General features: G+C 72.6%; 57 protein-coding genes, 1 pseudogene and 1 riboswitch (1 of these 59 cut by a window edge). Of the genes and pseudogenes, 28 read left to right on the top strand and 30 right to left on the bottom strand.

Translation table 11 applies throughout. The features are described from left to right. Positions 1 to 240: 240 nt before the first annotated feature. Positions 241 to 1032, top strand: a complete 792-nt coding sequence (locus tag ACFXMG_RS36025) for a putative protein N(5)-glutamine methyltransferase (RefSeq protein ID WP_383819618.1) — start codon at positions 241 to 243, stop codon at positions 1030 to 1032. 18 nt (positions 1033 to 1050) lie between these two features. Here the strand turns inward: ACFXMG_RS36025 and ACFXMG_RS36030 are convergent, their stop codons facing one another. The 13 genes from ACFXMG_RS36030 to ACFXMG_RS36090 are packed head-to-tail and all read right to left on the bottom strand — an operon-like array spanning position 1051 to position 13100. Further along, positions 1051 to 1818, bottom strand: a complete 768-nt coding sequence (locus tag ACFXMG_RS36030; RefSeq protein WP_383819621.1) for a hypothetical protein — start codon at positions 1816 to 1818, stop codon at positions 1051 to 1053. 48 nt (positions 1819 to 1866) lie between these two features. Beyond that, complete coding sequence (locus tag ACFXMG_RS36035; RefSeq protein WP_383819623.1) at positions 1867 to 2409, bottom strand: hypothetical protein; 543 nt, start codon at positions 2407 to 2409, stop codon at positions 1867 to 1869. Positions 2410 to 2435: 26 nt separating this feature from the next. After that, positions 2436 to 3095: a hypothetical protein gene (locus ACFXMG_RS36040; RefSeq protein WP_383819626.1), complete on the bottom strand. Its 660-nt coding sequence runs from the start codon at positions 3093 to 3095 to the stop codon at positions 2436 to 2438. Further along, entirely contained in the window at positions 3092 to 3607 is a 516-nt protein-coding gene (locus ACFXMG_RS36045; RefSeq protein ID WP_383819629.1) for a hypothetical protein, read from the bottom strand. Before ACFXMG_RS36045 ends, ACFXMG_RS36040 begins: the two co-directional genes overlap by 4 nt. Continuing rightward, positions 3604 to 4878 carry an MCE family protein gene (locus tag ACFXMG_RS36050; RefSeq protein WP_383819632.1) on the bottom strand — a complete coding sequence of 425 codons (1275 nt, stop codon included), beginning with the start codon at positions 4876 to 4878 and terminating at the stop codon, positions 3604 to 3606. Before ACFXMG_RS36050 ends, ACFXMG_RS36045 begins: the two co-directional genes overlap by 4 nt. Further along, positions 4875 to 6116 (bottom strand): MCE family protein, encoded by a 1242-nt coding sequence (locus ACFXMG_RS36055; protein WP_383819635.1) that lies wholly within the window; start codon positions 6114 to 6116, stop codon positions 4875 to 4877. The genes ACFXMG_RS36050 and ACFXMG_RS36055 overlap by 4 nt, the downstream gene beginning before the upstream one ends. Then, entirely contained in the window at positions 6113 to 7171 is a 1059-nt protein-coding gene (locus tag ACFXMG_RS36060; RefSeq protein WP_383819638.1) for an MCE family protein, read from the bottom strand. The genes ACFXMG_RS36055 and ACFXMG_RS36060 overlap by 4 nt, the downstream gene beginning before the upstream one ends. Then, positions 7168 to 8211: an MCE family protein gene (locus ACFXMG_RS36065; protein ID WP_383819641.1), complete on the bottom strand. Its 1044-nt coding sequence runs from the start codon at positions 8209 to 8211 to the stop codon at positions 7168 to 7170. The genes ACFXMG_RS36060 and ACFXMG_RS36065 overlap by 4 nt, the downstream gene beginning before the upstream one ends. After that, a complete protein-coding gene (locus ACFXMG_RS36070) occupies positions 8208 to 9263 on the bottom strand; it encodes an MCE family protein (protein WP_383819644.1) in 1056 nt (351 codons plus the stop codon). The genes ACFXMG_RS36065 and ACFXMG_RS36070 overlap by 4 nt, the downstream gene beginning before the upstream one ends. Further along, entirely contained in the window at positions 9260 to 10513 is a 1254-nt protein-coding gene (locus tag ACFXMG_RS36075; protein WP_383819647.1) for an MCE family protein, read from the bottom strand. Before ACFXMG_RS36075 ends, ACFXMG_RS36070 begins: the two co-directional genes overlap by 4 nt. 1 nt (position 10514) lies before the next feature. After that, positions 10515 to 11321 carry an MlaE family ABC transporter permease gene (locus ACFXMG_RS36080; protein WP_383819650.1) on the bottom strand — a complete coding sequence of 269 codons (807 nt, stop codon included), beginning with the start codon at positions 11319 to 11321 and terminating at the stop codon, positions 10515 to 10517. Positions 11322 to 11325: 4 nt separating this feature from the next. Beyond that, positions 11326 to 12090 carry an ABC transporter permease gene (locus ACFXMG_RS36085; protein WP_043223435.1) on the bottom strand — a complete coding sequence of 255 codons (765 nt, stop codon included), beginning with the start codon at positions 12088 to 12090 and terminating at the stop codon, positions 11326 to 11328. Then, on the bottom strand, positions 12087 to 13100 hold the full coding sequence (locus ACFXMG_RS36090; protein WP_383819652.1) for an ABC transporter ATP-binding protein: 1014 nt from the start codon (positions 13098 to 13100) through the stop codon (positions 12087 to 12089). Before ACFXMG_RS36090 ends, ACFXMG_RS36085 begins: the two co-directional genes overlap by 4 nt. A 616-nt stretch (positions 13101 to 13716) precedes the next feature. On the opposite strand from ACFXMG_RS36090, the gene ACFXMG_RS36095 reads away from it, so the two are divergent. From ACFXMG_RS36095 to ACFXMG_RS36115, 5 genes are all read left to right on the top strand, one after another. Beyond that, entirely contained in the window at positions 13717 to 14346 is a 630-nt protein-coding gene (locus ACFXMG_RS36095) for a hypothetical protein (RefSeq protein ID WP_383819655.1), read from the top strand. Positions 14347 to 14448: 102 nt separating this feature from the next. Continuing rightward, on the top strand, positions 14449 to 15066 hold the full coding sequence (locus tag ACFXMG_RS36100; protein WP_383819658.1) for a hypothetical protein: 618 nt from the start codon (positions 14449 to 14451) through the stop codon (positions 15064 to 15066). Positions 15067 to 15126: 60 nt separating this feature from the next. After that, entirely contained in the window at positions 15127 to 16740 is a 1614-nt protein-coding gene (locus tag ACFXMG_RS36105) for a DUF6801 domain-containing protein (RefSeq protein ID WP_383819661.1), read from the top strand. A 50-nt stretch (positions 16741 to 16790) separates the two neighbouring features. After that, a complete protein-coding gene (locus ACFXMG_RS36110) occupies positions 16791 to 17735 on the top strand; it encodes a hypothetical protein (RefSeq protein WP_383819664.1) in 945 nt (314 codons plus the stop codon). 220 nt (positions 17736 to 17955) lie between these two features. Next, positions 17956 to 19167 (top strand): helix-turn-helix domain-containing protein, encoded by a 1212-nt coding sequence (locus ACFXMG_RS36115; RefSeq protein ID WP_383819666.1) that lies wholly within the window; start codon positions 17956 to 17958, stop codon positions 19165 to 19167. 9 nt (positions 19168 to 19176) lie between these two features. On the opposite strand, the gene ACFXMG_RS36120 is transcribed toward ACFXMG_RS36115, so the two are convergent. Beyond that, entirely contained in the window at positions 19177 to 20550 is a 1374-nt protein-coding gene (locus tag ACFXMG_RS36120; RefSeq protein WP_383819669.1) for a cytochrome P450, read from the bottom strand. Positions 20551 to 20661: 111 nt separating this feature from the next. On the opposite strand from ACFXMG_RS36120, the gene ACFXMG_RS36125 reads away from it, so the two are divergent. After that, positions 20662 to 21162 carry a VOC family protein gene (locus tag ACFXMG_RS36125; protein WP_383819672.1) on the top strand — a complete coding sequence of 167 codons (501 nt, stop codon included), beginning with the start codon at positions 20662 to 20664 and terminating at the stop codon, positions 21160 to 21162. 9 nt (positions 21163 to 21171) lie between these two features. Here the strand turns inward: ACFXMG_RS36125 and ACFXMG_RS36130 are convergent, their stop codons facing one another. After that, positions 21172 to 22389 carry an acyl-CoA dehydrogenase family protein gene (locus ACFXMG_RS36130; RefSeq protein ID WP_383819674.1) on the bottom strand — a complete coding sequence of 406 codons (1218 nt, stop codon included), beginning with the start codon at positions 22387 to 22389 and terminating at the stop codon, positions 21172 to 21174. 173 nt (positions 22390 to 22562) lie between these two features. Between ACFXMG_RS36130 and ACFXMG_RS36135 the strand changes: the two genes are divergently transcribed. After that, positions 22563 to 23210, top strand: coding sequence for a TetR family transcriptional regulator (locus ACFXMG_RS36135; RefSeq protein ID WP_383819677.1), 648 nt, complete (start codon positions 22563 to 22565; stop codon positions 23208 to 23210). 126 nt (positions 23211 to 23336) lie between these two features. Here the strand turns inward: ACFXMG_RS36135 and def are convergent, their stop codons facing one another. Further along, positions 23337 to 23897 carry a peptide deformylase gene (gene def / locus ACFXMG_RS36140; protein ID WP_383819680.1) on the bottom strand — a complete coding sequence of 187 codons (561 nt, stop codon included), beginning with the start codon at positions 23895 to 23897 and terminating at the stop codon, positions 23337 to 23339. A 124-nt stretch (positions 23898 to 24021) separates the two neighbouring features. Here def and ACFXMG_RS36145 point away from each other — a divergent pair, with 124 nt between their 5' ends. From ACFXMG_RS36145 to ACFXMG_RS36165, 5 genes are all read left to right on the top strand, one after another. Beyond that, on the top strand, positions 24022 to 25269 hold the full coding sequence (locus tag ACFXMG_RS36145; protein ID WP_383819683.1) for a MurT ligase domain-containing protein: 1248 nt from the start codon (positions 24022 to 24024) through the stop codon (positions 25267 to 25269). A 31-nt stretch (positions 25270 to 25300) separates the two neighbouring features. Then, entirely contained in the window at positions 25301 to 26029 is a 729-nt protein-coding gene (locus tag ACFXMG_RS36150; RefSeq protein ID WP_383819685.1) for a type 1 glutamine amidotransferase, read from the top strand. A 188-nt stretch (positions 26030 to 26217) separates the two neighbouring features. Beyond that, positions 26218 to 27246, top strand: coding sequence for a 6-phosphofructokinase (locus tag ACFXMG_RS36155; protein ID WP_383819688.1), 1029 nt, complete (start codon positions 26218 to 26220; stop codon positions 27244 to 27246). Between the two features lie 139 nt (positions 27247 to 27385). Beyond that, positions 27386 to 28333 (top strand): cytochrome c oxidase assembly protein, encoded by a 948-nt coding sequence (locus tag ACFXMG_RS36160; RefSeq protein ID WP_383819691.1) that lies wholly within the window; start codon positions 27386 to 27388, stop codon positions 28331 to 28333. A gap of 164 nt (positions 28334 to 28497) precedes the next feature. Beyond that, the gene (locus ACFXMG_RS36165) at positions 28498 to 28719 is read left to right on the top strand and encodes a hypothetical protein (RefSeq protein ID WP_383819793.1); all 222 of its coding nucleotides are present in this window, start codon (positions 28498 to 28500) and stop codon (positions 28717 to 28719) included. A gap of 61 nt (positions 28720 to 28780) precedes the next feature. Here the strand turns inward: ACFXMG_RS36165 and ACFXMG_RS36170 are convergent, their stop codons facing one another. Beyond that, entirely contained in the window at positions 28781 to 29131 is a 351-nt protein-coding gene (locus ACFXMG_RS36170) for a PRC-barrel domain containing protein (protein ID WP_383819693.1), read from the bottom strand. Between the two features lie 94 nt (positions 29132 to 29225). Continuing rightward, positions 29226 to 30272, bottom strand: coding sequence for a DUF3048 domain-containing protein (locus ACFXMG_RS36175; RefSeq protein ID WP_383819695.1), 1047 nt, complete (start codon positions 30270 to 30272; stop codon positions 29226 to 29228). Between the two features lie 94 nt (positions 30273 to 30366). Between ACFXMG_RS36175 and ACFXMG_RS36180 the strand changes: the two genes are divergently transcribed. Continuing rightward, the gene (locus ACFXMG_RS36180) at positions 30367 to 31044 is read left to right on the top strand and encodes a lysophospholipid acyltransferase family protein (protein WP_383819697.1); all 678 of its coding nucleotides are present in this window, start codon (positions 30367 to 30369) and stop codon (positions 31042 to 31044) included. Between the two features lie 127 nt (positions 31045 to 31171). Here the strand turns inward: ACFXMG_RS36180 and ACFXMG_RS36185 are convergent, their stop codons facing one another. The 8 genes and pseudogenes from ACFXMG_RS36185 to ACFXMG_RS36220 form a co-directional block, all read right to left on the bottom strand. Then, the gene (locus ACFXMG_RS36185; protein ID WP_383819700.1) at positions 31172 to 32758 is read right to left on the bottom strand and encodes an alpha/beta hydrolase; all 1587 of its coding nucleotides are present in this window, start codon (positions 32756 to 32758) and stop codon (positions 31172 to 31174) included. Positions 32759 to 32897: 139 nt separating this feature from the next. Beyond that, positions 32898 to 33644, bottom strand: coding sequence for an urease accessory protein UreD (locus ACFXMG_RS36190; protein WP_383819702.1), 747 nt, complete (start codon positions 33642 to 33644; stop codon positions 32898 to 32900). Continuing rightward, positions 33641 to 34336, bottom strand: a complete 696-nt coding sequence (ureG, locus tag ACFXMG_RS36195) for an urease accessory protein UreG (protein WP_383819704.1) — start codon at positions 34334 to 34336, stop codon at positions 33641 to 33643. Before ureG ends, ACFXMG_RS36190 begins: the two co-directional genes overlap by 4 nt. A gap of 49 nt (positions 34337 to 34385) precedes the next feature. Next, on the bottom strand, positions 34386 to 35048 hold the full coding sequence (locus tag ACFXMG_RS36200) for an urease accessory protein UreF (RefSeq protein ID WP_383819706.1): 663 nt from the start codon (positions 35046 to 35048) through the stop codon (positions 34386 to 34388). 10 nt (positions 35049 to 35058) lie between these two features. Then, on the bottom strand, positions 35059 to 36780 hold the full coding sequence (locus tag ACFXMG_RS36205; RefSeq protein WP_383819709.1) for an urease subunit alpha: 1722 nt from the start codon (positions 36778 to 36780) through the stop codon (positions 35059 to 35061). 121 nt (positions 36781 to 36901) lie between these two features. Further along, positions 36902 to 37207: pseudogene (locus tag ACFXMG_RS36210) on the bottom strand (urease subunit beta); the annotation flags it as partial. A gap of 15 nt (positions 37208 to 37222) precedes the next feature. After that, positions 37223 to 37525 carry an urease subunit gamma gene (locus ACFXMG_RS36215; RefSeq protein ID WP_030746741.1) on the bottom strand — a complete coding sequence of 101 codons (303 nt, stop codon included), beginning with the start codon at positions 37523 to 37525 and terminating at the stop codon, positions 37223 to 37225. A gap of 162 nt (positions 37526 to 37687) precedes the next feature. Further along, the gene (locus ACFXMG_RS36220) at positions 37688 to 38332 is read right to left on the bottom strand and encodes a TetR/AcrR family transcriptional regulator (protein ID WP_383819711.1); all 645 of its coding nucleotides are present in this window, start codon (positions 38330 to 38332) and stop codon (positions 37688 to 37690) included. A 160-nt stretch (positions 38333 to 38492) separates the two neighbouring features. Between ACFXMG_RS36220 and ACFXMG_RS36225 the strand changes: the two genes are divergently transcribed. Next, positions 38493 to 39515, top strand: a complete 1023-nt coding sequence (locus ACFXMG_RS36225) for an ABC transporter permease (RefSeq protein WP_383819713.1) — start codon at positions 38493 to 38495, stop codon at positions 39513 to 39515. 168 nt (positions 39516 to 39683) lie between these two features. Here ACFXMG_RS36225 and ACFXMG_RS36230 read toward each other — a convergent pair whose 3' ends face one another. After that, the gene (locus ACFXMG_RS36230; protein ID WP_383819716.1) at positions 39684 to 39983 is read right to left on the bottom strand and encodes a type II toxin-antitoxin system Phd/YefM family antitoxin; all 300 of its coding nucleotides are present in this window, start codon (positions 39981 to 39983) and stop codon (positions 39684 to 39686) included. A 58-nt stretch (positions 39984 to 40041) separates the two neighbouring features. Here ACFXMG_RS36230 and ACFXMG_RS36235 point away from each other — a divergent pair, with 58 nt between their 5' ends. The 4 genes from ACFXMG_RS36235 to ACFXMG_RS36250 all read left to right on the top strand — a co-directional run bounded on the left by ACFXMG_RS36235 (position 40042) and on the right by ACFXMG_RS36250 (position 42549). Continuing rightward, positions 40042 to 40665, top strand: coding sequence for an ATP-dependent Clp protease proteolytic subunit (locus ACFXMG_RS36235; RefSeq protein WP_383819718.1), 624 nt, complete (start codon positions 40042 to 40044; stop codon positions 40663 to 40665). Between the two features lie 7 nt (positions 40666 to 40672). Then, entirely contained in the window at positions 40673 to 40978 is a 306-nt protein-coding gene (locus ACFXMG_RS36240; protein WP_383819721.1) for a hypothetical protein, read from the top strand. A 314-nt stretch (positions 40979 to 41292) separates the two neighbouring features. After that, positions 41293 to 41504: riboswitch (cyclic di-AMP (ydaO/yuaA leader) on the top strand. Positions 41505 to 41507: 3 nt separating this feature from the next. Further along, entirely contained in the window at positions 41508 to 41984 is a 477-nt protein-coding gene (locus ACFXMG_RS36245; protein WP_383819723.1) for a C40 family peptidase, read from the top strand. Between the two features lie 121 nt (positions 41985 to 42105). Beyond that, positions 42106 to 42549 (top strand): cytidine deaminase, encoded by a 444-nt coding sequence (locus ACFXMG_RS36250; protein WP_383819725.1) that lies wholly within the window; start codon positions 42106 to 42108, stop codon positions 42547 to 42549. Positions 42550 to 42600: 51 nt separating this feature from the next. On the opposite strand, the gene ACFXMG_RS36255 is transcribed toward ACFXMG_RS36250, so the two are convergent. Together ACFXMG_RS36255 and ACFXMG_RS36260 are read right to left on the bottom strand one after the other, a co-directional pair. Continuing rightward, positions 42601 to 43038, bottom strand: coding sequence for an ATP-binding protein (locus tag ACFXMG_RS36255; RefSeq protein WP_383819727.1), 438 nt, complete (start codon positions 43036 to 43038; stop codon positions 42601 to 42603). A 168-nt stretch (positions 43039 to 43206) separates the two neighbouring features. Then, positions 43207 to 44385, bottom strand: a complete 1179-nt coding sequence (locus ACFXMG_RS36260; protein WP_383819730.1) for an 8-amino-7-oxononanoate synthase — start codon at positions 44383 to 44385, stop codon at positions 43207 to 43209. A gap of 171 nt (positions 44386 to 44556) precedes the next feature. Between ACFXMG_RS36260 and bioB the strand changes: the two genes are divergently transcribed. From bioB to ACFXMG_RS36295, 7 genes are all read left to right on the top strand, one after another. Next, positions 44557 to 45825 (top strand): biotin synthase BioB, encoded by a 1269-nt coding sequence (gene bioB / locus ACFXMG_RS36265; RefSeq protein WP_383819732.1) that lies wholly within the window; start codon positions 44557 to 44559, stop codon positions 45823 to 45825. Positions 45826 to 45834: 9 nt separating this feature from the next. Further along, complete coding sequence (locus ACFXMG_RS36270; RefSeq protein ID WP_383819790.1) at positions 45835 to 47115, top strand: adenosylmethionine--8-amino-7-oxononanoate transaminase; 1281 nt, start codon at positions 45835 to 45837, stop codon at positions 47113 to 47115. Between the two features lie 94 nt (positions 47116 to 47209). Beyond that, a complete protein-coding gene (gene bioD, locus ACFXMG_RS36275) occupies positions 47210 to 47926 on the top strand; it encodes a dethiobiotin synthase (RefSeq protein ID WP_383819734.1) in 717 nt (238 codons plus the stop codon). A gap of 84 nt (positions 47927 to 48010) precedes the next feature. After that, positions 48011 to 48355, top strand: coding sequence for a VOC family protein (locus tag ACFXMG_RS36280; RefSeq protein WP_383819737.1), 345 nt, complete (start codon positions 48011 to 48013; stop codon positions 48353 to 48355). A gap of 94 nt (positions 48356 to 48449) precedes the next feature. Then, complete coding sequence (locus ACFXMG_RS36285) at positions 48450 to 48875, top strand: GNAT family N-acetyltransferase (RefSeq protein WP_383819740.1); 426 nt, start codon at positions 48450 to 48452, stop codon at positions 48873 to 48875. A 233-nt stretch (positions 48876 to 49108) separates the two neighbouring features. Beyond that, complete coding sequence (locus ACFXMG_RS36290) at positions 49109 to 50449, top strand: hemolysin family protein (protein ID WP_383819743.1); 1341 nt, start codon at positions 49109 to 49111, stop codon at positions 50447 to 50449. Next, on the top strand, positions 50446 to 51465 hold the full coding sequence (locus tag ACFXMG_RS36295; protein ID WP_383819745.1) for a hemolysin family protein: 1020 nt from the start codon (positions 50446 to 50448) through the stop codon (positions 51463 to 51465). The genes ACFXMG_RS36290 and ACFXMG_RS36295 overlap by 4 nt, the downstream gene beginning before the upstream one ends. Before the next feature lie 122 nt (positions 51466 to 51587). Here the strand turns inward: ACFXMG_RS36295 and ACFXMG_RS36300 are convergent, their stop codons facing one another. Next, entirely contained in the window at positions 51588 to 52607 is a 1020-nt protein-coding gene (locus ACFXMG_RS36300) for a maleylpyruvate isomerase N-terminal domain-containing protein (RefSeq protein WP_383819748.1), read from the bottom strand. Between the two features lie 64 nt (positions 52608 to 52671). On the opposite strand from ACFXMG_RS36300, the gene ACFXMG_RS36305 reads away from it, so the two are divergent. Further along, on the top strand, positions 52672 to 53454 hold the full coding sequence (locus tag ACFXMG_RS36305) for an SGNH/GDSL hydrolase family protein (RefSeq protein ID WP_383819751.1): 783 nt from the start codon (positions 52672 to 52674) through the stop codon (positions 53452 to 53454). Between the two features lie 112 nt (positions 53455 to 53566). Beyond that, positions 53567 to 54514, top strand: partial view of an adenylosuccinate lyase gene (gene purB / locus ACFXMG_RS36310; protein WP_383819754.1) — the 5' portion only. The gene runs 495 nt beyond the window's last position; the window shows 948 of its 1443 coding nt (coding positions 1–948); it begins with the start codon at positions 53567 to 53569; its stop codon lies off the right edge, out of view.

Genomic DNA, 54514 nt, shown 5'->3' on the forward strand with positions numbered 1-54514 from the left:
GCCGCGGCGCCCCGGGGGGGGGGGGGGCGGGGGGGGGGGGGCGCGGCGGGGGGCGGGGGGGGGGGGGGGGGGGGGCCCGCCCCCCCCCACCACCCCTGATGTACGATCATCGGGATCTGTACACGGCGACCGGAGGAGGTGGGTTCCATCCGCACGACGCAGGCAGGATGCTCCCCCTCGGTGGCGGTTCGGTCGTAGCGGGCCGAGGGAGCCTCCTCATGGCTTCCCGGAAGGTCTCTCATGACGCTCGACCCCTCTGTCCCCCTCCGTTCCACCACCGTCTCCCGACTCCGCGCCGCGGGCTGCGTGTTCGCCGAGGACGAGGCGGAACTCCTCCTCTCCGCCGCCCGTGACGCCGCCGAGCTCGACGTCCTCGTCGAGCGGCGCTCCGCCGGGCTCCCCCTGGAACACGTCGTCGGCTGGGCCGACTTCGGCGGTCTGCGGATCGCCGTCGACGCCGGCGTCTTCGTGCCCCGGCGGCGCACCGAGTTCCTCGTCGAACGGGCCGTCGCCCTGGCCGCGCCCGGCGCGCTCTGCGTCGACCTGTGCTGCGGCTCCGGCGCCGCCGGCGCGGTGCTGCTGTCGGCCGTCCCGGACGCGCGGGTGTACGCCGCCGACATCGAACCGGCGGCGGTGCGCTGCGCGCGCCGGAACATCGAGCCCCGCGGCGGGCACGTCTTCGGCGGCGACCTCTTCGCACCGCTCCCGGACGAGCTGCGCGGACGCGTCGAGATCCTGGTCGCCAACGTGCCGTACGTCCCCACCGAGGAGGTCGGCCTGCTGCCGCCCGAGGCGCGCGAGCACGAACCGCTCGTCGCGCTCGACGGCGGCCCGGACGGCCTCGACGTGCTGCGCCGGGTGGCCGCCGAGGCGCCGGAGTGGCTGGCGCCCGGCGGGCGGCTCTTCGTCGAGACGAGCGAGCGACAGACCGGCCCGGCCGCCGAGGCCGTCGCCGCGTACGGCCTGGAACCGCGCTTCGAGACCTGCGAGGAGCGGTACGCGACCGTACTCGTCGCGACCCGGGCGGACTGACCGTATCGACCGGGCGGCTCAGCGGCCGAAGGTGTCGATGCCCTCGACCAGCCAGGTCCCGTCCCGGTGGACGACGTCCACGGCGAACATCGCCCCCGCGTAGACCCCCTGGTCCTGTGCCTGTGCCTTCGGCTGCTGCTGGCCCGCCTTCGGCTTCGGCTTCGCGGGCCCGGCGGTGCTGACGCTGCTCTGGTCCGCGTAGACGAGGACCCGGGCACGGTCGCCGTCGATCCGCTCGACCGCGCTGTCGGTGACCGTCGTCGTGATCACCGACTTCTGCGCGGCGGCCTGGGCCAGCACCCCGGCGAACAGCGCCCGGTGCTGCTCGACCGCCTTGCCCGTGAGGAGCGCCTTCCCGGCCCGGTCGAAGGCGGCCGTGTCCGTGTGGTCGTAGGAGAAGAGGGCGGCGACGGCCTCGGCCGTCTGCCCCTTGATCTCGCTGGTGCGGGCCGGGTCGGTGAGGGCGGTGTTGCCGCGCGCCGGATCGTCGCGCAGCTCCCCCGCCCTGCTGTGCGCCCACCCCGCGAAGCCGCCGAGCAGCAGCGTCAGGACGCACAGGACGAGGAGGGAGGTGCGGTGCCGGGGCCCCTGCGCCGCGGGCTCCTCGGTCGCTTCGCGCTCCGGTGCCTCCGCCTCTTCCTGTACGGGCTTCGCCGCCGTTCGCCGTGCCGTCCGCGGCGCGGGTTCGGTCAGGAGGGCCCCCGGGGTCCCGGGGTCGGGGGCCGGCTGGTCGGCGCGGGCCTGGCGGCGGCGCTGGCGGTTGAGGTGGTGGCGGGGCGTCGGCATCGGTGCGGTGTCCTTTCGGGTGCGGGCGGCTCTCGCGGTACGGACCGGTCAGCCGGTCGCCGTGCCGCCCACGGGGGCCTGCCCCAGACCGCTGAGCTTCCACTGCCCGTCGGCGCGGGTGAGTTCGCCCAGCATGCGGCTGTCCTTGTCGGTGCTCTTGCTGTCCGGCGTCGTGACGGTGACGCGCAGGGCGACGAGCAGCCGGGCCCGCCCCGAGCGGTCGTCGAGCTCGGTGACGGCGCCGGACAGCACCCGGGCCGTCGTCACCGTCTTCGCCGCCTTCACCTGACCCGCGAACTCCTCGCGCCCGTCGACGAGTTGTTCGTGCAGCTCACCGGTGGTGGAGGACTCCCACAGGTCGAGCCCCCGGTCCACGCTGCGGTGGTCGAGCGTGTTGAGGTTCTGCACCGCCTGCTCCCCCGCCGCGAGCGCCCGGTCGCGCTCCGCGGCGTACGCGGCGGTGTCGTCGTGGGCGGCGGCGTACCAGCCCTGGCCGGTCCAGGCCGCGAAGCCGCCCGCGACGAGGGTGAGCACGAGGGCCGCGGCCAGGGCCGGCCGGGCACCGGCCGGAGTGCGGACCGCGCGTGTCATGGAGTGCTCCCGTCTCCCGCTCATCGTCAGCGGGCCTTGATGTCGGTGATCAGCCACCGGTCGTCCTGGAACCGCGCGGTGACGGTGAGCTGGGCCGCCGCGGAGGTGGCGGCGCCCTTGTCGCGGCGCGAGACCTGGTCGAGGAAGACGAGGAGGCGCGCGCTGTCCCCCTGGAGTTCGATCACTCCGGTGCGGACGGCCTGGGTGGAGAGGGTGATGCGCTGCTCGACCAGGCTCTTGCGGACCTGGGCGAAGAGGTCGGTGTACTGGCGGGCCGCCCGGCCGGCCAGCACGGTCCCGGCGCTGCGTTCGGCGGCGTCGGAGCTGGTGGGCGTGTAGGAGAAGATCCGGGCCAGGCCCTCGCTGACGTCGCCGCCGACCCGGTGGGTGGCGGCGGTGTCGGTGAGCGCCCGGTTGCGCGCCGAGGGGGTCGAGTGGAGCTGGTCGGCGGCGTAGAAGAACCCACCGCCGCCGAGGAGGAGGGCGGCGAGGGCGGTGGCGAGGGCGGCCTTGCGCCGGGTGGCGGCGCGGCGGGTGCGGGGCTCGGTCTCCTCGCCGTCCTCCTGCCGTGCCTCTTCTTCCGATACGGCCTCGGTCTCCTCGCCGTCCTCTTGTCGTGCCTCTTCCTCCGATACGGCCTCGGTCTTTTCTTCGGTCTCTTCCGTCGTTCCCGGCAGTCGGGTCACTCGCCCTCGCCCTTCTCGGTTCCGGCGACGGGGACCGCGCTCAGTGCCGCCACCCTCCAGGTGTCCTCGCCGGTGCGGGTCAGGACGGCCTCCAGCCGTTTGCGGTCGGTGGTGGCCGCGGTGCCTCCGCGCGGCGTGACGTCGACGCGTACGGTCGCGATGAGTTTCGCCGTACCGGCGCGCGGGTCGAGGGAGGTGAGGGCGGCCTCGGTGACGGTGGCGCGGGCGGAGGCTCCCACCGCGGGCTCGGTGCGGCCGAGTTCGGTGCGCAGGGCGCCGGTGGAGGCGTCGCGCCATGCCTGGATGCCCGCCTCGGCGCGCTCGCGGGTGGAGGCGTCGAGGGAGTTGAGGACGGTGAGGCGCTCCCGGCCCTCGGCGAGCGCGGTGTCGCGTTCGCGGCCGAAGGCGAGCTCCTGGTCGGTGCGGGCCTGGGTGTAGGTCCAGGCGCCGGTGCCGCAGAAGCCGAGGGCGACGGCGAGGGCGGCGGCGGAGAGCAGCCCGGCCCGCGTCATCGGTCGCTCCCGGTGTCCAGGCCGAGGAGTCCGGCCATGTCGGTCGGGCCGTCGGCCTCGCCCGGCAGGGCGAGCGCGCCGGGCAGCGGTGGCTTCGCGCCGGCCGAGCGCGGCAGCTCGTCCGGGATCAGCGCGCGCGGGCCGGGCGGGGCGGGCGGCGCGTCGCCCTTCGGGGCGTGGGCGGAGCCGCGGACGTTGATCCCGGTCAGGGCCGGACTGGTGCAGGCGGCGCCGGTGTTGAGGGCCGGCGCGGTGCCGAGGTCGAGGCCGTTGCGGTAGCGCGTACCGCCGTAGCCGGAGGTGCAGGGCAGGGGCTTGAAGAAGGTGACGGCCAGGCCGACGTTGAGGCGTCCGCCGTCGACGGCGGTGGCTCCGGCCGAGACGGCCGCCGGGTAGGTCACGAGGAGTTCCTCGATGCCGCGCTGCCGGGTGAGGGCGATCTCGGAGGTGGTGAGGAGGTTGGCGAGGACGACGCCGAGGCTGGGGTCGAGGTCGTTGAGCAGGCCGCTGACCTGGCCGGCCGCGTCGGGCGTGACGGTCAGGAGGCGGCGGAGGTCGGCGTCGGAGCCCTTCAGGGTGGCGGAGAGCTCGCGGGCTCCGGTGGCGAAGTCCCGGATGGCGCGGCTCTCGTCGGCCTGGGTGCGCAGGACGACCTCGCCGTCGTGGATGAGGCGGGTGGTGACCGGCAGGGAGCGGTCGGCGGCCTGGACGAAGGCGCTGCCGCTGTCGAGCAGGACCTGGAGGTCGTCGCCGTGGCCCTCGAACGCCTTGCCGAGTTCGTCGACGACCGTGCGGAGGGAGTCGAGGGGGACGGAGCGGGTCAGTTCGTCCATGCTGCTGAGGACGTCGGTGACCGGGGCGGGGACCTGGGTGTCGGACTGCTCGATGCGGGCGCCGTCGGCGAGGTAGGGGCCGCCGTCGCTCTCGGGGCGCAGGTCGATGTACTGCTCGCCGACGGCGGAGAGTCCGGCGACGACGGCGCGCGCGTCGGCGGGGATGTCGGGGGCCGACTTCTTGATGCGCAGCTCGGCGACGACGCCGTCGGCGGTGAGGTCGATGGCTCCGACCCGGCCGACGGAGACGCCCCGGTAGGTGACGTCGGAGTGGGTGAACAGGCCGCCGGTGCGGGCGAGGTGGACGCGGACCGTGTAGTGGTCGGCGACTCCGACGTGGCGGCCGAGGTCGGCGTAGCGGATGCCGACGAAGGCGAGGACGGTGACGGCGATGACGAGGAACGCGAGGTTCTTGAGCCGTACGGTTCGGGTGATCACCGGTGCTCGCCTCCGGCCTTGGGGGTGAGGGCCGGCAGGGGCAGGGGGGATTGCGTGCCCCGGGCGGCGCCCTGGCGCTGTACCGCGGGGGCGTTCGGGTCCGAGGGGGTCGGGGTGGGGGTGGGGGTGGGGTCGGCCTGGGGGACGAGCGGCGGGATCACCTCGGTGCCGGGTTCGGCCGCGAGGTGCAGGTAGGTGTTGAGGTAGTCGCCCTTGATGCCCTTCATCACCTCGTCGGTGAAGGGGTACGTCAGCAGGACCTGGAGCGACTCCGGCAGGTCGGCGCCGGCGTCGGCGAGGGCCGTCAGGGTCGGTGCGAGGGCCTTGAGGTCGGCGATCATGTCCTTCTTGCTCGCTTCGACGGTGGAGACGGCGACGCCGGAGAGGGTGTCGAGGGAGCGCAGCATGGTGAGCAGCGATCCCCGCTGGTTCTCCAGGGTCTTCAGGCCGGGCGAGAGGTCGGTGAGGATCGTGTCCACGTCCTTCTTGCGGCCGGCGAGGGTGGTGGAGAGCCGGTTGAGGCCGTCGAGGGCGCGGGTGATGTCCCCGCGGTGGGCGTCGAGGTGGGTGACGAGGGTGTCGACGCGCTTGAGCATGGAGCGGACCTGGGGTTCGCGTCCGCCGAGCGCCGCGTTGAGTTCGCGGGTGATGGTCTTGAGCTGGTTGACGCCGCCGCCGTTGAGCAGGAGGGAGAGGGCGCCGAAGACCTCCTCGACCTCGGTGTTGCGGTTGGTGCGGGGGAGCGGGATGACGCTGCCGTCGGTGAGGCGGGCGGCGGTGTCCCGGCGGGCCGCTGCCTGCTGGACGCCGCCGCGGGCGGGGCGGGCGGCCGGCGGGGCGACGAGCTGGACGTACTTCTCGCCGAGGAGGCTGGACTGTTCGACGCGGGCGCCGGTGTCGGCGGGCAGCCGGACGTCGCCGTTGATCTTCAGGGTGACGCGGGCGGACCAGGTGGCGGGGTCCAGTTCGATGGCGGTGACGCGGCCGACGGCGACGTCGTTGACCTTGACCGCGGACTGGGGCACGAGGCTCAGGACGTCGGCGATCTCGGCGGTGACGGTGTAGGGGTGGGCGCCGAGGTCGGCGCCGCCGGGCAGCGGCAGGTCCTCGATGCCGTCGAAGCGGACGGGGACGGACGGGACCGCGCCGAGGGCGACGGCGAGGCCGAGGCCGAGGGCGACCGCTCCGGCGGCTCCGGCGCCGGCGGCCCTGGCCGAGGGCAGGCGGGGGCGTCTCACCGGTCCTCCTCTGCGGTGGTCGCCGTCGGTCCGGCGCTCGGTGTGGCTCCGCCGGTCGCGGAGTCTCCTGTGACGGGCAGCGGGAGCAGGGGGCCGCCCATGCTGATCTCGTTGAGGTTGGCGCGGCCGTTGATGGTGCGGGTGTCCTTGTCGTAGGCGCCGACGAGGTTGCCCGCGGCGAGCGGGGCGACGTCGAGGGCCTCCGCGAGGGAGGCGCGCTGGTCGACGAGGGTCTGCGTGAGGGGGACGAGCCGGTCGACGTTCTTCTTCAGTTCGCCGCGGTTGTCCTTGATGAAGGTCTTGACCTGGGCGAGGGCCTTGCCGAGTTCCTTGAGGGCGCCGGCGAGGTCGTCCTTGTTCTCGGCGAAGTAGCCGACGACCTCGTCGAGGCGTTCCTGGGCGGTGCGGACGTCGTCGTCCTTCTCCTTGAGCATGGTGGTGAAGGTCTGGAGGTGGCCGAGGGTGGCGAAGAGGTGCTCGCTGCTGCCGTCGAGGGTCTTGGCCGCCTTGCCGAAGCGGTCGATGGAGGTGCCGATGGCGGCGCCGTTGCCCTTGAGGTTCTTGGCGCCGGTGTCGAGGAGGGCGGAGAGCGCTCCCGCGGAGTTGGCGCCGTCCGGGCCGAGCGCCTCGCCGAGGTCGGTGATCGAGGCGTACAGCTGGTCGATCTCGACGGGGGTGCGGTTGCGGGAGGCGGGGAGTTCGGCGCCGTCGTCGAGGGCGGGGCCCGCCGTGTAGGCGGGGCTGAGCTGGACGTACCGGTCGGCGACGATGCTGGGGGCGACGACGAGGGCGCGGGCGTCGGCGGGGACGAGGACGCCTTCGTCGAGCCGGAGCGCGACGCGTACGCGGGTGCCCTGGGGTTCCACGGACTCGACCTCGCCGACGCGGACTCCGAGGACGCGCAGGTCGGATCCCGCGTAGATGCCGATGGCCCGGTCGAAGTAGGCGGTGACGCGGATGCCGTCCTCGTCGAGGGCGCGGGCGGCGACGAGGCCGCAGGCGGCGAGCACCGCGAGGGTGAGGCCGGCGGCGAGGGGTTTCCTGGTCCTGGTCATCGTGCACCGCTCCCCTGGGCCGCCGCCTTCTGCTTCGGCGGCAGGCATCCGGTCGTGGGCCGGGAGCCCGCGGGCAGGTAGTCGCGGGGCACCACGCCGCACAGGTAGCTGTCGAACCAGCGGCCGGTGCCGAGGGTGTTGCCGACGAGCCGGTAGTAGGGGCCGACGAGCGCGAGGGTCTTGTCGAGCTGGCCGCTGTTCTTCTCCAGGACGCCGGTGACCCGGCCGAGGGCCTTCAGGGTCGGGCCGAGCTGCCGGTCGTTGTCGCCGACGAGGCCGCTGAGTTCGGTGCCGAGCGCCCTGCTGCCCTTGAGCAGGGCGCGGACGGCGTCGCGGCGCTTCTGGAGTTCGCCGAGCAGGGAGCCGCCGTCCTCCAGGAGCACCTCGAAGCTGGACTTCTTGTTCTTGAGGGTCTTGGTGAACCGCTCGCTGTTCCGGAGCAGCCGGGCGAGTTCGGTGTCGCGCTTGGAGACGGACTTCGACAGTTCGGACAGGCCGTCGGCGGCGCTGCGCACGTGCGGCGGCGAGTCCTTGAAGGTGTCGGAGATGGTCCGGAAGCTCTCCGCGAGCTTCCCGGTGTCGAGGTCGTCGATGGTGCCGCTGAGGTCCTGGAACGCCTGCGTCACGTCGTACGGGGAGGTGGTGCGGGAGAGCGGGATGCGGGTCCCGGGGTCCTGGCGGGCGGAGCCCAGCGGGTCGAGGGCGAGGTACTTCTCGCCGAGCAGGGTCTTGATGGCGATGGCGGCGGTGGACCGGTCGCCGACCCAGGCGTCGCCGACCTCGAAGGTCACCTTGACCTTGGGGCCGTCGAGGGTGACGCCGGTGACCTCGCCGACCTTGACGCCGGCGACGCGGACCTCGTCGCCGGTGTCGAGCCCGGCGGCCTCGGAGAAGTCGGCGCTGTAGGTGGTGTCGCCGCCGACGAGCGGGAGCCGTTCGACGTTGTACGCGAGGGCGGCGAGGAGGCCGAGGAGGAGGAGTCCGACGACGGCGACGCCGATGGGGTTGCGTTCCTTGACGGGCTTGATCAGGGGGCTCATCCGCGGCACCTCGGTTCGGTCACGGCGATGCCGGTCGGCGGCTTGGAGCCGTCGGAGGTGGTGACGCCGGTCACGCGCGCCTCGCAGAGGTAGAGGTTGAACCACGAGCCGTACGAGGAGAGGCGGGCCAGGGCGGTCAGCTTGCCGGGGGTGTGGGCGAGGAACCGCTCGATGGCGGGGGTGTGTTCGCCGAGGGTGGTGGAGAGCCGGCCCAGTTCGCGGATGTCCTTCTTGAGGGGGGCCCGTCCGTCCTGGAGGAGTCCGGCGGTGGTGATCGTGAGGTCGCCCATGGCCGCGACCGCCTCGCCGAGGGGCTTGCGGTCGGTGTTGAAGCCGGTGACGAGCTTCTGGAGGGTGACGACGAGGTCCTCGAAGCCGGCCTCGCGGTCGTTGAGGGTGGTGAGGACGGTGTTGAGGTGGGTGACGACGTCCCCGATGACCTTGTCCTTGGCGGCCACGGTCTTGGTGAGGGAGCCGATGTGGCGCAGGAGGCTGTCGACGGTGCCGCTCTCGCCCTGGAGGACCTGGACGAGCGAGCCGGCGAGGTCGTTGACGTCGGCGGGCGACAGGCCCTCGAAGAGCGGCTTGAAGCCGTTGAAGAGCAGGGTCAGGTCGAGGGCGGGGGTGGTGCGGTCGAGCGGGATGGTCCCGCCGTCCTCCAGGGTGCCGGTGAGGTCGCCGCTGCCGCGGCCGAGGGAGACGTACCGCTGCCCGACCATGTTGAGGTACTTGACCCCGGCGGTGGCGGAGCGGGGCAGCGAGCGGTCCTCGCGGACGGTGAAGGTGACCTGGGCGGTGCGCCGTTCGACGACGCGTACGTCGGTCACCTCGCCGACCTTCACGCCCGCGATGCGCACCGAGTCGCCGGCGACGAGGCCGGTGACGTCGGTGAAGAGCGCCTTGTACGAGTGGGTGGGGGCGCCGACGCCGGTGTTGGCGATGCTGAAGCCGAGGACGGTGGTGGCGACCGCCGTGACCAGGACGAAGGCGAGGGACTTGAGGACGGTGCCGGTGAGTCCCCGGCGCCGGGTGTGCGACTGCGGCTTCCTCATCGGAGGGTCACCTCCGCTCCGCGGAAGGCGGGTCCGGCGAGCAGGCTGCTCCAGTCCGGCAGTTCGCCGGCCGGCTTCTCGGCGGCGGGGGCGAGGAGTTCGGTGACGAGGTCGTTCTCCTGCGGGGAGTTGGCGGGCCCGAGGTCCTGGTCGGCCGCGGCGGACGCCCGGGCGGCGGGTGCGACCGGGACGCCGAGGTAGGGCACGGGGTAGCAGCGGGGGCCGCCGCCGGAGCCGTACACCGGGGTGTCGCGGCCGGGGACGTACGCGCCGCGCGAGGGCACGGTGGTGACGTTGACGTGCAGTCCTGGCCGATCGGTGCCCTTGCCGAGCGCCTTGTCCATGGCGGGGACGAACTGGGCGAGGGTGCGCAGCGTGCAGGGGAAGGACGAGGAGTGCTCGGAGAGCAGCTCCAGGGTGGGCCGGCTGGTGGCGCTGAGCCGGATGATCGTGTCCTTGTTCCTCCGCAGGAAGGCGGTCAGGTCCTGGGCGGTCCGGGTGGTGGCGCCGAGGGTGCCGGAGAGCGCCGCCTCCTTCTCGGCGAGGGTGCCGCTGGTGGTGGTGAAGTCGGTGAGCGCCGTGAGGATGTCCGGGGCGGCGTCCGCGTAGAGGTGGCTGACCTTCACGAGTTCCTTGAGATCCCGGGTGAGGGCGGGCAGGTGGGGGTTGAACTTCTTGAGGTGGCCGTCGAGCCGGGCGAGGGTGTCGCCGAGCTTCTCGCCGCGTCCTTCGAGTGCCTGGGAGACGGCGGACAGGGTGGCGGACAGCTTCTGCGGCTGGACGGCGGTGAGCATCGGCAGGAGGTTGTCGAGGACCTGCTGGAGTTCGACGGCGTTGCCGGAGCGGTCCTCGGGGATGACGGCGCCGGGGCCGAGCGGCCGCGGCGACGGGTTCGCGAGCGGCACGAGGGCGACGTAGCGCTCGCCGAAGAGCGTGGTCGGCAGCATCTGGGCGCGGACGTCGGACGGTACGTGGTCGAGGGAGCCGGGCCGCATGGCGAGGGTGAGCCGGGCGCCGGTGTCGGTGGCGTCGATGGCGCGGACCTCGCCGACGACGACGCCGCGGAGCTTCACCTCGGCGCCGAGGTGCATCTCGTTGCCGACGCTGCCGGTCTCGACGACGATCGGGTCGGAGTCGGTGAACTTCTTCTCGTAGACGGCGACCGCCAGCCACGCGAGCAGGGCGGGTACCAGCAGGAAGACGACGCCGGCGGACCGGCGGCGCAGGGTCTGACCTCGTGGAGCGTTCATCTCACCCCGCCACCTTCACGGTCGTGGTCGCGCCCCAGAGGGCCAGCGACAGGAAGAAGTCGGTGACGCTGATCAGCACGATGGCGTTGCGCACGGACCGGCCGACCGCGATGCCGACGCCGGCGGGGCCGCCGGAGGCGCGGAAGCCGTAGTAGCAGTGGGCGACGATCACCATCACGCTGAAGATCAGCACTTTCAGCATCGACAGCAGGACGTCCGTCGGTGACAGGAACAGGTTGAAGTAGTGGTCGTACGTGCCCTGGGACTGCCCGTTGAAGAGGACCGTCACGTAGCGGGAGGCCAGGTAGGAGGAGAGCAGGCCGACCGCGTAGAGCGGGACGATGGCGACGACGCCCGCGATGATGCGGGTGGTGACCAGGTACGGCATGGAGCGGATGCCCATGCCTTCGAGGGCGTCGACCTCCTCGTTGATGCGCATGGCGCCGAGCTGGGCGGTGAAGCCGGCGCCGACGGTCGCGGAGAGGGCGAGGCCGGCGACGAGCGGGGCGATCTCGCGGGTGTTGAAGTAGGCGGAGACGAAGCCGGTGAAGGCGGCGGTGCCGATCTGTTCGAGGGCGGCGTAGCCCTGGAGTCCGACGACGGTCCCGGTGAAGAGCGTCATCGCGATCATGACGCCGATGGTGCCGCCGACGACCCCGAGGCCGCCGGAGCCGAAGGCGACCTCGGCGAGCAGCCGCTGCACCTCCTTGAGGTAGCGGCGCAGCGTCCTCGGGACCCAGAGGAGGGCCCTCACGTAGAACAGGAGCTGGTCGCCGGAGCGGTCGAGCCAGGCGAGCGGGGAGGCCATCGTCTCAGCCTCCCTTCGGCGGGACGATCTGGAGGTAGAGCCCCGTCAGCACCATGTTCACGAAGAACAGCAGCATGAAGGTGATGACGACGGCCTGGTTGACGGCGTCGCCGACGCCCTTGGGGCCGCCGCGCGGGTTGAGGCCCCGGTAGGCGGCGACGATGCCCGCGATGAAGCCGAAGATCAGGGCCTTGAGTTCGCTGATGTACAGGTCGGGCAGCTGGGCGAGGGCGGAGAAGCTGGAGAGGTACGCGCCGGGGGTGCCGCCCTGGAGGACGATGTTGAAGAAGTAGCCGCCCAGGGTGCCGACGACGGAGACCATGCCGTTGAGGAGGACGGCGACGGCCATGGTGGCGAGGACGCGCGGGACGACCAGGCGCTGGACCGGCGAGACGCCCATGACCTCCATCGCGTCCAGCTCCTCGCGGATCTTGCGGGAGCCGAGGTCGGCGCAGATCGCGGAGCCGGCGGCGCCGGAGATCAGCAGGGCGACGATGAGCGGGCTGGCCTGCTGGATGACGGCGAGGACGGAGGCGCCGCCGGTGAAGGACTGGGCGCCCAACTGCTGGGTGAGCGAGCCGACCTGAAGGGCGATCACGGCGCCGAACGGGATGGAGACGAGCGCGGCCGGCAGGATCGTGACGCTCGCGACGAACCAGAACTGCTCGACGAACTCCCGGAACTGGAAGGGCCTGCGGAAGACCGCCCGGCTCACCTCGGCGGCGAGCGCGAAGAGCCGGCCGGTCTGCCGCAGCGCCCCGCCGATCACGCGCCGCCCCCTGCGGTGGGCATCGAGAGGGTCGGCGCGGCGGCCTGCCGCGCGTAGGTCGCCTCGATGGCGTCGCGGGCGGCGGGCGGCAGCTTGTCCAGCATGCCGAGGACGCGCTCGCGGCGGCGGGCGACGGCCGCGCGCGCGGGCAGTCCGGGCGAGGGCTCCAGCTGCGGGACGATGACGCGGGGCCCGTCCGGCGGGCCGGCCGGGGCGTTGTCCGCCTCGGCGGCGAGCGTGGCCGCGTCCTTCTCCTCGGACATGCCGATGGGTCCTTCGCGGCGGCCGGCGAGGAACTGGGTGACGACCGGTTCGTCGCTGGTGAGGAGCACCTCGCGGGGTCCGAAGGTGACCAGGTTGCGCCGGAAGAACATCCCCATGTTGTCGGGGACGGTGGCCGCGATGTCGAGGTTGTGGGTGACGATCAGCATCGTCGCGTCGATCCGCGCGTTGAGGTCGATCAGGAGCTGGGAGAGGTACGCGGTGCGGACCGGGTCGAGGCCCGAGTCGGGCTCGTCGCACAGCACGATCTGCGGGTCGAGGACGAGCGCGCGGGCCAGGCCGGCGCGCTTGCGCATGCCGCCGCTGATCTCGCCCGGCAGCTTGCCCTCCGCGCCCAGCAGGCCGACGAGTTCGATGCGCTCCATGACGATGCGCCGGATCTCGGACTCGCGCTTGCGGGTGTGCTCGCGCAGCGGGAAGGCGATGTTGTCGAAGAGCGTCATGGAGCCGAAGAGGGCGCCGTCCTGGAACATGAGGCCGAAGAGCTTGCGGGTCTCGTAGATGTCCCGTTCGGGGCTGCGGACCATGTCGACGCCGTTGATGAGGACCCGGCCGCGCTGCGGTTTCAGCAGCCCGATGAGCGATTTCAGGAAGACGGTCTTTCCGGTTCCGGAAGGGCCGAGCATGACGCTCACCTCTCCGGCCGGCAACGTCAGCGACACGTCCTGCCAGATGTTCTGCTTGCCGAAGGACATGGTCAGTCCCTCAACGACTACTTCGATTCCCATCCCACCTCCAGCAAGCGTGCGTGGCGCGTGCGCCGCGGGCGCACGGTAGGCCGTTCTGGATCACCCGGACAATAGCTCTGGCGCAAAATCATTGATCCGCTTCCGCGTTTGTCACCACGAAGACAAAACCGGGAGGAGCTTTTGTCTCCGCGACGACAGAATGGGGCGCCGACCTGCGACTGAGCGTCGACTCCCGGGAACGCTACGGCTGAGTAACCTCGCTGGGCAATACCGGATCCGGAGATTTCGCGGAACAGGCCCTCCGGCGGGGCGCTTTATCAGGCCGGAGACAATTCGGAGAGAGCGCTTGTCAGCTCGGGAAGGAATCGACAGTGACGGCCGGCGGAAGCCCTCGCCGACCTCGTCTGATCGATCAGAATTGTCGACATTACGCACGCGGGAACCAAGCGTATTCCCGCCATCGCTCACCCCCTTGACAGGCATTCAGCCGTCTTCAAAGAATCATGGTTCGCGCCATTGTTCGGCTAAGTTTCCCGCAAGTAACGTCAGGTTTCGCGACGGGACGGCGGCTGGACCGCCGGCCATTCCGGCCCCGCCGCGGCACCCCCACCGAAGCACCCTCTGCCGGTCAATCCCCAAGGAGAGTCCCAGAGCCATGAAGAAGTCGATCAGAAACCTGGCCGTCGTCGCGGGTGGCGCCTCCGCCGCCTTCGCCCTCACCGTCAGCCCCGCCTCCGCGGTGCCCTCGACGGTCTGGACCGTCACCCCGTCCCCGGCCAGCATCACCGCGGTCAACAGCGGGAACATCGTCCTCAGCGTCAACGGCATCGCCATGACGTGTACGAAGTCGAACGGCGCGGGCACGGGCGCCAGCACCACCGGCAACCCGGCGACCGTCGGCCAGATCACCTCCATCGCCTTCGGCGCCACCGGCGCGCCCTGCACCAGCGTGCTCGGCAACGTGTCCACGGTCCCGACCACCCCGTGGACGATCGTGGCGCAGGACTACACCGCGGCGACCGGTGTCACCAAGGGCCACATCGGCAACGTCGACGCCAAGGTGACCGTCGGCGCCTGCGTCTTCCGCGTGACGGGCAAGGCGTCCGGCACCTACACCAACTCGACGGGCGCGCTCGCCGTCAACAGCGTCGCGGGCGAGCTCACCGTCGTCTCGGCGACCAACTGCGGTACGGCGGTCCCGGTCGGCGCCAAGCCGACCTTCAAGGGCACGTACCTCTTCAAGGCGGGCTCGGTCATCCCGAAGATCGTCGGCTCGAACCCGTAACGGATCAGGAACCCGCGTCCGTCCGGCCGGACCCCTGGCCGGGCGGACGCGGGCCTGTCCGCACCCCGAACGCCGGCCGTTCCCGAGGAGACCCCGAGAGCCATGAAGAAGCCGATCGGAAAGCTCGCCGCCGTCGCCGGAGCGGTCGTGACCGCGTTCGCCCTCACGGCGGCCCCGGCCTCGGCGGTGCCGTCGACCGTCTGGACCGTCCTCCCGTCCCCCGGCCACTTCACCGCCGTGAACAGCGGGAACGTCGTCCTCACCCTCAACGGCCTCGCCCTGACCTGCGGTCGGTCCACCGCCTCCGGGCAGATGAACAGCGCCGACGGCAACCCGGCGGGCGTCGCCGTCATCACCACCCTCACCTTCGGCTCCTGCACCAGCCCGCTGGGGTCGTTCTCCGTGACCCCGGCCCTCCCCTGGACGGTGCTGGCCCAGGACCACACGGCGTCCACCGGCGTCTCCCAGGGCCGCGTCGGCAGCGTCGACGTGAAGCTGACCGTCGGCGCCTGCGTCTTCCGCGTCACCGGCACGGCGTCCAGCACGTACACCAACGCGACCGGCCGGCTGGCCGTCGGCAGCCTCCCCGGCGAACTCACCGTCGTCGCGGCGACCAACTGCGGCGGTTTCGTCGCGGTCGGCGCCAAGCCGACCTTCCGGGGCGACTACCTGGTCAAGGTCGGCACCACCATCCCGACGATCGTCGGCACCAACCCGTAGCCCCGAGCGGAGCACCAGATGAGAGGCCCACGGCCCACCCCCCGATCCTCCCGCGCGCGCGTGCGCGTGCGCGGCGCGACGATCGCCGCGTTCGTGGCGCTCGCCCCCCTGCTCCCGGCGGCGGCCGTCGCCGTGGGCACGCTGAAGGTCGACGCCGCGCTGCCCTACGTGTGCACCCTGCCCTCGGGTACGCAGCCGGCGACGGTACGGATCACGGCGGCGTTCCCCGAACGGGCCGCCGTGGGCGAGGAGATCCGGCCCACCGACGTCACCACGACGGTGGAGTTCCCGGCGGCGGCCGTGGCCGACCTCACGGCGCTCAAGGCCGCCACCGTACGGGCGGAGACCCGGCTCACCGTCGGCGTCGCCCAGAACGAGCAGGGCACGGAGGCGACATGGAGCGGGACGGCACAGCCCGTCCCCGTGCCCGCCGAAGGCCCCCTCACCCTGACCACGACCGGCGACGTGCCGATCCTGACGACGGACACCGCGGGCGACCTGACCCTCACCGCCGGGGGGATCGTCGTCGACCTCGCCCCCAGCACCGCCGAGGGCGCGCCCACCACCCCCGCGTCCCTCACCGTCCCCTGCGCCCCCGCCCCGGACGCGGAAGGCGGTACGACACTGGCCACGGTCCCGGTCGGCGCCGCCACCCCCACCGGGGAACCGAGCACCGCTCCCCCGACGTCCGCCACCCCGTCCCCCTCCGGCTCCTCCCCGACATCGCCGTCCCCCTCCTCCGGTCTGCCCGTGCCGCCGCTCCCGACGGACCGGACGGCACCGGCGCCGCCGGACACCACCGGCACGCCGGACGAGGGCCCGCACGTCGGACCGCAGGCGGACGCGGGACCGGCGGAGGCGGGCGAGGAAACCCCCGGCGCACCGCCCGCCCGCCCGGACGCCCCGCCCTGCCTCACCGAGAAGCCGACGCCCATGTCGCTGTCGGCGTACATCACCGGCTACAGCAACGTGCGCAAGCTGAACGGCGCCAACCTCATCCCGCTGACCTGCACCCTGATCGAGCAGGGTCTGCCGGAGATCGCGATGGACCCGCAGGGGAACATGCACGTCATCACGCCGGCCACGGGCCGGCTCTCCCATGAGGGGCGGCAACAGACGCCGCCGTTCAAGGCCACGTTCCTGACCTTCGACTTCGCCCCCGCCACCGCGACGCTGGTCCTGGAGCAGACGGGGCCGATGACCATCGACTCCGACGTGCTCCTCATCTTCCCCACCAACATCCTGACGACGCACGTCCGGGTCCCCCTGACCCTGCGCGTCCTCGACGTAGAGGTGAACGGCACCAAGCTCGACGTCGGCCCCTCCTGCCGCACGCGGACGCCGCTCTCCTCCCCCGAGCCCGACCCCGTCAAGTACCCCGGCGACCACCTGGTCCTGGTCGGCAGGGGAAGCCAGACCGTGCCCGACACCCCCGTCGGCTACATCCTCACCGGCGGCGGTCCGCTCACCGGCGAGGTGACCATCCCCGCCTTCCAGGGGTGCGGCACCGACGGCGAGGACCTCGACCGGCTGCTCACCGCCTCCATCTCCGGACCCGGCAACTACGTCAAGCAGATCCAGGGCAGCACCTGCTCCGTCGGCGTCGAGGCGCCCCCCATGGAGATCTGCACCGAGGACCTCCAGCCCCGCCTGGTCCCCAAGCCCGAGCGCTGACCCGCACCGCCCGCCCCCGCTCCCCTCCAACGAAACGAAAGGCACCCGCCATGCCCCTCGTCACCGCCCGTACGAAGCTGGCCACCGTCTCCGCCCTCACCGCGCTGGGCGCCTTCGCCTCCATGGGCACGGCGACCGCCGCCGCCCCGGTGCTCAACGGCGGCTGGGGTCCCTCCACCCGCTGCCCCGTCGACGCCACCGCGATGATCTCCTCGGACGGTCTCGACAAGGCCCCGCAGTGCGTCGTCTCGTACTCCTTCAGCGGCTCCATCAAGCTGGGCAACACGACCGTGCCCACCGGCAAAACCAACCTCCAGATCGGCGTCGTGCAGAACACCGACGGCACCAACTCGGTCGTCGCACCCGCCGGAGGCGCCCTCATCGCCGACCCCGCCACCGTCCCCGGCGGACTGCTCGGCCTGATGTGTCCGAGCGACATCCCGTTCATCACCGACATCTGCCGGCAGCTCTCCGACGCCAAGCTCAACAAGATCACCGCCACCATGGAGTCGGTCGGCACCCCCTCCGACTTCGACCAGATCGCCGGCGTCCTCACCGACCAGCCGATCGTGACCATCCCGGTCCGCATCCGCCTCCAGAACCCGTTCCTCGGCGACAACTGCTACATCGGCACCAAGGCCAACCCGATTCTGCTGCGCCCGAGGAACCTCAACGGGCCCGAGTTCGGCGTCGAGCGCTTCAACGGCGACGGCTCCGCGAACGAGGAGGGCGACATGAGCCGCCTCAACCTCCTCGGCTCCACCCAGTACGACGACACCTTCGCCGTCCCCGGCGCCAGCGGCTGCGGCCTCGGGTGGTTCGGCGTCATCGACGCGGCGGTCAACCTCAAGACCGGCCTGCCCGCCGCCTCCGGCAAGAACAAGCTGACGCTCAACAACACCCAGACGTTCCTGACCGGCCTCTTCGCCCCCGGCGTCCTCGCCCCCGACGCCGGAAAGGTCTTCTCGCAGAACTGGCACTCGGCCGTCAACTAACGGCCACCCAGGGGTGATTACCGGCCGACTCGACGCCCCGCGCCCGGTCGGCAGACATGAACCTTGCTCAAGTTGTGTACAGCACACAACAGTTGTCCTAGCTTTCAGCAGTCCACATCGGAACGTACCTGACGGCTCCTGCGGCGCCCGCCCCTCCCGGCCGGGCGCCGCAGCGCCGCTCCCCCCACCGGTCACGTAGCAGAGCAAGGGATCGGTCTCCATGCCCTCCATCGCACAGTCACCGGAGCTCGGTGAGCCGCTCGATCCGCTGCCCAGAGAGTTCGCCGCCCTGATGAGACCGGAGATCCCGGGCCTCATCAAGGAGATCGGCGTGGAGATCGAGCGCGCCTACCCCGTGTACGCCCACCTGTTCAACGGACCCCACTGCGACGCCATCCGCCAGGGCGTCGAGCAGGCCCTGGCCGCCTTCGTCGACCGGGTCGACCACCCCGGGACCAAGTCCGCGCTCCGCGACGAACTCCTGCGCCAGTTCGGCCGGGTGGAGGCGTACGAGGGACGGGAGCTCGACACGTTACAGGGCGCCTACCGCCTCGGCGCCCGCATCGCCCTGCGCCGGGCCAAGAGCATCGGCCGCACGTACAACCTCTCCCCCACCCTGATCCTGGCCTTCGCCGACGCCCTCTTCGCGTACGTGGACGAGCTGGAGTCCCTCTCCCGCGAGGGCTACCTCACCGTCCAGAGCCGCGCGGTCTCCGACGTGTCCGCCCTGCGCAGGAAGCTGCTCCACCTCGTCGTCGCCGGCCCGCCGCTGCCCCGCGCGACCATCGCCGAGCTCTGCCAGGAGGCGTCCTGGGAGCTCCCCGCCGAGTGCACGCTGGTCGTGCTGCGGCCGCCGGCCACCGGCGTCGCCCGGGCCCGGCTCGACCGGGACGTGCTCGCCGACCTCAGCCTCCCCCACCCCCATCTGCTGGTGCCCGGCCCGCTGACCGCCGAGCGCCGCGCGATGCTCGACGACGCGCTGGCCGGCACGCCCGCCGTCGTCGGGCTGACCGTGCCACCGGCGCAGGCCGCCCACTCGCTGCGCTGGGCGCGCCGGGTCCTCCAGCTCGTCGACGACGGCATCGTCGCGGACGCGCCCGTCGTGCTCTGCGAGGACCACCTGACGACCCTGTGGCTGATGTCCGACCCCGCGCTCATGGCCCAGCTCGCCCAGCGTGAACTGGCCCCGCTCGACGGCCTGTCCGGCACCCGGCGCGAGCGGCTGATCGAGACCCTGCGGGTGCACGTCTCCACCCGGGCCCCCGCCGAGCAGGTCGGCGAACTGCTCGGCGTACACGCCCAGACGGTCCGCTACCGCCTGCGGAACCTCGACAACCACTTCGGCGACCGGCTCCTGGATCCCGACCACCGCTTCGCCCTGGAGGCGGCCCTGCGCTCGCTCCACCTCCACGGCCGCGGACCCGCGGACTGAGCCCGGCGGCTAGCCCTCCCTGGGGACCAGCCGGCAGCGGGCCGGTCCCGCGGCCTGGAGGGTGATCGCGGGGGCCACCGGCACCTCCTCGTCCACCGCCTCGAAGCCGTGGCGCTGGAGGATCATCGCGAGCGCGATCACCGACTCCAGCATCGAGAAGTGCTGGCCGATGCAGGCCCGGGGCCCGCCGCCGAAGGGGAACCAGGCGTAGCGGGGCCGGGCGGCCTCCGCCTCGGGAGTGAAGCGGTCCGGGTCGAAGCGCTCGGCGTCGTCCCAGTAGGCGGGGTGCCGGTGGGTGACCCACGGGGCGACGATGACGTCGGCGCCGGCCGGGACGGCGACCCCGCCGACCGTGGTGGCGGCGACGGCGCGCCTGCCGATGACGGGCGCCGCCGGGAAGAGCCGCATCGCCTCCTTCAGGACCCGCGTCACGTACGGCAGGGCGTCGAGGTCGGCGGCGCCGGGGGTGCGTCCGGCGAGGACCCGGTCGACCTCCTCGTGGGCGCGCCGCTGGACCTCCGGGTGGCGGGCGAGGAGGTGGAGGGCGAAGCCGATCGAGGTGGCCGTCGTCTCGTGTCCCGCGAGCAGGAAGACGAGGACCTGCTCGCGCAGTTCGGTGGCGGAGAAGGTGCCGTCCTCGGCGCTCTCGGCGGCCATGAGGAGGCTCAGCAGGTCGTCGCCGTCCTCGCCGGCCCGTCCGGCGGACTTCCGCTCGGCGATGATGCGGTCGCACTCCTCGTAGAGCGCCTTGTGGAGGGCGTCGGCGCGGCGGTTGCCGGGGGTGGGCCACTCGCGGGGCACGTTGACCGGGGAGTAGCCGCGGCGGAGCACGTACGAGCCGACGCCGGGGAAGCAGCGTTCGACGACCTCGACGGCGGAGTCGACGTCGGTGCCGAAGAGGATGCGGGCGACGGCGCGCAGGGCGAGCCGGGTCGACTCGTGGAGGACGTCCACGGAGGTGCGGCCGGCCTTCTCCCACTCGGCGGTGAGGGTGGCGACCTCGGTGGCGATGGCGTCGGCGTAGCCGTCGACGCGGCGCTTGGTGAAGAGCGGCTGGACGAGCCGGCGCTGGCGCAGGTAGTCGTCGTCCTGGCTGGTGAGCAGGCCGTTGCCGAAGGACTCGCGGATCTCCTGGTAGAAGGCGTTGTCCTTGCGGAAGTTGGCGGACTCGCCGGCGAGGACCTGCTGGGCGCCCTCGGCGGAGAAGACGGCGTAGACGTGGGCGCGGGCGCCGGGCGGCCCGGCGGAGATGCGGACGACGTCGCCGTGTTCGCGCCGGGCGCGCAGGAAGGTGCCGAGCGAGTCGTTCTTCAGGTCGAACATCGAGCCGATGACGGGCAGTCCGGTGAGGACGGGTGCTTCGGTCCGGGCTTCTGTGGTCATGCGTCTTCCCCCTTGGTCGCGGCGCCGGGGGCGATTGTCCCGCAGGGAGGTGACCGGTGGGTAGCTTCCGCCGCGGGGTGATTGTCAGTGGCGTCTGGGAGGCTTCTCGGCATGGATACGAGTGCGTTGGGCGAGGACGAGGTGGGCGGGCGCCCCGAGCTGACCCTCCAGCTGACGATCGACTGCACGGACCCGGGGCGGCTGGTGCCGTTCTGGGCGGAGGCGCTGCGGTACGTGCCGGAGCCGCCGCCCGGGGGGCACGCGACCTGGCGGGCGTACTGGGCGGCGACCGGCGTCCCGGAGGAGGAGCTGGGCGACGACGTCGGGGAGCTGCCGGAGTCCCTGGTCGACCCGAAGGGGGTCGGGCCGCGGGTGTGGTTCCAGCAGGTCCCGGAGCCGAAGACGGCGAAGAACCGGGTCCACCTGGACCTGAAGGTCGGCGGTGGGCGCGGGGTGCCGCTCGCGGTGCGCCGGGCGCGGGTCGACGGGGAGGTGGCCCGGCTGACCGCGCTCGGCGCGACCGTGCTGTACGCGATGGACGAGCCGCACGGGATGGACTACTACGCGGTGGTGCTCCAGGACCCGGAGGGCAACGAGTTCTGCGTGGTGTGACGGGAAGGACTACTTGGCGAGGGCGCGGCTGATGACCATCCGCTGGATCTCGCTCGTCCCCTCGAAGATCGTGTAGATCGCGGCGTCGCGGTGCATGCGCTCGACCGGGTACTCGCGGGTGTAGCCGTTGCCGCCGAGGATCTGGATCGCCTGGGCCGTGACGCTCTTGGCGACCTCGCTCGCGTACAGCTTCGACATGGAGCCCTCGGCCTGGGTGAAGGGCTTGCCGGCGGTGGCCATCCAGGAGGCGCGCCAGACCAGCAGGCGGGCGGCGTCGATCTGGGTGGCCATGTCGGCGAGCTGGAAGGCGACGCCCTGGTTCTCGATGATCGGGCGGCCGAACTGCACGCGGGTCTTGGCGTAGTCGAGGGCGACCTCGTACGCGGCGCGGGCGGTGCCGACGGCCATCGCGCCGACCGCGGGGCGGGACGCCTCGAAGGTGGCCATGGCGGCGTTCTTCACCCGCTCGCCGCCGCCCGCCTTCGCCTTCTCCCGGGCGCGGGCCAGGCGCTCGTCGAGCTTGTCCTTGCCGCCGAGGAGGCAGGAGCCGGGGATCCGCACGTCCTCCAGGACGACCTCGGCGGTGTGCGAGGCGCGGATGCCGTGCTTCTGGAACTTCTGGCCCTGGGAGAGGCCGGGGGTGTTCGGCGGGACGATGAAGGAGGCGTGGCCCTTGGAGCCGAGCTCCGCGTCGACGACGGCGACGACGACGTGGACGTTGGCGATGCCGCCGTTGGTCGCCCAGGTCTTGGTGCCGTTGAGCACCCACTCGTCCTTGGCCTCGTCGTAGACGGCCCGGGTGCGCATGGAGGCGACGTCGGAGCCGGCGTCGGGCTCGGAGGAGCAGAAGGCGGCGACCTTCACGTCGTTCGCGTCGCCGTACATCTGCGGGACCCAGGTGCCGATCTGCTCCTCGGTGCCGTTGGCGAGGACGCCGACGGCGGCGAGTCCGGTGCCGACGATGGAGAGCGCGATGCCCGCGTCGCCCCAGAAGAGCTCCTCCATCGCCATGGGGATGCCGAGGCCGGTCGGGTCGAAGAACTGCTGGGCGTAGAAGTCGAGGGAGTAGATTCCCAGCTTGGCCGCCTCCTGGATGATCGGCCAGGGGGTCTCCTCACGCTCGTCCCACTCGGCGGCGGCCGGTCGCATGACGTCCGCGGCGAAGCCGTGGAGCCAGTCGCGGACCTGCTTCTGGTCCTCGTTGAGTTCGAGCGTGAACTCGCCCATGTTCCCTCCCAGCAGTACGTTACTTGCGGTAACAGCAGTCTGTTACCGACGGGTACGGCTGTCAACCTGCGAGGCGTCGCGGGCGAAGCGGATCAGGCCGTTCGGCACAGGGTGCCGGTCGGGTGTTACGTTGCGACAGCCTCAGGTCATCGCACGGGCGGGGAGACACGCTTATGGACATCGCACACCGGACCACCGACCAGCAGAAGCCCGCCGAGCAGCGGCGGCGCGAACTGCTGGAGGCGGCGGACCGGGTGGTGCTCCGCGACGGCCCCCAGGCATCCATGAACGCGATCGCGGCCGAGGCCGGCATCACCAAGCCGATCCTCTACCGCCACTTCGGCGACAAGGGCGGCCTCTACCGCGCCCTCGCCACCCGCCACACCGACGCCCTCCTCGCCTCCCTCCGCGCCGCGCTCGACGCCCCCGCCGACCGGCGCCGCCGGGTCGAGGCCACCCTCGACACCTACCTCGCCTCCATCGAGGCGATGCCCCAGGTCTACCGCTTCCTCATGCACCCGGCCGAGGAGTCCCCCCAGTCCGAGCAGAGCTTCGACGTCGGCCGCCACTCGGCCCCGCTGCTGCGCCGCATGGGCGAGGAACTGGGCCAGGTCATCGCCGAGCGCGTCGACCTCGGCCCGGCCGCCGAGGCGCAGGCCCGCATCTGGGGGCACGGCATCGTCGGCATGATGCACGCCGCCGGCGACTGGTGGCTCGGCGAGCGCCCCTGCTCCCGCGCCGAACTGGTCCGCTCCCTGGCCGACCTCCTCTGGGGCCGCCTCGCCGAGGCCGACGACCTCCCCGACGGCCCGGGCTTCTAGCCGGTACGCCCTCCGGCCGGCCTGCCGGCGGTCCGGGCGGGAGGGGGCACGGCCCTTGGCTGGGCTTTCGGCGGGTGGGCGGGCCGGGGGCGGGCGGCAGCCCTCGGAGCCGTACAACTGGTTCGTCTAGGGCTTCAGCGCGGACGCGCCCGTGCCCCAGGGCTGCTTGCGGATGGCGCGGAGGAGGCGTGATCTGCGCCACCCGGTGACGTGGTCGGCGTAGACGCGGCCCTCCAGGTGGTCCATCTCGTGCAGGAGGCAGCGGGCGAAGAAGCCGGTGCCCTCGACGCGGACCGGGGTGCCGTCCGTGCGGACGCCCTCCACCACCGCGCGGTCATGGCGGGCCACCGGCGCCTCCAGGCCCGGCAGCGACAGGCAGCCCTCCGGGCCGCGGTACTCCTCGCCGTCCGCCTCCACCAGGCGCGGGTTCACCACGTGCCCCAGGTGCCGCACCTCCTCGTCGTCCGGGCAGTCGTAGACGAAGACCCGCAGCCCCACGCCCACCTGGTTCGCGGCGAGCCCCACGCCGTGCGCCGCGTACATGGTGGCGAACATCGACTCGACCAGACCGTCGAGTTCGGGGCCGAAGTCGGTGACGGGGGCGCAGGGGGTGTGCAGCACGGGGTCGCCGAGCAGGGTCATCGTCCGGGCGATGCCGGAGCTGCCGGGGATGGGGCGGTTTCGCATGGCGGTAAGGGTACGGTCCGCCGTGACCTCCTCATTTCATACGGTCGGCCCGGTGCCGTGGTTCGGGCTCCTGGCCGGTTCTCGATAGGCTGAGCCCCGACCGACGCAAGGAGGATCAAGGACGATGTCAGGACACCCCGGTAATCCAGAGCCGCTGTCGCCGCGTGCCAAGCTGGCCGTGACCGCGGGCAAGGCAGCCGCCGCGGTGTCGCGGGCGGCCGGCCGTGGCAGCGGATCGGTGATCGGCGGCCGGGTGGCGCTCAAGCTCGACCCGGACCTGCTGGGACGGCTCGCGCAGCACCTGGACGTCGTCCTCGTGTCCGCCACCAACGGCAAGACCACCACGACCCGGCTCATCGCCGAGGCACTGCGGGCCAGCGGCCCGGTGGTCTCCAACGCCCTCGGCGCCAACATGCCCGCGGGCATCACCTCCGCCCTCGCGGGCGGCGGTGACGCCAGGTACGGCGTGATCGAGGTCGACGAGAAGTACCTCGCCGGCGTCGCCCGCGACACCACCCCCAAGGCGATCGCGCTGCTCAACCTCTCCCGCGACCAGCTCGACCGCGCCGCCGAGACGCGGATGCTCGCCGAGAAGTGGCGCGAGGGACTCAACGGCTCCAAGGCCGTCGTCATCGCCAACGCCGACGACCCGCTGATCGTGTGGGCCGCCTCCTCCTCGCCGAACGTGGTGTGGGTCGCGGTCGGCCAGGAGTGGAAGGACGACGCCTGGTCGTGCCCCTCCTGCGGCGGTGTCCTCCAGCGCCCCGGCGACGACTGGTTCTGCGGCGAGTGCGGCTTCCGCCGCCCCGCCCCGAGCTGGGCGCTCAGCGGCGACCACGTGCTCGACCCGCACGGCTCGGCCTGGCCCATCCGGCTCCAGCTGCCCGGCCGCGCCAACAAGGCGAACGCCGCCACCTCGGCCGCCGTCGCCGCCGTCTTCGGCGTGCCGCCGCAGGTCGCCCTGGAGCGCATGTACCAGGTGCAGGCCGTCGCCGGCCGCTACGACGTGGTCACCTTCCAGGACCGGCAGCTGCGGCTGCTGCTCGCGAAGAACCCGGCCGGCTGGCTGGAGACCTTCTCCCTCATCGACCAGCCGCCGACGCCGGTCATCCTCTCCGTCAACGCGCGCGGAGCCGACGGCACCGACACCTCCTGGCTGTGGGACGTCGACTACGGACGCCTCGCCGGCCACCCGATCATGGTGATCGGCGACCGCCGCCTCGACCTGGCGGTCCGCCTGGAGGTCGCGGGCGTCGACTTCCGCGTCTGCGAGACGCTCGACGAGGCCGTCGCGATGGCCCCGCCCGGGCAGATCGAGCTGATCGCCAACTACACCGCCTTCCAGGATGTCCGCCGCCGTGTCGGCAACTGACCCCGCCCCGACTCGCAGAAGGAGTGGCAGCATGAGTGACAGCAGTCTGCGTGTGGTCTGGGTCTACCCGGACCTGCTCAGCACCTACGGCGACCAGGGCAACGTCCTCGTCGTCGAGCGCCGCGCCCGCCAGCGCGGGCTCAGCGTCGAGCGCGTCGACGTCCGCAGCGACCAGCCCGTCCCCACCTCGGGCGACATCTACCTGGTCGGCGGCGGCGAGGACCGGCCGCAGCGGCTCGCGGCCGAGCGGCTGCGCCGCGACGGCGGCCTCTCCCGGGCCGCCTCCAACGGCGCGATCATCTTCTCGGTCTGCGCCGGCTACCAGATCCTCGGCCACGAGTTCGTCAACGACCTCGGCGCGCGCGAGCCTGGCCTCGGCCTGCTCGACGTGACCACGGTCCGCGGCGAGGGCACCCGCTGCGTCGGCGACGTGCTCGCCGACATCGACCCGCACCTGGGCCTCCCCCAGCTGACGGGCTTCGAGAACCACCAGGGCATCACCCACCTCGGCCCGACGGCCCGCCCGTTCGCGCGGACCGTCTTCGGCAACGGCAACGGCACCGGCGACGGCACCGAGGGCGCGTACAACGACACCGTCTTCGGCACCTACATGCACGGCCCCGTGATGGCCCGCAACCCGCAGATCGCGGACCTGATGCTGAAGCTGGCCCTGGACGTCAACGCGCTGCCGCCGACCGACGACCGGTGGTACGAGGCGCTGCGCGCCGAGCGCATCGCGGCCGCCGCCCAGCCCGCCTGACGAACCATCAGGAGCTCTCAGGAGGCGCACTTCTGAGCGGGCTAGCGCACATTGGATTCGTATGTAAATACGGTGTCCAATCTGCGGACATCCGGTTCGGCCCCGCCACCCGGCAACGATAGGGTGGCGGGGATCCAGCCGGACGACGTGGTCCGGGAGTCGGCCCACGTTGCAAAGGTTTTTGGGCTATGCGCATTGGTGTGCTCACCTCCGGCGGAGACTGCCCCGGTCTGAATGCCGTCATCCGATCCGTCGTGCACCGGGCCGTCGTCGACCACGGGGACGAGGTCATCGGCTTCCACGACGGCTGGAAGGGCCTCCTGGAGGGCGACTACCGGAAGCTCGACCTCGACGCGGTGGGCGGCATCCTCGCCCGCGGCGGCACCATCCTCGGCTCCTCCCGCGTCCAGCCCGCCCACCTCGTCGGCGGCGTCGAGACGGCCAAGGGCCACGTCGCCGACCTCGGCCTCGACGCGATCATCCCGATCGGCGGCGAGGGCACCCTCAAGGCCGCGAACCTCCTCTCCGAGGCGGGCCTCCCCATCGTCGGCGTCCCGAAGACCATCGACAACGACATCGCGTCGACCGACGTCACCTTCGGCTTCGACACCGCCGTCACCGTCGCCACCGAAGCCCTCGACCGGCTGAAGACCACCGCCGAGTCCCACCAGCGCGTCCTCGTCGTCGAGGTCATGGGCCGTCACACCGGCTGGATAGCCCTGCACTCGGGCATGGCCGCCGGCGCCCACGCCGTCGTCGTCCCGGAGCGCCCCTTCGACATCGACGAGCTGACCGCCCGCGTCGGCGCCCGCTTCGAGGACGGCAAGCGCTTCGCCATCGTCGTCGTCGCCGAGGGCGCGAAGCCGCGCGAGGGCACGACCATGGACTTCAAGACCGCCGGCACCGACATCTACGGCCACGAGCGCTTCACCGGCGTCGCCAACCAGCTCTCCGTCGAGCTGGAGCGCCGGCTCGGCAAGGAGGCCCGCCCGGTCATCCTCGGGCACGTCCAGCGCGGCGGCACCCCCACCGCGTACGACCGCGTCCTCGCCACCCGCTTCGGCTGGCACGCGGTCGAGGCGGCGCACCGCGGCGAGTTCGGCATGCTGACCTCGCTGCGCGGCACCGACATCGTGATGGTGCCGCTGGCCCAGGCCGTGGAGACCCTGAAGACGGTCCCGGAGGACCGCTACGCCGAGGCGCAGTGCGTGCTCTGAGCACCTGGTGAGTGCCCCCTGGACGCCCGTCCGTACGACACCCGCCCCCGGTCGCGAGCGCGCCCGGGGGCGGTTCTAGTCTGGTGCGGACGACAAGCGCGAAACGGGCTCGGCGCGCAATGGGCTCCAGGAGTAAGCGATGGATCACAGCGGGCACGGCATGACCACGGATCTGCCGCCGTTCACGCTGGGGCGGGGCCTGGAGTTCTCTCCCGACCTGTTCTTCCTGATCGGGTGCCTCGCGGCGCTCGGTCTGTACGGGTGGGGGGTCGTCCGGCTGCGCAGGCGCGGGGACGCCTGGCCGGTCGCCCGGACCGTGCTCTTCACGGCCGGCGTGCTGACCATCGCCCTGGTGATGTGCACCAAGCTGAACGACTACGGCATGGTCATGTTCAGCGTCCACATGGTGCAGCACATGGTGATCTCCATGGTCTCGCCGATCCTGCTGCTGCTCGGCGCGCCGGTGACGCTGGCGCTGCGGGCGCTGCCGGTGGCCGGGCGCGGCTCGCTCGGCCCGCGCGAGCTGCTGCTGAAGCTGCTGCACAGCCGGTACATGCGGATCATCACGCACCCCGTGTTCACGATCAGCATGTTCATCGCCAGCCTCTACGGCCTCTACTTCACCTCGCTCTTCGACACCCTGATGTCGTCGAAGCCGGGACACATCGGCATGATGGTCCACTTCCTCGCCGTGGGCCTGGTCTTCTTCTGGCCGATCATGGGCGTCGACCCGGGCCCGCACCGGCCGGGGTACGTGATGCGGATGCTGGAGCTCTTCGCCGGCATGCCGTTCCACGCCTTCTTCGGCATCGCGATGATGATGGCGAGCCAGCCCCTGGTGAAGGCTTACGAGAACCCTCCGGCCTCGCTCGGGATCGACGCGCTCGCCGACCAGAACGCCGCCGGCGGCATCGCCTGGGCGTTCAGCGAGATCCCGTCGGTGCTGGTGCTGATCGCGCTGGTCTACCAGTGGTACCACTCCGAGCAGCGGCAGGCGGTCCGCAAGGACCGGCAGGCGGACCGGGACGGCGACAAGGAGCTGGCGGAGTACAACGCGTACCTGGCCTCGCTCCAGGCGCGCCGCTGACGCGCCCCTCTCGACGCGGGGACGAGGCCCCCGGGACCGCTCGGTCCCGGGGGCCTCGTGCTGTCCGGCGCACGCCGGTGCGTCCGGGGAGTAGCGCGCGCCCCCCACGTGGAGTCACGATGGCAGGGAGGCTTCCCAGCCCCGGTCGGGAGGAGGGCGGGCAGATGTCCGGTTCCACGAAGGCGATGACGATCGTGACCTGCGCCGTACTGGTGCTGATCACCGCGTACACGGTGGCGCTCGGCAGCAGCGGCTGGCTCTGGTTCGGCTGGATCGTGCTCGGCGTCGCGACGATCGGGATGGCCGCGGCGGACAGCAGCGGAGCCCCCACGGCCCCGCGCGCCCCGCGCCCGGGCGGGGGCGGGTCCGGCCCATCGCCGCGGTGAGCGCCGGGCGGGCGGTGAGCGCCGGGCGGTCCGTCGCCGCGCTGAGCGTCGGGGTCGGTTCTCACATGTGCCGGTTCGCGTAGTACTGCTCGACGAGGCGGATGAACGTCACGTCGTGCTCGTCCTGGCCGGATTCAAAGTCCGGCGACTCGCGGACGTGGTCCTTGGTGCAGTTCACGTGCACGGTCTCGTTCTCCCGGTCCACGCGGCCGACGAGACCGGCGGGCAGGACGACCTTGTGGCCGAGGATCCACGGGCCGGTGTCCACCACGAGGTAGGACCGGCCGACGTCCTCGGTGTGCCGGTCCACCTTGCCGATCCCGCCGTCGCTGGCCTCGACCGCGTACCCGATCAGGGTGTCGCCCGGCACGTGGCCGGAGGACGGTGCGTAACCCCAGATGTCGGTGCCCATGGCGTGCCTCCTCGCCCGGGTTGGCTTCCGTGCCCCGGCGACTACCCCGGTCCGGAGCGGTCAAGCACCCCGGCCCTCCCGCGTCGGCCGAGGGTCAGCGGGGCGCGAGGACGATCCAGACCTGGCCGGGGGCGAAGGCGAGGGGGCGGCCGTCGGGGGTGGTGAAGGTGGTGCCGCCGGCCGGGTCGGGGCGGGACCAGCGGGCCTCGTACGCGCGCCCGTCGCGCAGCACGGTCGCGGTGCCGGAGCCGGTGGTCACGGTGTACGGGGAGACGGCGCCGGTGACGTCCTTGAACTCGGAGGGGCGGATGGTGACGCGCTGGACGACGACGGTGGCGGGGGTGAGCGGGCCGCTGTCGGTGCTGGTCGCGGCGCGCCCGTCCATGGCGACGCGCCAGCCGTCGGCGGCGGCGGACCAGGTGAAGGTGTAGCGGGCGGCCGGGAAGCGGACGGTCTCCGAGGCGGTCGCGGTGCCGCCCGCGGGCGCGGCGCCGAAGCGCAGGCCGATGGGCCGGACGTCGGAGGCGTCCGGGGCGGCGGCGAGGGCGCGCTCGGGGCGCAGGTAGAGGTTGTACGGGGCGGGCCGGTCCGCGGAGCGCCGGAACGCCTGCGGCGCGTTCGCCTGGGCGACGAGGTCGAGGGGCGCGGCCCTCAGCAGCGGGGTCAGCTTGCCCTGGGCGCCGGAGTAGGCGAGGGCGGGCTGTCCGAAGGGGCGCAGCAGGGAGATGTCGGACTCGCGGGCGCTGCGGACGGGGCCGATGCTGTCGGGGACGCGGGAGGAGTAGACGGCGAGCAGGCGGGTGAAGCCGCCCTCGACCTGTTCGACGTAGACGAGGTCGGCGGCGCCGAGGCCGGTGTGGGGGCGGGCCGCGGGCACGTTGTCTATCTTCACGGCGAGGACGGGGCCGGGCCGGGCGGGCAGCCCGGTCAGCGGTGAGATCCCGCGCGGGGAGGGGGTCGGGGCGGTGGTCGGCGGGGAGGCGGGGGCGGAGGTGGGCGCGCGGGTCGCCGTCGGTGTCGGTGTCGGCGAGGGGTCCGGCGGGCCCGAGTCGGAGCATCCGTACAGACCGGCCGCGGTCACCGCGCAGAGCAGTGCGGTGAGCACGCGCCCGGGACGCCGGGGTCCACGCGCGCTGGGCATGTCGGCCTCCCGGTGAGTCGGGCCACTCCCACCAGTGGACCACGGGCCGCCGCGGGGTTACAACGGGCGTGACGGACGACGAACGGGGGTCGCTGTGTTCTACCGGCTGCTGAAGTACGTACTGCTCGGGCCGCTGCTGAAACTGCTGTTCCGGCCGAGGGTGGAGGGGATCGAGCACGTCCCCGGGGAGGGCGCGGCGATCGTCGCGGGCAACCACCTCTCCTTCTCCGACCACTTCCTGATGCCGGTGGTGCTCGACCGGCGGATCACCTTCCTGGCGAAGCAGGAGTACTTCACCGGGCCGGGGCTGCGGGGGCGGCTGACGGCGGCGTTCTTCCGGGCGGCCGGGCAGATCCCGGTGGACCGCTCGGGCAAGGAGGCCGGGCAGGCGGCGATCCGGGAGGGGCTGGGGGTGCTGGCGAAGGGCGAGCTGCTGGGGATCTACCCGGAGGGGACCCGCTCGCACGACGGGCGCCTGTACAAGGGCAAGGTCGGGGTGGCGGTGATGGCGCTGACGGCCGGGGTGAAGGTGGTGCCGTGCGCGATGGTCGGCACCTTCGAGATCCAGCCGCCGGGGCGGGTGGTGCCGCGGATCCGGCGGGTGACGATCCGCTTCGGGGAGCCGCTGGACTTCTCGCGCTTCGCTGGCTCGGTGGACGAGCGGGCGGTGGTCCGGGCGGTCACGGACGAGATCATGTACGCGATCATGCGGCTGTCGGGGCAGGAGTACGTCGACGCGTACGCGGCGGACGTGAAGGCCGCCGAGGCGTGAGCGGCGGAGGGACGGGCGGCATGCGCCCGTCCCTCCGGCGTCGGTCCACGGCTACGGCGTCGGCGCGTGGCTACGCCGTCGGCGCGTGGCTACGGCGTCAGCGCGTGGCTACGGCGTCAGCGCGTGGCTACGGCGTCGGGGTGGCGTGCGGGGCGCACGTCTGGTCCCGGGCGTCGAGCCGGCCGGTCAGGAGGTAGTCCTCGACCTTGGTGTTGAGGCAGGGGTTGACCAGGTTGGTGATGCCGTGCGAGCCGGCGTCCTTCTCCGTGATCAGACGCGAGCCCTTGAACCGCTTGTGCAGTTCCACAGCGCCCGCGTACGGGGTGGCGGCGTCGCGCTCGGCCTGGGTGATGAGCACGGGCGGCAGGCCCTTGCCGGTCTTGACCTGCACGGGGCGCTGGCTGGGCGCCTTCCAGGTGGCGCAGGGCAGGTTCATCCAGGCGTTGGCCCAGGTCATGAAGGGGTACCGCTCGTGGAGGCGGGAATTGTCCCGGTCCCACTTCTTCCAGCTGGTCGGCCACGGGGCATCTGCACACTCGACCGCCGTGTAGACGGCGTTGCCGTTCTCCGAGGCGATGTTGCCCGCGGTGTCGGTGAGGTCGGCCGCGGCGTTGTCGATGAGCGGCTGCGGGTCACCGGCGGCGTACGCGCTCCACGCCTCGGCCACGGGGGCCCACATGGAGTCGTAGTACGGGGCGTTCTGGAAGAAGCCGATGAGCTCGGCCGGTCCGACCTTGCCGCCGAGGGGCGCCTTCTTGGCGGCGGCGCGCAGCGTCTGCCACTGCTGCCGGACCTCCGCGAGGGTGTCGCCGAGATGGTACGTGGCGTCGTTCCGGGCGACCCAGGTCATCCAGTCGGTGAGCCGGCCCTCGAAGGCGATGTCCTGGCCGAGGTTGGCCTCGTACCAGATCGACCGGGTCGACGGGTTGACGACGCTGTCCAGGACCATCCGCCGGACGTGGTCCGGGTAGAGGGTGCCGTAGACGGCGCCGAGGTAGGTGCCGTAGGAGACGCCGACGAAGTTGAGCTTCTTCTCGCCGAGGGCGGCGCGGATGACGTCGAGGTCACGCGCGGTGTTCGGCGTCGTCATGTACGGGAGCATGTCGCCGCTCTTCTCGGCGCAGCCCGCGGCGTACTCGGCGGCGAGCTTGCGCTGCGCCCGCTTGTCGGCCTCGCTGTCCGGGACCGGGTCGAGCTTCGGGCCCTTGACGAACTCGGTCGGGTCGACGCAGGAGATCGGGGCGGACTTGCCGACGCCGCGCGGGTCGAAGCCGACGAAGTCGTACGCCTTCGCCGTGTTGGCCCAGATCTTGTTGTTCGTGGTGACGCGGCGCGGGAAGCGCAGACCGGAACCGCCGGGGCCGCCGGGGTTGTAGAGGAGCGCGCCCTGGCGCTCGGCCGGGGTGCCGGTGGCGGCGATCCGGTCGACGGCGAGCTTGATCTTCTTCCCGTACGGCTTCGCGTAGTCGACCGGCACGGTGACCCAGCCGCACTGGATGGGCTTCTCCAGGCCCCAGTCGGCGGGACAGTCCTGCCAGTCGATGCCGGCGCGGGCGGCCTGGGCCGCGGCGATGGCGGCCCCGTTCGCCTCGGTGTGGCGCCCGTGGCGCGCACCGCTGTCGGCGATGGCCACCGGTGCCGCGAGCGCGCCCGCGACGAGTGTTCCGGCGATGAGCGTGCCGGCGGAGCCGAGCACGGCCGTGCGTCGTCTCACAGGTCCTCCCCCTGTAGGTGGTCGTCTGTTCGAGCGATCCTGTCGTCAGGGGGGCCGCGCCGTCATTCCGAACACGCGTTTCTTTGCCGAACCCATAACCGGAGCACGGAGTCCGCTGAGCGGTACACCCCGATCCGTCTCATTCGGGGGCGAGTTCGTCCAGCGCCGCGTCCAGGACCCGGCGCAGGGCGAGCGCGTCGGGCGCGACGGCGGTGACGAGCACGGCCGGTCCGGCCAGCGGGGTGAGCGCCGCGAGATCGCCGAGCGGGCGCGCCGCCACCGGCGCGTCCGCGTACGCCGGGTCGACGACGAGGAGTTGACCGGTGGCCCGGTGACCGGCGAGGACGGCGCCCCCGTCCCAGCCGCCGGGGGCCCCGGGGCCGTACGCGAGTTCCTGGTCGAGCAGCGGCCGGCCCGCGCGGCGGACGGTGAGCCGGGAGAAGAGGGTGCCGGGCGGCTCGCCGTGGCGGCCGAGGATCTGCTCCTCGCGCAGCACCAGCCGCGCGGTGGGGGCGAGGTCGACGCCGGTGCGCACGCGCAGGTCGGAGCCGTGGGCGCTGACGAGCTGTTCGGGCAGCCAGTGCAGTACGGCGCCCTCGCCGGCCCGGAGCCGGAGCTCGTACGCGGCCGGGTCCGGGTCGCGGCCGGGCAGGGCCAGCGTGGCGGCGGCCGAGTCGACCCGCAGCCTGGCCCCGTCGCGTACCTCCGCCTCGATCGCGAGCCGGTCGCCGCCGAGCGGCGCGCTCATCGCGCCGACCACCGTCACCCGCGACCAGCCGGGCGAGGCGGCGCGGGTACGGCGCAGGGCGAGCGGCCCGTCGCTCTCCAGGACCGGCAGCGAACCGTCGGCCGCGGCGGCGATCCGGGCGGTGGCGCGCAGGCTCATGCGGTGGGCGCCTGCACAGCCGTCCAGTCGGCGAGCCGCTCGCGCACCCAGTCGGCGACCGGGCCGACGCCCTCCTCCGACCGCAGCGAGGTGAACGCGACGGGCAGGTCGCCGCGCTGCGCGGCCGCGTCGCGGGCCATCCGGCCCAGGTCGGAGCCGACGTACGGGGCGAGGTCGGTCTTGTTGACGACGAGGAGGTCGGCGGTGGTGACGCCGGGCCCGCCCTTGCGGGGGATGTCGTCGCCCCCGGCCACGTCGATGACGAAGATCTGCGCGTCGACGAGGCCCTTGGAGAAGGTGGCGGTGAGGTTGTCGCCGCCCGACTCGACGAGGATCAGGTCGAGCGGGCCGACGGCGTCCTCCAGCTCCTCGACGGCTTCGAGGTTGGCGGAGATGTCGTCGCGGATGGCGGTGTGCGGGCAGGCTCCGGTCTCGACGGCCTGGATGCGCTCCGGCGGCAGCACGGCCTCGCGGAGCAGGAACTCGGCGTCCTCGCGGGTGTAGATGTCGTTGGTGACGACGGCGAGCGAGAGCGTGTCGCGCAGTCGGCGGCAGAGCGCGGCGACAGTGGCCGTCTTGCCGGAGCCGACGGGTCCGCCGAGGCCGATGCGCAGGGCGCGCCGGGTGCCGTCGGGCCGGTGGGCGTCGGCGGAGACGGCGCCGTGGTGGGTGTGTCCGTGGTCGAGGTGCATGGGGCGGCTCCTTGCGGCAGAGGGTTCTGGGAGGCGAGCGGAAGAGGGTCTAGGAGGCGAAGAGGCGCACGGGCCAGGCCGCGTGCTGTTCCGCGGTGATGTCGAGGAGCGGGGCGGAGGCGGCGGGCAGCGCGTCGACGCCCTCGCGCGCGGCGGCGGTGGCCCGGGCCACGACCTCGTCCATCTCGGGTGCGAGCCGCGCGAGGACGGCCGTCGCCTGGTACGGATCGAGGCCCAGGAGACGTACGGTCGCCGTCGCCGGCCCGCCGACCGTCTCGTACGCGGCGCAGTGCGCGGCGTCCTCGGGCCCGAGTCCGGCCGCCCGCGCCGTGACGCCCAGGACGACCGGCTGGTGCGCGCCGCGCGGGAACGCGGCGGCGAGCGCGTCGAGTTCGGGGCTCGGCCAGGTGGCGCGGGCCGCCCGCATCAGCTGGCGCCCGAGCCGGCGGGCGGCGGCGCGGAGGGCGGGCGAGGGGGTGCGGGCGTCGGCGGCGGCGTCGAGCTCGTACGGGTCGAGGCCGAGCGCCGCACCGGCGGCGAGGCCCGCCGCGGTGAGCCCGGTGGTGTGCAGACGCCCAAGACAGAAGGCTTCCAGTCCGGCGGCGTCGCGGATGCGGCCCGCCTTGACGGCGGCCTCGGCGCCGCCGGAGTGGGCGTGCCCGCCGGCGGGGAAACGCCCGTCGGCGAGCACGAGGAGTGCGGATCGTGACACGGCCGGCCGCTCAGAAGAGGAAGTAACGCTGGGCCATGGGCAGTTCCGCGGCGGGCGCCGGTTCGACCGCTTCGCCGTCGATGGTGACGGTGAAGGTGTCGGCGTCGACCTCGACGCGCGGCACGGCGTCGTTCTCCCGCATGTCCGCCTTGGTGACGCGGCGGGTGGAGCGGATGGGGGTGAACGCCTTGCCCAGGCCGAGCCGCCGCGGCAGGTCGTCCTCGATCGCCGCCTCCGAGGTGAAGTTGACGGAGCCCGCGGCGGCCGCCCTGCCGAGGGCGCCGAACATGGGGCGCGGCAGCACCGGTTGGGGCGTGGGGATCGAGGCGTTGGCATCACCCATCTGGGCGTACGCGATCTGGCCGCCCTTGAGGACGACGAGGGGTTTCACGCCGAAGAAGGCGGGCTCCCAGAGGACGAGGTCGGCGAGCTTGCCCGGTTCGACGGAGCCGACGAGGTGGTCCATGCCCTGGGCGACGGCCGGGTTGATCGTGTACTTGGCGACGTAGCGGCGCACCCGGTGGTTGTCGGCGCGCCCGTCACCCGGCAGCGCGCCGCGCCGCTTCTTCATGACGTGGGCGGTCTGCCAGGTCCGCAGAATGACCTCGCCGATCCGGCCCATGGCCTGGGAGTCGGAGGAGATGATCGAGATGGCGCCGAGGTCGTGGAGGACGTCCTCCGCGGCGATCGTGGAGGGCCGGATCCGGGACTCGGCGAAAGCGAGGTCCTCGGGGACGGTCGGGTTGAGGTGGTGGCAGACCATCAGCATGTCGAGGTGTTCCTCGATGGTGTTGACGGTGTGCGGCCGGGTCGGGTTGGTGGAGCTGGGCAGCACGTGCGGCTCGGAGACGACGGTGATGATGTCGGGCGCGTGCCCGCCGCCCGCGCCCTCGGTGTGGTACGCGTGGATCGTGCGGCCCCCGATGGCGGCGAGGGTGTCGCCGACGAAACCGGCCTCGTTGAGGGTGTCGGTGTGGATGGCCAGCTGGACGCCGGTCTCCTCGCAGACGCCGAGGCAGGCGTCGATGACGGCGGGGGTGGCCCCCCAGTCCTCGTGGATCTTGAAGCCGAGGGCGCCGCCGCGCAGTTGGGAGTACATCGCCTCGCGGGACATCGTTGTGCCCTTGCCCAAGAGGCCGATGTTGACGGGGAAGGTGTCGAGGGCCTCGAACATCCGGGCCGTGTGCCAGGGGCCGGGGGTGACCGTGGTGGCCTTGGTGCCCTCGGCGGGGCCGGTGCCGCCGCCGACCAGGGTGGTGATGCCGGTGGCGAGCGCCTGCTCGACGACGGTCGGGGAGATGAAGTGGACGTGGGTGTCGACGCCGCCCGCGGTGACGATCCGCCCGTTGCCGACGACGATCTCGGTCTCGGGGCCGATGACGAGGTCGGGGTGGACCCCGTCCATGGTGTCGGGGTTGCCGGCCTTGCCGAGCGCGGTGATCCGCCCGTCGCGGATGCCGATGTCGGCCTTGACGATCCCCCAGTGGTCGATGACGACGGCGCCGGTGATCACCGTGTCGGGGGCGCCTTCGGCGCGGGTGGCGCGGGACTGGCCCATCGACTCGCGGATGACCTTGCCGCCGCCGAAGACGGCCTCCTCGCCGGCCCGTCCGGGCCCGCCGGAACGGTCCTCCTCGATCTCCACGAGCAGGTCGGTGTCGGCGAGCCGGACGCGGTCGCCGGTGGTGGGGCCGAAGAGGTCGGCGTACACGGCGCGGTGGAGGTCAGGCACGGGGCGCTCCGTTCGGGGCCTGGGCCGGGGCTGAATCCTGGGCTGCATCTCGGGCCGGGGCCGGGTTCTGGGCCGGGTCCTGACCCGGGCCCTGGTCGAGCGGTCCGGCGGCGGTCGGCGGGTCGAGCGGGCCGGCGGTCTCGCCGCGGAGGCCGGGGACGATCCTGCGGCCGGCGATCGGCACGAGTTCGACCTCGACGGGGATGCCGGGCTCGAAGCGCACGGCCGTACCGGCGGCGATGTGCAGCCGCAGGCCGTGCGCGGCCGTCCGGTCGAAGGCGAGTCCGGGGTTGACCTCGGCGAAGTGGTAGTGGGAGCCGACCTGCACGGGCCGGTCGGCGGCGTTCAGCACGGTGAGGCGGGTGACGGGGCGGCCCTCGTTGACGGGCACGGGCCCGTCCGCGTACAGGATCTCTCCGGGGATCATCGGCGCCGGCCCCCGTCAGACGATCGGGTCGTGGACGGTGACGAGCTTGGTGCCGTCCGGGAAGGTGGCCTCGACCTGGACGTCGTGGATCATCTCGGGGATGCCGTCCATGACGTCGTCGCGGGAGAGCACCTTGCGTCCGGACGCCATGAGTTCGGCGACGGTACGCCCGTCCCTGGCGCCCTCCAGGATGTGCGCCGTGATGAGGGCGACGGCCTCGGGGTGGTTGAGCCTCACCCCGCGCGCGCGGCGCTTCTCCGCCACGTCGGCCGCCACATGGATGAGCAGGCGCTCCTGCTCGTGCGGGCTCAGTTGCACTCTTCCACCTCACAGTCGTCCACCGGGCCGCACCCGGACAGCTGCGGACCCTACCGACCGTCAACACTCTGTTGAACAGCGGAGATGCGGTGGACGGCCGGACATTGCACGTTAGGGCGGAAGTTTTTCCGGCGCGTTAACTCCGGCTTTGCGAATCCATGATCAACGGACCGGATCCGCGGGGGCGCCGGCCGCGCCCGCGGTGTTCATCGACATCAGCCCGCGCAGCCCCTCCCGCAGGACGTCGATCTCGACGTCGCCGAAGAGCGCCTGCTGGGCGATGAAGCCCTGGACGGTGGCGATCAGCGTGCGCGCCATGTCCTCGGAGGAGACGTCGGCGGGGACGAGCCCGCTCGCGCGGTACGCGTCGACCAGACCCGCCCAGATCTCCCGCATCCCCTCGAAGCCCTGGGAGAGGGTCTTCGCCAGGGTCTCGTCGCGCAGGGTCTCGGCCCACACCTGGATGATCAGCCGGGCGAACGCCTGCCGCTCTCCCCCGGCGATCCGGCCCTCCAGGACGATCGTCATCACGCGCGCGACGAGCACGTCGGGCAGCGGTGGCGGGCTCGCGTCGGTGGCCTCCGCGAACGCGCCGCGGATGCGGCTGAACGTCTCCTCGGCGATGGCCGCGATCAGCTCGTCCTTGCTCCGGAAGTAGCGGTAGACCGCGCCGGCGGAGAGCCCCGCCTCGGCGAGCACGTCCTGCATGGAGGTGGCGTGGAAGCCGTTGAGGGCGAAGCAGCGGGCGGCGCCGTCGAGGATCTGGCGGCGGCGGGCATCGAGGTGTTCCTGGGAGACACGGGCCATACCGCGAACCTAAAACGAATATTCATTCTTGACAACTTCGCCACTCCGGCGGACAGTGGGCCTCAGGTAAAACGAACGATCCTTCTCTTTAATCTGCCCGTCAACTTACCCTCAGCTTCCCCTTGGCCTTCCCTCTCCCGACCTGCGAATCGAGGCCGTGATGCCTGCCGCCATCGCCCCCGCCCCCGCCCCCGCCCCTGGGCGCAAGACCCTCGCGGTGATCCTGCTCGTCCCCGTCCTCGCCGCCCTCCTGCTGTGGACCTTCGCCTGGCCCGCCGCCCGCACCGCACCGCGCGACCTGCCCATCGGGGTCGCGGGCCCGGTGGCGGCCGCCGAAGGACTGGCCCGCGAACTCGGCCGGCACGAGGAAGCCTTCGAGATCCACCGGTACGAGGACGCCGACGCCGCGCGCTCCGCCGTCGAGGCCCGCGAGGTCTACGGCGCGGTGGTCGTCACCCCCACCGGCCCGGAACTGCTCACCGCATCCGCCGGAAGCCCGGTCGTGGCCGGCCTGCTGCGCGAGGCGGTCACGGCCGGAGCCGCCGCCGAGGGCAGGACCGTCGCGGTCACCGATGTCGTCGCCCTGCCCGCGCAGGATCCGCGCGGCGCCGTCCTCGGCGCCGGGCTGCTGCCGCTCGCCATCGCGGGCGCCGCGACCGGCGTCGCCACGCTGCTCCTCGGGCTGCGCGGGGCGCGCGCCGCCACGGCCCTCGCCGGCGCCTCGGCGCTCGCGGGCCTCGCCGGCGCGGCGCTCACCCACAGCTGGCTCGGCGCCCTCGCGGGGAACTGGTGGGCGGAGGCCGGGGTGCTCGCCCTGACGGTACTGGCCATCGGCGCGACGTTCGCGGGACTCGCCACCCTGCTCGGAAAGCCCGGCTTCGGTCTCGCCGCCGTGCTCACCATCCTCGCGGGCAACGCCTTCTCCGGCATGAGCAGCGCACCGGAACTCCTGCCGACCGGACTCGGCCTGCTCGGCCAGTGGCTGCCGCCGGGCGCGGGCGGCCAGGCCCTGCGCTCCGTCGCGTACTTCGACGGGGCCGCGGCGGGCGGCCCGGTGCTGGTCCTCTCCCTCTGGGCGGCGGCGGGCCTCACGGCACTGACCCTGGGCGGACGCCTCCGACGGACCGAGCGCGCGTCCGCACCGGCCCCGAACCCCGTCCCGCTCCCGGCGACGGCGGACTGACCGACCCGCCGCACCACCCCACACGCACCACCCCACACGCACAGCCCCACGCAGCCGCGTGCCCCCGCCACAACGGACGGGGCACGCGGCTTCCGTATACCGCCGCCAGGTCAGCCAGCGCCGGGTCAGCCAGCGCCGGGTCAGCCAGCGGGGGTCAGCCGACTCTCGTCAGCCCGCGCCGGGCTCGCGGTGGTGCGCCGCGATGCCGAAACGGTGCTGTTCGCCGGTGGCGGAACCGAGACCACGGACGACCCCCGTCCCGGACACGGAACGGATGACCGGCTCATCGGTCACATCCGGCTCCTCCGCCTCCAGCTTCTCCAGTCGTTCCAGGTCGGCGGCGGAGACCAGGGCGACGAGCGGCTTCCCGTGGCGGGTCACGACGACGCGCTCGCCGCCGTACACCACGCGGTTGATGAGGTCGGCGAGCTCCGCCCGCGCTTGCGTCACCGGGATCTCGTAGGTCATGCTCCTCATCTTACGGTCTGTACGTCCTGTACATTTTTGACAGAAGGAGGTGCTCCCCATGGACGCACGCCACGTTCTGCCGGAGTTCTCGGAGCGGACCTCGTACGGCACCCGGACGCTGGATCCGTACGCGAAGCTCCTGGAGAACCGGATCGTCTTTCTCGGCACGGCGGTCGACGACGTCGCCGCGACCGACGTGATCGCCCAGCTCCTGCACCTCGACTACGCGGATCCGGGGCGGGACATCTCGCTGTACCTCAACTCCCCCGGCGGCTCGATCACCGCGATGACCGCCATCCACGACACGATGCGCAGCCTGATGAGCGACGTGGAGACGACCTGTCTCGGCCAGGCCGGCTCCACGGCGGCGGTCCTGCTCGCCGCGGGCGCGCCCGGCAAGCGCCTGATGCTGCCCGGCGCCCGCGTCACCCTGCGCCAGCCGGTCCTCGACGAGCCGTTCACCGGGCAGCTCTCCGACCTGGACCTCCAGGCGCGCGAACTGCTGCGACTGCGCGCCGTCATGACGGGGCTGCTGTCCGCGTACACCGGCCGGGACGAGGAGGGGATCGCCTCCGACACCGACCGCCTGACCGTCCTCGACGCGCCGGCAGCGCTCGCGTACGGCCTGGTCGACCACATCGTCAGCGACCGCCGGGCCGCCTCCGGCACACCGGCCCGGTGAGACCGCGATGGTGCCGGAGCTTCCGCCGCTGCCCGCCCTGACGCGCGCCGAAGGGGAGTTCATCGACGCGTATCTCGAAGTCGTCGACCTCCTGGGGAAGATCAATCCATCCAGGGGTTCGCATACCTATGGAGCCCTGCGCGCCGCTCAGGCGCTGGTCGGCCGGGTGGAGGCGCTGCGCGAGGCCCTGACGCTCATGCATATGCGGGGCGAGAGCGAGGTCCACGCCGAGACATTGGCGTGTGCGCTGCGGGTGTTGGACGGTGAGCGGCGCGCGGCCCGCGTCACCGTGCCCGGAACGCGGGCGAGTTGACATTCCGACGTGTCGTGTCGAGCCCCGGACGGCCGACACGGGACGCAGAATCCATCCCCCATTCGGCGTAGCCGCGAGAGCTACAGATGCAGCGCGCGAGTTGCGCAACAGATGTACGCATTTGGCGGAATGGGACATTCCGACGCTGGTACGGGGCTCGTCGGCCAAACCTACGACGATCACGAAACCCTCTTGTCCACCCGTATGGATCAGTCGTGAGGAGCCTCACATAACGCCGTTTCCGCTCGGTTTTCACCCGAACCGTGAGTCAAGATCCTCGACGACGACAAGCCCCCGCCACCCAGGCGGGGCGGTCCGGGCGGACGCCGAGTCCTGCCGCCGTCCCGGACGTCTGGTCGACAGGATTGGACCGGCAGGAGTGGAGGACCCGAGCAGTACGGGTCGACCGCGCTGAATCCCCAGCGCGGCCGTCCCTTGGGGTGAAGCCGCGACCCGCGCGCGGCCGGGCATCTTCGCCTGCCCGAACCCGACAGGTCATCCTTCACAGGCGGCTGACGAAGGGTTGCGCATGACTGCGCAGATGCATGTCCCGTCCCTGCTGTCCCGGGCCGGAGCCGTCTCGGCTCTCACCCTCGCCGCCGTCGGCGGCACGCTCCTCGCACCCGGAGCGGCCCCCGAGGCCCAGGCAGCCACCTCCCACGCGACGAAGGCACTGGGCGTCGCCGCCTCCAAGAAGGGCGCGCCCTACCGGTACGGCTCGACGGGACCCACCCGCTTCGACTGCTCCGGACTGACGCTCTACGCGTACAAGAAGGCGGGAAAGTCGCTGCCCCGCACCGCGCAGCAGCAGTACAACAAGACCCGGCACATCTCCGCCTCCAGCCGGCAGAAGGGGGACCTGGTCTTCTTCCACTCGGGCGGCAGGGTCTACCACGTGGGGATCTACGCCGGTAGCGGCAAGATCTGGCATTCGCCCAAGACCGGCTCCTGGGTGAAGCTCGACAAGATCTGGTCCTCCAAGGTCTACTACGGTCGCGTGCGCTGACCCAAGAGCGCCCGCGGCCGTCCCCCGGAGTGCGGTGGCGCCGCCACACTCCCCACCGCGGGCGCTCTCTCCTCCCTCACGGGCCGCGCGCCCGCCACCGCGCTGTCCCTAGGATGCGGCGATGACACTTGACCAAGCTCTTGTCGACGCGGCCGTCGCACAGCTGGACCGCCGCTGGCCCGCCGACGAGCCCGGCGGGGCCGCCGCCGTCCGCCTCGACGACGGCCGGATCCTGACGAGCGTCGGCTTCGACAACATCCACGCGAGCGTCACCCTCTGCCAGGAGACCGGCGCCTACTGCCAGGCGTACACCCTCGACCGCCGGGTGACCGCCTCCGTCTGCGTCTTCCGCGACCCGGAGGACGGCCGGTACGTCATCCTGCCGCCGTGCGGCATCTGCCAGGAGCGGCTCGCGCTCTGGGGGCCCGACGTGGAGGTCGGCGTCCCCGACCCCGAGGACCCGACCCGCTGGGTCGCGCGGCGGCTCGAAGAGGTCAATCCGTACTACTGGGGCCCCCAGTTCGCCGGCGGCTCGTGGCCGTCGACGGAGATGCACTCCGCCTGAGCGGCGGGCAGCAAGGGTTCAGCAGACGCCCAACAGGCATCCAGCAGGCGTTCAGCAGGCGGGGACGGCTGCTGCGGCCCACGGCAGGGTGATCCATACGGTCTTGCCGCCCTCGGCGGTCGGGGTGAACGAGAGCCGGCCGCCCGCCTCCGCCGCCAGGACCCGGATGATCACCATGCCACGTCCGTTGTCCTGCTGGACGGCGGCCGGCAGCCGGCGCGGGAAACGCGGATGGCTGTCGGTCACGCCGAGCCGCAGCACCTCCTCGCGATCGAGGTGCAGCTCGACGGTGAAGGTGGGCGATTGCCCAAAGGTGTGCACCACCGCGTTGGACGCCAGCTCCGACACCATCAGCCGGATCGAGTCCGCCGCGTCCCCGTCGCCGTCCAGACCCCAGCCGCCGAGCACCTCCGCCACGAACCTCCGCGCCATGGCGACCGAGGCGGGATCGCTCGGCAGAGTGACGGATGCTTCTTGGTGATCTGCCATGGCGACGTCGTCCCTTTCCCGCCGGGGCCGTCGCCCCGGACCGCGCTCCGCGTCAGACTGCCACCGATCGCGTGCCCGAGTGGGGCGTTCTCCCGAGATATGCCCCGTTCTGTCGCCCGAAGCGGTGAACTCTCGCCCTGTCAAGGGTTCATGGCCGGCACCCGGTGCTCAACGGGCACCCGAAGGCGCGGTCCTTACGATCGTGGCGACCGCCCGCTCGACCTCCGCGTCCGTGAGGTCCGCGCGGGCCGTCAGCCGCAACCGCGAGATCCCGTCCGGCACGGACGGAGGCCGGAAGCAGCCGACGGACAGGCCCTGTTCGCGGCAGTCGGCCGCCCACCTCAGCGCCTCCTCGGGCCCGGGCGCGCGAACCGACACCACGGCCGCGTCCGGCCGGGCCGAGGTGAACCCGGCCTCCGTGAGCATCCGGTGCAGCGTCGTCGCGACCGTACGCGCCCGCTCGGCGAGGCCCGGGTCGGCGGCGATCAGCCGCAGGCTCGCGAGCGCCGCGCCGGTGGCGGCCGGGGCGAGCCCGGTGTCGAAGATGAAGGTGCGCGCCGCGTTGACGAGGTGCTCGATCACCCGGGCGGGGCCGAGGACCGCACCACCCTGACTGCCCAGCGACTTGGAGAGGGTGAGGGTGCCCACCACGTCCTCGTCGCCGGCGAGCCCCGCGCCGTGCAGGGCGCCCCGGCCGCCCGCGCCGAGCACGCCGAAACCGTGCGCGTCGTCGACGACGAGCCCCGCGCCGTGCTCGCGGCACGCCGCCGCCAGTTCCTCCAGCGGTGCCCGGTCGCCGTCGACGGAGAAGACGGAGTCGCTGACGGCGAGCGCCCGCCGCCCCGGATGCGCGTCCAGCGTCTTGCGTACGGCTTCGGGGTCGGCGTGCGGGACGACCGCGGCCTCCGCGCGGGCCAGCCGACAGCCGTCCACGATCGAGGCGTGGTTGGCGGCGTCGGACACGATCAGCGCGCCCGGGCCGCCGAGCGCGGTGAGCGCGGCGAGGTTGGCGGTGTAGCCGGAGGAGAAGACGAGGGCCGCCTCGAAGCCGCAGAACGCGGCCAGTTCGTCCTCCAGCGTGGTGTGCAGCCGGGTCGTTCCGGTGACCAGCCGCGAACCGGTCGCGCCGGCCCCCCAGCGGCGGGCGGCCTCGGCGGCCGCGCCGGTGACCTCGGGGTGCCGAGTGAGGCCGAGGTAGTCGTTGCTCGCCAGGTCGAGCAGCTCCGACTCGGCGTGGCGCGGCCGCAGGGTCCGGACGAGCCCGGCCTCGGCCCGGCGGCGCGCCTCCGCGCCGGTCCAGTCGAAGGCGGTGCGGCGCGCGGGCGGGGTCGGCTGGGCCTGGGACATACGGCGTTCCTTTTGCAGGCACCTTTTTGTCGGCGCCTTTTTGTAGGCAGCGCACAGACCCTAACGGCAGGCGGCCGAGGTCGGGATGTGGTCATACACACACCTCGATCGGGGTCGTTTGTTCAGATCCTCCTTGGCCGGGGGGTGTGCCGTAGGCAAGGATCAGCCCTTATGGACCTGCTGAACACGCTGGTGGAGAAGGGGCTGCGGCGCGAGTCGCCGACCCGTGAAGAAGCGCTCGCCGTGCTGGCGACCTCCGACGACGACCTGCTCGATGTGGTGGCGGCGGCCGGCAAGGTGCGCCGTCAGTGGTTCGGGCGGCGGGTGAAGCTGAACTACCTCGTCAACCTGAAGTCCGGGCTGTGCCCGGAGGACTGCTCGTACTGTTCCCAGCGGCTCGGCTCCAAGGCCGACATCCTCAAGTACACGTGGCTGAAGCCGGACGAGGCGTCCGAGGCGGCGGCGGCCGGCATCGCCGGCGGTGCCAAGCGGGTCTGCCTGGTGGCGAGCGGCCGCGGTCCGACGGACCGGGACGTCGACCGGGTCGGCAGGACCATCGAGGCCATCAAGGAGCAGAACGAGGGCGTCGAGGTGTGCGCCTGCCTCGGTCTGCTCTCCGACGGGCAGGCCGAGCGGCTGAAGACGGCCGGCGCCGACGCGTACAACCACAACCTCAACACCTCCGAGGGCACGTACGGCGAGATCACCACCACCCACACCTACGCGGACCGGGTGGACACCGTGCAGAAGGCGCACGCGGCGGGCCTCTCGGCCTGCTCAGGCCTGATCGCGGGCATGGGCGAGACCGACGAGGACCTGGTGGACGTGGTGTTCGCACTGCGCGAGCTGGACTCGGACTCGGTGCCGGTCAACTTCCTGATCCCCTTCGAGGGCACGCCGCTGGCGAAGGAGTGGAACCTCAGCCCGCAGCGCTGCCTGCGGATCCTCGCCATGGTCCGGTTCGTCTGCCCCGACGTGGAGGTCCGGATCGCGGGCGGCCGCGAGGTCCACCTGCGTTCGATGCAGCCCCTCGCGCTGAACATCGCCAACTCGATCTTCCTCGGCGACTACCTCACCAGCGAGGGCCAGGCCGGCAAGACGGACCTCGACATGATCGCGGACGCCGGCTTCGAGGTGGAGGGCGCGGGCACGACCACGCTGCCCGCCCACCGCGTCGACGCCCTCGCGGCGGCGTCCGGCGGCTGCGGCTCGCACGCCTCGGCGGGCGGCTGCGGTTCCGACGCGGCCGCGGGCTGCGGCTCGCACGCGGACGCGGACGCTGCGGCCGGTGGCGGCTGCGGTCCGTGCGGCGGCCACGCCCAGGCCCCGGCCCCGGCTGAGTCGCCGGCCGCGGTGCCCGTCCCCGCTTCGGACGCCCGGACCGACCTGGTGGCGGTCCGCCGCCGCGGCGCCGGCACGGACCTCGCCCCGAACGCGTAACGGGTGACGATGCGCAACGACGAACTCCTCGCCCTGGACCGGGCGCACGTGTGGCATCCGTACGGCCCCATGCCGGGCCGTGCGGAGCCGCTGGTGGTCGCGTCCGCGTCCGGTGTGCGTCTGCACCTCGCCGAGCCGGCCGAGGGACGGTCGGAGCTGATCGACGGCATGTCGTCGTGGTGGTCGGCTGTGCACGGCTACAACCACCCGGTGCTCAACGAGGCGGCGCGCGGCCAGCTCGACAAGATGAGCCACGTGATGTTCGGCGGGCTCACCCACGAGCCCGCGGTACGTCTCGCGGCTCGGCTCGTCGAGATCACGCCCGAGCCGCTGCGGCACGTCTTCCTCAGCGACTCCGGCTCCGTCGCGGTCGAGGTCGCGGCCAAGATGTGTTTGCAGTACTGGCGTTCGCTCGGCCGCCCCGCCAAGCGGCGGCTGCTGACCTGGCGCGGCGGGTACCACGGCGACACCTGGCAGCCGATGTCGGTGTGCGACCCCGAGGGCGGGATGCACCAGCTGTGGTCGGGCGTGCTCCAGGAGCAGGTCTTCGTGGACGAGCCGCCGGCCGCGTACGAGGAGTCGTACGCCGAGCTGCTCCGTACGGCGATCGCGCGCCACGCGGACGAGCTGGCCGCGGTGATCGTGGAGCCGGTGGTGCAGGGCGCGGGCGGCATGCGCTTCCACGACCCCGTCTATCTGCGGGTGCTGCGCGAGGCGTGCGACGCGCACGACGTGCTGCTCGTCTTCGACGAGATCGCGACCGGCTTCGGCCGCACGGGCACGCTGTTCGCGGCCGACCAGGCCGGGGTGTCCCCCGATGTGATGTGCCTGGGCAAGGCGTTGACGGGCGGGTACCTGTCGATGGCGGCGACCCTGTGCACCGGCACAGTGGCCGACGGCATCTCGCAAGGCGAGGTGCCGGTCCTCGCGCACGGGCCGACGTTCATGGGCAACCCCCTGGCCTCGGCGGTCGCCTGCGCCTCCATCGACCTGCTGCTCTCCCGGGACTGGGCGCAGGAGGTCAAGCGGATCGAGACCGGACTGTGCGACGGCCTAACCGGCGCGGAGTCCATCCCGGGCGTGCGCGACGTGCGGGTGCTCGGCGCGATCGGCGTCGTCCAGCTCGACCACGAGATCGACATGGCGGCGGCGACACGCGCGGCGGTCCGGGAGGGCGTATGGCTGCGCCCGTTCCGGGACCTCGTCTACACGATGCCGCCGTACGTGACGGACGACGCCGACCTCGCCCGGATCTGCGCGGCGGTCCGCGCCGCCGCGACCGCGGGCTGAGCCCACCCGTGAGTGCGGGCGCGGGGGCTGCGCGCGGTGGGTCTGGGCGCGGTGGGGCTGGGCCGGGCTGAGAGTACAGAAAGAGAGGAACAGCATGAGCATCGTCGTCGTCAGTGGGACGGGGACCGAGATCGGCAAGACGGTCGTCACGGCGGCCGTCGCCGCCGCGGCCGTCGCCGCCGGACGTTCGGTCGCGGTCCTCAAGCCCGCGCAGACCGGGCTCACGCCTGACGAGCGGGGTGACGCGGACGAGGTGGTACGGCTCTCGGGCGCGAAGACCGCCGCCGAACTGGCCCGCTACCCGGAGCCCCTCGCCCCGGGCACGGCCTCCCGGCGCGCGGGGATGGCCCAGGTCGGACCCGAACGGGTGGCGGAGGCGGCACGCGCGCTCGCCGAGGAACACGACCTGGTGCTCGTCGAGGGCGCGGGCGGCCTGCTCGTCCGCTTCGACGACGGCGGCGGCACGCTCGCCGACGCGGCCCGGCTGCTGGGCGCGCCCGTCCTGGTGGTCGCGCCGGCCGGACTCGGCACGCTGAACTCGACGGCGCTCACGTCGGAGGCGTTGCGGGCGCGCGGCATCGACCAGCTCGGGGTCGTCGTCGGCAGCTGGCCGGCGGACCCGGACCTCGCGGCGCGCTGCAACCTGGCCGACCTGCCCGAGGCGGCCGGCGCCCCGCTGCTCGGCGCGGTGCCGGAGGGCTCCGGCGCGCTGGACCCGACGGAGTTCCGCGCGGCGGCGGCGGACTGGCTCGCTCCCGCGCTCGGCGGCACGTGGGACGCGGACGCGTTCGCGCGCGAGGCCGGCGCCTGACGTATCGGGTCCCCGACGCCCGTACCCCGTATCCCGTATCCCGCACTCCGCTCGCGCGCGTCCCCTCCTCCATAGAGTGAGGGGATGCGCGCACATGTACAGGAGCTCGTCTTCGACTGCGGCGACCCGGCCGCGCTCGTCCGTTTCTGGGCGGGTCTCCTCGGCGGGGACCCCGTCGACCGCAGCCCGGACTGGTCGTACGTGGAGCCGCCCGGCTTCGTCCGCATCGCCTTCCAGCGGGTGCCCGAGGGCAAGTCCGTGAAGAACCGGCTGCACCTCGACGTCGAGGTGGCCGATCCGGAGGAGGCGGCCGACACCACCGCGCCGCTCGGCGCGGTCCGCGTCGGCGGTCTCGTCACCGACGAGCAGGGCTCCTTCCAGGTGATGCGGGACCCGGAGGGCAACGAGTTCTGCTTCGTCACGGGGTGACGCGCGCCGGGGAAAAGGAAGGGCACCGGCGGGCGCGGGTTCCACGGTGCGGAATGTGCTGGCAGCGCCCGTACCCGCGTGGTGGGATCAAGCCATGATCGAGATACAGATCCGCGCCGCCGCGCCCACCGACGCCGAGTCCGTGCTCGCCTTCTGGCGGGAATCCGCCGAGGGCACCTCCATCTCCGACGACGTCGACGGGGTGAAGCGGCTCCTCGACCGCGACCCCGAGGCGCTGATCCTCGCCGTGGACGGCGACCGGATCGTCGGGTCCGTGATCGCCGGCTGGGACGGCTGGCGCGCCTCGCTCTACCGGCTCGCCGTGCTCCCCTCGTACCGCAGGCGCGGCATCTCGAAGACGCTGCTGCGGGCCGCGGAGGAACGGTTCGCCACGCTGGGCGGGCGGCGCGTGGACGCGATGGTCCTGGAGGCGAACGGGCGCGCGCACCACACGTGGGCCGCGGCCGGATACGAGCGGCAGGACCAGTGGCGCCGCTGGGTGAAGCCCTTCGCGGGGTAAGCCCTTCAGCAGGTGAACCCCTTCGCAGGGTGATCCATCAACCGTTTTGCCGATCCTTTACCATGGGATCTCCTTCATACGACCGAGACGACCGAAAGGTGTGAACGTCCGCCCATGGGCGAGCCTCCCAGTAGTACTGGTGCCTCCGTTCGACAGAGCACCGGTCCCGATTCCGGTGACCGACATCGCGCGTTCCGTGCCCCGCTGACTGATCATGGGACGGAGGTGAACCGATGACCGAAGTGCTTCTGCTCATGGTGGCGCTCCTGCTCTCGGTCGCGTGCGGCGCGTTCGTGGCGGCGGAGTTCTCCCTGACCACCGTCGAACGGAACGAGCTCGAAGCGGCCGTCAAGCGCGGCGAGCGCGGCGCGGCCGGCGCCCTCAAGGCCGTCAAGTCGCTCACCTTCCAGCTCTCCGGCGCGCAGCTCGGCATCACCGTGACCAACCTGGTCGTCGGCATGCTCTCCGAGCCCTCCATCGCCGCGCTGATCAAGGGCCCGGTCCAGGCGCTCGGCTTCTCCGCCACCGTGGCCTCCTCGATCGCCCTGGTCCTCGGCACGGCGATGTCCACCGTGGTCCTCATGGTGGTCGGCGAGCTGGTCCCCAAGAACTGGGCGATCTCCTCGCCCCTCGCCGTCGCGAAGGTCGTGGCCACGCCGCAGCGCGTGTTCACCGCCGCTTTCAAGCCGCTGATCAGTCACCTCAACAACACCGCCAACCGGATCCTTCGCCGCCTGGGCATGGAGCCGGCCGAGGAGCTGGCGTCCGCGCGCTCCCCCCAGGAGCTGGTGGCGCTCGCACGCCACTCGGCGAAGGAGGGCGCGCTGGAGGCGGACACGGCCGAACTGTTCGTCCGCACACTGAACCTCGCGGAGCTGACCGCCGAGAACGTGATGACCCCGCGCGTCCAGCTGACCGCCCTGGAGGTCCAGGCCACCGCCGAGGACGTCGCCAACGCCACGCGCGCCACGGGCCTCTCCCGCTTCCCCGTCTACCGGGGCAGCCTCGACAGGGTCGTGGGCATCGCCCACATCAAGGACGTCCTCGCCATACCGGCCGACCAGCGGCGCCTGCGCCGCGTCGGCGACATCGCGCGCGAGCCGCTGCTCGTGCCCGAGACGCTGACCGTGGACAAGCTGCTCGACCGGCTCTCCGGCAAGCAGACGATGGCCGTCGTCATCGACGAGTACGGCGGCACGGCCGGCGTCGCGACCCTGGAGGACATCGTCGAGGAGGTCGTCGGCGAGGTCCGCGACGAGCACGACCCGCACGAGACCCCCGACCTGGCACGCGTGGGTGAGGATGAGGACGGCCGCGCGCTGTGGTCGGCCGACGGAGCCGCTCGTACCGACCAGTTGGAACGCATCGGCCTGCGGGTGCCGGACGGACCGTACGAGACCCTCGCCGGTGTCCTCGCGACCGACCTGGGCCGCATCCCGACCCTCGGCGACACCGTGGAACTGGGCGGCTGGCGCCTCGACGTGGTGGACGCCTCCGGGCGCCGCGCCGCGCGCGTCCTCATGCACGCGCCGCTCCCCCTGGAAGAGGACGAGACCGGGGAGGCCCGCCGATGATCGCGATCCAGCTGCTGATCGGCCTGCTCACGCTGGTCGTGAACGCCTTCTTCGTCGGCGCCGAGTTCGCCCTGATCTCGGTCCGGCGCAGTCAGATCGAGCCGCTCGCCGAGTCCGGCGACCGGCGTGCCCGCAGCGTCGTCTGGGGTCTGGAGCACGTCTCCGCGCTGCTCGCGGCGGCGCAGCTCGGCATCACGCTGTGCACCCTGGTGCTCGGCATCGTCGCCGAGCCGGCCATCGCGCACCTGCTGGAACCCGTCTTCGACGCCGTCGGCGTGCCGCACGGCCTGGTCCACCCGATCTCCTTCGTGATCGCGCTGACCGTGGCCACCTATCTGCACATGCTGCTCGGCGAGATGGTGCCGAAGAACATCGCGCTGGCCGAACCGGCCAGGACCGCGCTGGTCCTCGGCCCGCCGCTCGTGGCCCTGGCCCGCGCCCTGCGCCCGGTGATCTTCACGATCAACGCCTTCGCGAACACGCTCCTCAAGCTGCTGCGGGTGGAGACGAAGGACGAGGTGTCGGCGACGTTCTCGGACGACGAGCTGGCCCGGATGGTCACCGACGCGAGTCACGCCGGTCTGCTCGACGACCGTGCGACGGAGCGTCTCCACGACGCCCTGGAGCTGGGCCGCCGTCCGGTCGGGGACGTGGTCATGCCGGTGGAGAAGGTGATGTACGCGCAGGTGGGCACCACGCCGGAGGAGCTGGAGTCGCTGTCCGCCGAGTCGGGCTTCTCCCGCTTCCCGGTCGTGGACTCCGACCGCCGGATCCTCGGCTACCTCCATGTGAAGGACGCCCTGGACATCACCCCGCGCGACCTGCCGTTCCCGGTGTCGGCGCTGCGGCCGATCGCCCGCGTGCGGGCGGTGACCCCGCTGGACGACGTGCTGACGGCGATGCGCCGCAGCCGTACCCACCTGGCCGCCGTCCTCGACGAGGACGGCAAGCTCGCCGGCCTGGTGACCATGGAGGACGTCCTCCGCGAACTGGTGGGCCGCCCCGCGGCACCGTGACGCCACGCTCGTAGGAAGGGCCCCGGGATCTTGGATCCCGGGGCCCTTCCCGCGTCCGCGGGGAAAAGCGGCCGCGTTTCGGCGAGGGGTGACGTGGCGGCGGCGGTTGACGCGGCTCGCCGTCAGAGGGCGGTAGCCGCGAGCCAGTCATCGAGGAGGTCGCGGTCGCCGGTGAGGGTGAAGCGCGGGTCGTCGGCGTCGTAGCGGCGGTGCAGGAGGAGGAGCAGTTCGCCCGCGTCGGCCGTCACGGTGGCCGTCGGCTCGGTGCCGCCGCTCCCGCGGCTCCAGGCGAAGCCGCCCCCGCCGAGCACGAGCGTCCAGGCGGCGCCGCTGTCGCGCGCGGCCAGGCGCAGGACCGCGCCGTCGCGGTCGAGGTGGGCGAGCGGTTCGGCGATCCAGGGGATGTACGGGGCGGTGGTGAGGTGGTGGTCGAGCGCGTCGGCGGCCGTGCCCGGGTCGAGCGGCCGGGCGGAGCCGGTGAGCGCGATCTCGGCGTCGGCCAGGTGGACGACCGTCTCGGCGAGGACGTGGCGCGGGTAGTGCCGTACGTACGGGTCGGCGCCCGGCGACCACACCGGCGCCTCGGGGTCGGCCGCGCGGGCGGCGGCGGTGAAGCCCTCGGCGCGGGCGGCGAACCAGCCGGGGTACGAGGTCGGGTCGGCGGGCGGGTCGAGGGGGACGTCGCCGGGGCGGACCCGGGTGGCGGGGCGGGCGGTCACGAGGTGCTCGGCCCAGCCGTGGAGGGTGCCGAGGTGGCGGGTCAGGTCGCCGAGGGTCCAGCCGGGGCAGGTCGGGACGGGCGTCGCCGGATCGGTGCCGCGGACGGTGTCCGCGTACCGCCGCGCGTGGTCGACGACGGCGTCGACGGTCGCGAGGTGGGTGTCGTCCCCGAGGCCGAAGCCCTCGGAGACCAGGAGCAGCCGCTCGCGCCGGGCGCCGGCCGGCTCGCGCAGCGCGGCCTCGCGGAAGAGGCGGTCGAGGGCGCGCCGGTCGGCGGCTCCGAGCCCGGCCAGGACGTGCCCGGTGCTCTCCAGCCACGCCACCGCCGTGTCGGGGTCGAGGACGTCCTCGTCGCTGGTCTCGACCGCCGTCACGAGCCCGGCCAGCGCCTCGGCCAGGGCGTTCAGGAGCGCGTCGCTCATCGGGTTTCCCCTCCCGGGTTCTCCACGGCATCCGCGCATACCGCGCGGTATGATCGGCTCCGCCATGGAGATCAATGCCACGTACAACAGTCTTGTCGCCGTCGGGGACAGCTTCACCGAGGGTATGTCGGACCTGAGGCCCGACGGCTCCTACCGGGGGTGGGCGGACGTCCTCGCGAGCCGTCTCGCGGCGCGCGCGCCCGGCTTCCGGTACGCGAATCTCGCCGTGCGCGGGAAGCTCATCGGACAGATCGTCGAGGAGCAAGTCGCCCTGGCCGCAGGGATGAAGGCCGATGTGGTGACCCTGGTCGGCGGCCTCAACGACACCCTCCGCCCCAAGGTGGACATGGTCCGCGTGAAGGACCTCCTGACCGAGGCCGTGGAACAGCTCACACCTTCCTGCGGGCAGCTCGTCCTGATGCGGAGCCCCGGCCGGAACGGGCCGGTCATGGAGCGCTTCCGGCCCCGGATGGAGGAGCTCTTCGGCCACATCGAGGAGCTGGCCGCCCGGCACGGCGCCCTCGTCGTCGACCTGTACGGCGCGCCGGCCCTGGCCGACCCCCGCATGTGGGACGTGGACCGGCTGCACCTCACCGCCGAGGGCCACCGGCGGGTGGCCGAGGCCGTGTGGCAGGGACTGGGGCTCGCGCCCGAGCTCGACTGGCGGACCCCGCTGCCGGTCGCCGAAGCGCCCGGCTGGGTGACGCGGCGCGTCGCGGACGCCCGGTTCGCGCGGGAGCACCTCGGCCCGTGGATCGGCCGCCGGCTCACCGGCCGCTCGTCCGGCGACGGCCGCCCGCCGAAGCGGCCCGAGCTGCTGCCGTACGAGACGCGGTCCGAGGTCTGAGACGGACGCGGGCACCGGCCGCGGGCACCGGCCGCGTGAGCTGCGTCTCGTAGCAAGCTCCAGCCGGGACCACGGCGCTGGCCTGCAGAAATCACCAGTAAACTCTGGACACGTGACTGCTGCGACTGTGAAGCCCCGTATCCCCAACGTCCTGGCCGGCCGCTACGCCTCCGCGGAGCTCGCCGTCCTCTGGTCCCCCGAGCAGAAGGTGAAGCTGGAGCGCCAGCTGTGGCTCGCCGTGCTGCGTGCCCAGAAGGACCTCGGGATCGAGGTTCCGGACGCGGCGATCGCCGACTACGAGCGCGTCCTCGACCAGGTCGACCTCGGCTCCATCGCCGAGCGCGAGAAGGTCACCCGGCACGACGTGAAGGCCCGTATCGAGGAGTTCAACGCCCTCGCCGGTCATGAGCACGTGCACAAGGGCATGACCTCCCGTGACCTCACGGAGAACGTCGAGCAGCTCCAGATCCGCCTCTCCCTGGAGCTGGTGCGGGACCGCACGGTCGCCGTCCTGGCCCGCCTGGGCAAGCTGTCCGCCGAGTACGGCGAGCTGGTCATGGCTGGGCGCTCGCACAACGTCGCCGCGCAGGCCACCACGCTCGGCAAGCGCTTCGCGACGACCGCGGACGAGCTTCTCGTGGCGTACGGCCGCCTGGAGGAGCTGCTGGGCCGCTACCCGCTTCGCGGTATCAAGGGCCCGGTCGGCACCGCCCAGGACATGCTCGACCTGCTCGGCGGCGACGCCGGCAAGCTCGCCGAGCTGGAGCAGCGGATCGCCGGTCACCTCGGCTTCGCGCACGCCTTCACCTCGGTCGGCCAGGTCTACCCGCGGTCGCTCGACTACGACGTCGTCACCGCGCTGGTGCAGCTGGCCGCGGGCCCGTCGTCGATCGCCAAGACGATCCGCCTGATGGCCGGCCACGAGCTCGTCACCGAGGGCTTCAAGCCCGGCCAGGTCGGCTCCTCCGCGATGCCGCACAAGATGAACACCCGATCCTGCGAGCGCGTCAACGGCCTCATGGTCATCCTGCGCGGTTACGCGTCGATGACCGGCGAGCTG

This window comes from Streptomyces sp. NPDC059201, from assembly GCF_042754585.1.
Classification (GTDB): Bacteria; Actinomycetota; Actinomycetes; order Streptomycetales; family Streptomycetaceae; genus Streptomyces.

Coding starts and splice junctions, on each gene's coding strand:
- bioB (WP_383819732.1), top strand. CDS start 44,557: ATGGACCTGCTGAACACGCTGGTGGAGAAGGGGCTGCGGCGCGAGTCG.
- ACFXMG_RS36130 (WP_383819674.1), bottom strand. CDS start 22,389: ATGGGCGAGTTCACGCTCGAACTCAACGAGGACCAGAAGCAGGTCCGC.
- ACFXMG_RS36280 (WP_383819737.1), top strand. CDS start 48,011: ATGCGCGCACATGTACAGGAGCTCGTCTTCGACTGCGGCGACCCGGCC.
- ACFXMG_RS36030 (WP_383819621.1), bottom strand. CDS start 1,818: ATGCCGACGCCCCGCCACCACCTCAACCGCCAGCGCCGCCGCCAGGCC.
- ACFXMG_RS36305 (WP_383819751.1), top strand. CDS start 52,672: ATGGAGATCAATGCCACGTACAACAGTCTTGTCGCCGTCGGGGACAGC.
- ACFXMG_RS36190 (WP_383819702.1), bottom strand. CDS start 33,644: ATGAGCCTGCGCGCCACCGCCCGGATCGCCGCCGCGGCCGACGGTTCG.
- ACFXMG_RS36095 (WP_383819655.1), top strand. CDS start 13,717: ATGAAGAAGTCGATCAGAAACCTGGCCGTCGTCGCGGGTGGCGCCTCC.
- ACFXMG_RS36135 (WP_383819677.1), top strand. CDS start 22,563: ATGGACATCGCACACCGGACCACCGACCAGCAGAAGCCCGCCGAGCAG.
- ureG (WP_383819704.1), bottom strand. CDS start 34,336: ATGCACCTCGACCACGGACACACCCACCACGGCGCCGTCTCCGCCGAC.
- ACFXMG_RS36245 (WP_383819723.1), top strand. CDS start 41,508: ATGACTGCGCAGATGCATGTCCCGTCCCTGCTGTCCCGGGCCGGAGCC.
- ACFXMG_RS36035 (WP_383819623.1), bottom strand. CDS start 2,409: ATGACACGCGCGGTCCGCACTCCGGCCGGTGCCCGGCCGGCCCTGGCC.
- ACFXMG_RS36160 (WP_383819691.1), top strand. CDS start 27,386: ATGGATCACAGCGGGCACGGCATGACCACGGATCTGCCGCCGTTCACG.
- ACFXMG_RS36045 (WP_383819629.1), bottom strand. CDS start 3,607: ATGACGCGGGCCGGGCTGCTCTCCGCCGCCGCCCTCGCCGTCGCCCTC.
- bioD (WP_383819734.1), top strand. CDS start 47,210: ATGAGCATCGTCGTCGTCAGTGGGACGGGGACCGAGATCGGCAAGACG.
- ACFXMG_RS36115 (WP_383819666.1), top strand. CDS start 17,956: ATGCCCTCCATCGCACAGTCACCGGAGCTCGGTGAGCCGCTCGATCCG.
- ACFXMG_RS36125 (WP_383819672.1), top strand. CDS start 20,662: ATGGATACGAGTGCGTTGGGCGAGGACGAGGTGGGCGGGCGCCCCGAG.
- ACFXMG_RS36260 (WP_383819730.1), bottom strand. CDS start 44,385: ATGTCCCAGGCCCAGCCGACCCCGCCCGCGCGCCGCACCGCCTTCGAC.
- ACFXMG_RS36145 (WP_383819683.1), top strand. CDS start 24,022: ATGTCAGGACACCCCGGTAATCCAGAGCCGCTGTCGCCGCGTGCCAAG.
- ACFXMG_RS36170 (WP_383819693.1), bottom strand. CDS start 29,131: ATGGGCACCGACATCTGGGGTTACGCACCGTCCTCCGGCCACGTGCCG.
- ACFXMG_RS36090 (WP_383819652.1), bottom strand. CDS start 13,100: ATGGGAATCGAAGTAGTCGTTGAGGGACTGACCATGTCCTTCGGCAAG.
- ACFXMG_RS36255 (WP_383819727.1), bottom strand. CDS start 43,038: ATGGCAGATCACCAAGAAGCATCCGTCACTCTGCCGAGCGATCCCGCC.
- ACFXMG_RS36240 (WP_383819721.1), top strand. CDS start 40,673: ATGGTGCCGGAGCTTCCGCCGCTGCCCGCCCTGACGCGCGCCGAAGGG.
- ACFXMG_RS36060 (WP_383819638.1), bottom strand. CDS start 7,171: ATGACCAGGACCAGGAAACCCCTCGCCGCCGGCCTCACCCTCGCGGTG.
- ACFXMG_RS36150 (WP_383819685.1), top strand. CDS start 25,301: ATGAGTGACAGCAGTCTGCGTGTGGTCTGGGTCTACCCGGACCTGCTC.
- ACFXMG_RS36165 (WP_383819793.1), top strand. CDS start 28,498: ATGTCCGGTTCCACGAAGGCGATGACGATCGTGACCTGCGCCGTACTG.
- ACFXMG_RS36250 (WP_383819725.1), top strand. CDS start 42,106: ATGACACTTGACCAAGCTCTTGTCGACGCGGCCGTCGCACAGCTGGAC.
- ACFXMG_RS36295 (WP_383819745.1), top strand. CDS start 50,446: ATGATCGCGATCCAGCTGCTGATCGGCCTGCTCACGCTGGTCGTGAAC.
- ACFXMG_RS36225 (WP_383819713.1), top strand. CDS start 38,493: ATGCCTGCCGCCATCGCCCCCGCCCCCGCCCCCGCCCCTGGGCGCAAG.
- ACFXMG_RS36070 (WP_383819644.1), bottom strand. CDS start 9,263: ATGAGGAAGCCGCAGTCGCACACCCGGCGCCGGGGACTCACCGGCACC.
- ACFXMG_RS36300 (WP_383819748.1), bottom strand. CDS start 52,607: ATGAGCGACGCGCTCCTGAACGCCCTGGCCGAGGCGCTGGCCGGGCTC.
- ACFXMG_RS36290 (WP_383819743.1), top strand. CDS start 49,109: ATGACCGAAGTGCTTCTGCTCATGGTGGCGCTCCTGCTCTCGGTCGCG.
- ACFXMG_RS36075 (WP_383819647.1), bottom strand. CDS start 10,513: ATGAACGCTCCACGAGGTCAGACCCTGCGCCGCCGGTCCGCCGGCGTC.
- ACFXMG_RS36110 (WP_383819664.1), top strand. CDS start 16,791: ATGCCCCTCGTCACCGCCCGTACGAAGCTGGCCACCGTCTCCGCCCTC.
- ACFXMG_RS36270 (WP_383819790.1), top strand. CDS start 45,835: ATGCGCAACGACGAACTCCTCGCCCTGGACCGGGCGCACGTGTGGCAT.
- ACFXMG_RS36235 (WP_383819718.1), top strand. CDS start 40,042: ATGGACGCACGCCACGTTCTGCCGGAGTTCTCGGAGCGGACCTCGTAC.
- ACFXMG_RS36230 (WP_383819716.1), bottom strand. CDS start 39,983: ATGACCTACGAGATCCCGGTGACGCAAGCGCGGGCGGAGCTCGCCGAC.
- ACFXMG_RS36155 (WP_383819688.1), top strand. CDS start 26,218: ATGCGCATTGGTGTGCTCACCTCCGGCGGAGACTGCCCCGGTCTGAAT.
- ACFXMG_RS36080 (WP_383819650.1), bottom strand. CDS start 11,321: ATGGCCTCCCCGCTCGCCTGGCTCGACCGCTCCGGCGACCAGCTCCTG.
- ACFXMG_RS36100 (WP_383819658.1), top strand. CDS start 14,449: ATGAAGAAGCCGATCGGAAAGCTCGCCGCCGTCGCCGGAGCGGTCGTG.
- ACFXMG_RS36025 (WP_383819618.1), top strand. CDS start 241: ATGACGCTCGACCCCTCTGTCCCCCTCCGTTCCACCACCGTCTCCCGA.
- ACFXMG_RS36285 (WP_383819740.1), top strand. CDS start 48,450: ATGATCGAGATACAGATCCGCGCCGCCGCGCCCACCGACGCCGAGTCC.
- ACFXMG_RS36065 (WP_383819641.1), bottom strand. CDS start 8,211: ATGAGCCCCCTGATCAAGCCCGTCAAGGAACGCAACCCCATCGGCGTC.
- ACFXMG_RS36220 (WP_383819711.1), bottom strand. CDS start 38,332: ATGGCCCGTGTCTCCCAGGAACACCTCGATGCCCGCCGCCGCCAGATC.
- def (WP_383819680.1), bottom strand. CDS start 23,897: ATGCGAAACCGCCCCATCCCCGGCAGCTCCGGCATCGCCCGGACGATG.
- ACFXMG_RS36175 (WP_383819695.1), bottom strand. CDS start 30,272: ATGCCCAGCGCGCGTGGACCCCGGCGTCCCGGGCGCGTGCTCACCGCA.
- ACFXMG_RS36120 (WP_383819669.1), bottom strand. CDS start 20,550: ATGACCACAGAAGCCCGGACCGAAGCACCCGTCCTCACCGGACTGCCC.